The following is a 45352-nucleotide window of genomic DNA, read 5'->3' as shown; positions in this document are numbered from 1 at the left end:
GTGGGGGGGGGCTGGGTGTGGTCGAGGTGAAGCTGGATTGGTGGGTTCGGGGAGGGAATGAGTTAAATGAGTTTGCATCCGTGGTTTTTATAGTTATTCAGAATTTTGGTTGTTCTGAATATGTATTAAAAACTGTCATTTCTATCAGGTGTGGTTGTGGGTTTTTGTGTTGACAATTTGTTTGTGGGTGCGCAGAAAATAAATCTGTTCCCTTTGATTGTCGTCCACATTAATTGTCGAGGCATAAGATGACGGATAAAAGAATTGTGATTGATAATTTTCCAATGGATAAGACTTTGCAAGAATTTTTGGATGAGTTTTCGGGAAAGTTTGCGGATCCGGTTGTTAAGGTGGAAGTAGTGCTGGTCGTTGAAGAAAAACCAGCTGTAAGCAACAGAGGCGCAAGCATTACGTCTATTCAGGCTGTCTATGTTCCGGCAGATGACTATACCGACCCCGCTCCCGCTACTACCTTTGCACACTTGGACGCTACAACCGTTCTTTCGAGGTAGCTCCGTTGAGTGGGAGCGAATTTTGGGAGGTCTTAAAAGTTGTAATCGAACATCAAAAAGGGACAGATTTATTTAATCGTCCCCTTTTGACGTTAAACACTGGACGTGGCTTCTGCTGGGGTGAGAAGCAGGTGGATAAGGTTGGTCATCAGGCAGTAGGCATAAACTTTTATACCCAATGCTTCCTTGAGTTCTCACAGGTCAGAGAGGTAGCGCTCGAAGTCCGCTGGCTCTGCGAAAACGACCTGCCTGTTGCGGCGGCGCTGCACGATGTGATGCGGGTAGTTCGCTAGCACGATGCGTCAGGTTCTGGGCATGAGTCTTCTTACGTCCTTGTCTTGACGGATGAAGCTTAGAAGGTGGTGAAGCTGAAGCAGGCAGGATGTGTCAGAGAATGTATTCGGCTGAACTGAGGAGATGAGCTAATGAGTCGGTGTCTAATGTCTTTATGGTTTTTCAGAATTTAGGCTGTTCTAAATAAGTATTAAAAACTGTCATTTCTATCAGGTGTGGTTGCGGATGTTTGTGTTGATACTTTTGGTAGGTTGGGTCGGAAAATAAATCTGTCCCCTTTGCTAATTTATTTTGTTATCAGTGTTTGTTAATAAAATCTGATAGGAGTGTTCTGACATGAGTGATTTTCAATCCGATGGGCAGGTGCCGGTAATAGTAGGTGAGGCACCGAAGCTGTTTGAAAATATGGAGACGAACGTGTTTTATAGAATTCATTTCAAAGATTCAGAGGTTTACATAGGTCAGGTGTATTTTGACTCGATTAATGGTGTCTATACGGCGACTATTCATTCGGGTGTAAAAGGACATCGGACTTTTCAAGCTGAGGAGGTCTTGTCAGTCACCCAGCTTTCGTGATCGGCAAAAGGGGTGAATTAGTTCAGTTGTCTCCTTTTTTGATATTTTAATTTAATTGGAGAGTGTCATCATGTCGGGATCCTATGTTTTAATGAGAAATCTGTCTCGTACTAAAGACACGGCGGCGGTAGTGAAAGATAGAATTCAACAGCACGGAGGCGCTGAAGTTTTAAAGGTTGTATTGTTCGATGATGACGGTTCGAACGAGCGTTTCGCACTAGTGGAGCTTAATATGCCAATTACATCGAGATTGAAGGTGGATGCATTGGATATAGCTACTTATAAGCCTTGGGCAATGGAAGCGTGTTTTTTAATGCCGGCGGAAGATGTGCTCTCTATGACTGGGCGGTGATTGAGTTGAAAGCAATCGAAAGGGGGCGGATTTATTTAAATCGCCCCTTTTGATGTTAAGTGGTATCAAACAAGAAATTGTTGGTGTGGTTATTCTGTCGGTACAACGTTATCGAGCACCTGATTCACCGCCAGTTCTGCCAGCATCACGATCTGCGCGATGCCTTGCGCGGTTTTGCGGTGGGGGCCTTCGAGGGCATCAACGAGGTTATTGAGCATGACGTTGGCCGAGCCCAGGGTTTCGCAGGCGTCGGCGAGCAGGGATTCGGTGTTGCTGGCCGGGTTGGCCTGGTAGAGGCGGTTGGGAGTGTAGGGCGCGGCCATGATGTAGGGCCCGGGCGGGCCGAGGTAGTAGTTGAGGGCGCGTTCGGCGGCTTCGTTGAATTTCTTGGAGTCAGGACATTCGTACGGCGAAGTTGGGTCGGTGATGCTAGCCGGTTCGGTGACCGGGGGATTCGGCGTTACTTTGAACATATTCATTCTTTTCCTGTTTTGAAGCCGCCAGACCCGAGCTACTAAACAGGGGTGGAGGCAGCTGTGCGCAGGTTAGTAGACCGGGGAAAAGAAGAAAGCCGGCGTGCCCGAGGGCACCCTACGCACAGCCACCATCAAATCCAGGTATGGAAATACCTGACTGACAGACGCCTGTGCATTCTTCAATTACCAACGGGCTACTAAACCCGATCACTGCAAATCAGTGACCCGATCCAAGTTACCGGCCGACCCCAAGGCGCACAAGCCGGCGGATTCTGGCGTAGCCGTAGGCTCTGGCGCAAGGATTTGTGGGCAATGGCGCGTAACTTCAGGTGTCTTTAAACACCGTCGCCGAAACGTGTTTACGGGTACTTAAAACAAGCTGGAACATTTCCTCGACCCCCCCCCCGAAAACCGCGATGGCTTCAAACCCGCCACGGTGTCTGTAAACTGGCCGCCCGAAACGGCGCGCGATGGCGCCGTCCTCACTGCCAGCGAAGGACTTTCCCATGGCCAACCCAGACATCACCTACACCCCGGACCCGGATGCAGACTCGATCTCTTCGGACGTGACCGAATTCAACGGCATCCTGATGTCGACCCAGATTCCGACCCGTGCCGACGGCAGCCTGGAACTGGGCGACGTCACTGCGCAAAGCGAATGCACGTTGCAGGCCCTGAAAGTGGCGCTGGAGAAGGCCGGCAGCTCGATGGACCGCGTGCTGCACCTGACCATTTACCTGACCGACATGGCTGATCGCGCAGCGTTCAACGAGGTGTACAAGCGCTTTTTCGCCAAGCCTTGGCCGGTGCGTGCGGCGGTTGGGGTGGCGGCGCTGGCGGTTGAAGGAATGAAGGTCGAAGTGACTGCGATGGCTGCGAAGGCCTGACCCACGTAATGATCGTTCCCACGCTGCGCGTGGGAACGATCGGTTGAAAACAGCCACCCGGCAGCACAGGCGTGCCGGCCAGGCGTTTCGCGGCTACAATGCGCGCCTCGACCGTGACAGCCTGACTAAAAACTATATATGTCCTTGCCCAAACATCACCTGGAACTGCTCAGCCCCGCCCGTGACGTGGCCATCGCCCGCGAGGCCATCCTGCATGGCGCCGACGCGGTGTACATCGGCGGCCCGAGCTTCGGCGCGCGCCACAACGCGTGCAATGAGGTGAGCGAAATTGCCGAACTGGTGGAATTTGCCCGTCGCTATCACGCGCGCATCTTCACCACCATCAATACCATCCTGCACGACAACGAACTGGAGCCGGCGCGCAAGCTGATCCATCAGTTGTACGATGCCGGCGTCGATGCGCTGATCGTCCAGGACCTGGGCGTGATGGAGCTGGACATTCCACCCATCGAGCTGCACGCCAGCACCCAGACCGACATCCGCACCCTTGAGCGGGCGAAGTTCCTCGATCAGGCCGGTTTCTCGCAACTGGTACTGGCCCGTGAACTGAACCTCAAGGAAATTCGCGCGATCGCCGATGAAACCGATGCCGCCATCGAGTTCTTCATTCACGGCGCGTTGTGCGTGGCGTTTTCCGGTCAGTGCAACATTTCCCACGCGCAGACCGGGCGCAGTGCCAACCGGGGCGACTGCTCCCAGGCCTGCCGTCTGCCGTACACCCTCAAAGACGAAAAGGGTGGCGTGATCGCCTACGAAAAACACCTGCTGTCGATGAAGGACAACAACCAGAGCGCCAACATCCGCGCACTGGTCGAGGCCGGTGTGCGTTCGTTCAAGATCGAAGGTCGCTACAAGGACATGGGCTATGTGAAGAACATCACCGCCTATTACCGTCAGCGCCTCGACGACGTGCTCAACGATCGCCCGGACCTGGCCCGCGCTTCCAGCGGCCGCACCGCGCATTTCTTCATGCCGGACCCGGAAAAAACCTTCCACCGTGGCAGCACCGACTACTTCGTCAGTGAGCGCAAGATCGACATCGGTGCGTTCGATTCGCCGACCTTCACCGGTCTGGCCGTGGGCGTGGTCGAGAAAGTCGGCAAGCGTGACATGCAGGTCATCACCCACGAGCCGCTGTCCAATGGCGACGGCCTCAACGTGCTGGTCAAGCGCGAAGTGGTGGGGTTCCGCGCCAACATTGCCGAGGCCAAGGGCGAGTTCGAGGAAGAAGGCGAGAAGCGCTACCGCTACCGCGTCGAGCCGAACGAGATGCCGGAGGGCCTGTACAAACTGCGCCCGAACCACCCGCTGAACCGCAACCTCGACCACAACTGGCAGCAGGCCTTGCTCAAGACGTCTGCCGAGCGTCGTATCGGTGTGAGCTGGCTGGCGAAGCTGCGTGAAGAACGCCTGGAACTGACCGTGACCAGCGAAGAGGGCATCAGCGCCAGCGTCGCGCTGGAAGGCCCGTTCGGCGTCGCCAACAAACCGGAACAGGCGCTGGACACCTTGCACGACCTGCTCGGCCAGCTCGGCACCACCGAGTACCACGCGACTTCGATCAAACTGGATGCGCCACAAGCGTTCTTCATCCCGAACTCGCAGCTCAAGTCGTTGCGCCGTGAAGTGATCGAAGCGCTGACCGCCGCCCGCGTTGCCGCCCACCCACGGGGCTCGCGCAAGGCCGAGACCACGCCACCGCCGGTGTACCCGGAAGCGCACCTGTCGTTTCTGGCCAACGTCTACAACCAGAAGGCTCGCGACTTCTACCACCGTCACGGCGTGAAGCTGATCGACGCGGCGTACGAGGCCCACGAAGAGGCGGGCGAAGTGCCGGTGATGATCACCAAGCACTGCCTGCGGTTCTCCTTCAACCTGTGCCCGAAACAGGCCAAAGGCGTGACCGGCGTGAAGACCAAAGTCGCACCGATGCAACTGATTCACGGCGACGAAGTGCTGACCCTGAAGTTCGACTGTAAGCCGTGCGAAATGCACGTGATTGGCAAGATGAAGGGCCACATCCTGAATCTGCCGCAGCCGGGCAGTGTGGTGGGGCATATCAGCCCTGAGGATCTGCTGAAGACGATCCCGCGCGCGCCGCACTGATTCAGAGGCAATAAAAAACCGGTGACGACAGTCACCGGTTTTTTTATGCCTGCCAGAAACTCAACTGGCTTCGTAGCGCGATCCCGTTGCCGGCGCCGCTTCGCCACTCAAGGCATCGACCATCGGCGGATGCTCCTGCGCGGCCTGACGCAAATCCTCGGTCACCCGCAGCTCGGCGCCGGTTGGCGAGAACGTCGCTGCCGCCGCAAACGGCGCCGGGTTGGCCGGCACCGGACGTTTGCCGCGACGCCAGAAGAAGAACGTCACCATGCTCAGATTGACCAGCGCAAAGGCCCAGAACAAACCGGTTTCGCCATGGGCGTTCATCGCCGGGGAAATCAGCAGCGGGCTCATCGCCGAGCCCAGCGAGTTGATCAGCAACATGCCCTGAATCATCGGCACCAGGGTTTCGACCGGCGCACGGTCGGCGGCGTGGCTGACCGCAACCGGGTACAACGCGAACACGCCGCCGCCCAGCAGGAACAACATCGCCGCGAGCATGGCCGAGGACAGCGGCACCAGCACGATCACCAGCGACAGCACGGTGCACGCGGCGCACAGCACGGTCAGCACTTGCAGGCGGTCCTTGCGGTCGGACCAGCGCCCGACCGGGTATTGCAGGAGCATCGCGCCGAGGATCGTCCAGGCCATCATGCTGCCGACTTCGCCGACGTTCAGGCCAATGCGTTGCAGGTACAGCGGCAGCAGGGTGTAGATCGCCGCGATGGTCACGCCGGAGCCGAAGCAGCCGACCAGTCCGGTAGGGGATACGCCGAGCAGCGCACGTGGCTTGAGCGGTTCGACCTGTTCCAGCAATGGCGACACGCGCGGCAGGATCACGATCGGCAGCACCGACAGGGTCGCGAGCATGCCGGCGACCATGAACGGCGCAGTGTCGCCCAGACCGGTGATTTTTCCCAAAAACGCCTGACCCAGCACGCCGGCGCCGTAGAGGACGATCATGTACAGCGCGAGCAGACGGCCGCGAATCTTCGCGTCACCGGCCAGCAGCAGCCAGCTCTCGATCACCAGAAACACGCCGACCGTGGCCCAGCCGTTGATCAGGCGCAGCACGACCCAGCCCCAGGTGTCATAAAACAGACCTTGCAGCAGGATGGTCGCGGCGATCAGCGAAGCAAAGCTGGTGTAGGCGCGGATGTGACCGATGCGCAGGATCAGCCGATCGTTGAAGATCGCACCCAGGGTCAGGCCGATGAAATAGGCCGAGGACACGATGCCGATCATCGTCGCCGATTCGCCGGCCGCGTCCAGGCGCAGGGTGGTCAAAGAAGACAGAAAGCCGTTGCCCAGCGCAACAATGAATAGCCCGAGCAGGGGCGCCAGCGCCATGGCCAGCAAACGCGGTGTCATAAAAACCTCAAGTGATCGAACAGCGGAACGTGCGCCTCTGCGCATGCGAGTGCCAAGCCGAAGTGTGTTGAAGACAAACGACCGCCGAACGGGCAGGGCGATTGAGCCTGGCTGACTTCGTGAAAGTCGCCGGCTGTTCAAACCTGAGGGTTGTCATGGCTGCGGGCAGGCGCCGGTCGGGCGACTGCAAGAGGAGGCGCGATTTTAAGCCTTGTGTGGCGTTTGCCAAGGTGCCGGGCCTGCGACGTTGGGACGCAGGGCGGCAGAGCGTGGGAACGATCTCCCCTGCAGTACTCACCGTTCGCGAGTAATTTGCTGCGTCGCCGGTTAGCATGGCGCCATAACAACGAAATGACGGACCCCACCTTGATCGAACGACGCCAATTCAGCGGTGGCATGAAGGGCAAGAACCTTCGCTACCTGAACGAGCCCGCCAGCGGGCCGGGACGCATGACCCGCACCGGGTTCGTGCTGCTGGAGCATTTTTCCCTGCCGGCCTTCACTCAGGCGCTGGACACCCTGGTCACCGCCAATCTGCTGCGCCCCGGTCTGTTTTCCACGCGCACTTTCGGCCTGAGCGATGGCGAGGTGATCAGCGATCTGGGGCTGGTGATCCGCCCGGACTCGCGTCTGGAAACCCGCGTGTTGCAGGAACTGGATCTGCTGGTGATCTGCGGCGGTTACCGCACGGAATTGAAGGCGAGCGACGAGTTCATCAACCTGCTGAAAATGGCCGCCGAGGCCGGGGTAATACTGGCCGGGTTGTGGAACGGCGCGTGGTTCCTGGGCCGGGCAGGGGTGCTGGAAGGCTACCGCTGTGCGATTCACCCGGAACATCGGCCGGCACTGGCGGAGATTTCCAAGGCGATCCAGGTCAGCAGCGAACCCTATGTGATCGACCGCGACCGGTTGACCGCATCCAGTCCGTCCGGCGCGTTCCACATGGCGCTGGACTGGATCAAGGCGCTGCATGACAAGGCGCTGGTCGAAGGCATCGAAGACATTCTGGCGTTCGAGGAATCGCGCTACCGGCGGATCAAGCCGACCGAGAACATCTGCGTCAGCGCCCCGCTGCGTGAAGTGGTGAAGCTGATGGACGCCAATCTGGAGGAGCCGCTGGAGCTGGAGCAACTGGCGGTGTATGCCGGCCGATCCCGGCGTCAGCTGGAGCGGCTGTTCAAGGAGCAACTGGGCACCACGCCGCAGCGTTATTACATGGAGCTGCGTATCACCGAGGCCCGGCGCCTGCTGCAACACACCGATCTGTCCCAGGTGGACGTGCTGGTGGCCTGCGGATTCGTCTCGCCGAGTCATTTCAGCAAGTGCTACAGCGCCTATTTCGGTTATCGACCGTCCAAGGAAAAACGGCTCGTCAAATGACGAGCCGTTCGGCGTGCGGCTTCAGAGGTGATCGGCGTCGATGATCGCCTGAGCGAAGGCTTTCGGGTCTTCCTGCGGCAGGTTGTGACCGATGCCGCCGTTGATCAGACGGAACTGGTATTTGCCAGTGAAGCGCTTGGCGTAGTCCTCGGGCGCCGGGTGCGGGGCGCCGTTGGCATCGCCTTCGAGGGTGATGGTCGGCACGCTGATCGACGGTGCGGTGGCGAGTTTCTGCTCCAGTGCCTCGTACTGGCTTTCACCCTGCACCAGGCCCAGGCGCCAGCGGTAGTTGAACACGGTGATCGCGACGTGATCCGGGTTCTGCAACGCCTTGGCACTGCGGTCGAACGTGGCGTCATCGAACGCCCACTTCGGTGACGCCAGTTGCCAGATCAGCTTGGCGAAATCGTGGGTGTTCTTGCTGTAGCCGGCCTCACCACGGTCGGTGGCGAAATAGAACTGATACCACCATTGCAGCTCGGCCTTGGGCGGCAGCGGATTCTTGCCGGCAGCCTGATTGCCGATCAGATAACCGCTGACCGACACCAGTGCCTTGACCCGCTCCGGCCACAGCGCCGAAACGATGTCCGCCGAACGCGCGCCCCAGTCATAACCGCCGAGCACGGCTTGCTTGATCTTCAGCGCATCCATGAAATCGATCACGTCACTGGCCAGCGCCGCCGGTTGACCGTTGCGCACGGTCTTGTCGGACAGAAAGTGCGTGTCGCCATAACCCCGGGCATACGGCATCAGCACCCGATAACCCTTGGCCGCCAGCAGCGGCGCGACGGCGTCGTAGCTGTGAATGTCATACGGCCAGCCGTGCAGCAGAATCACCACCGGGCCATTGGCCGGGCCGGTTTCAGCGTAGGCCACGTCCAGTACGCCGGCCTGCACATGCTTGAGCGGGCCGAAGGGCAGGTCGGCTTGCACACTGGCGGCTTCGGTCTTGACCGGCTCGGGGGCTGCGGTTTGTGCCTGGGCGAAGGCGCCGAATTGCAGCAGCGCGGTGGCTAGAATCGACAGGCCCAGCAGGCGACGACGGTTTTTTCCGGTGGTGACGGTGGCGAGTGGTGCGTGCTTCATGGCAAGTCTCCTTGTGATCGGCGAAGGCCGGGTTCTGGCTGAACCCTTCGAATCTGGAGTCCATTAAAGGCGGGTCACGTATCTGCGCTGTTTCCGTTTTCGCTCGCTGATGCGCGGGCATGTATCCGGGCGGCGTTCGTACACACTGCGATACAAACCTGCGGCCAACAAAAAGCCCCGAATGTTCGGGGCTCCAGGTTGCCTTGGGCTTCAGCCCTGCGTGATGTGCTTGGGCCCGGCCAATGCCCAGGCGATCAGCCCGAACAGCGGCACAAACACGATCAATACGATCCAGACGCCTTTGTTGCTGGCTTTCCCCTCACTCTTGCGCACCCGGTTGATCGCCCACAATTCAATGAGCAAAAGAACGACGGCCAGTACGATCCACGTGGTTTCAAGTTGCATGGGCTACCTCCTGATGGTCTTTGGCTTAGGCGGGCCGTGGCACTCAGGGTTCATTAAATTTGCTGGATGGCCTGCCTGGCTCCCGTGCACAAATGTTCTAAACCCATCGGCAAAGTCGCGGTAACGTAGACGTCCTCAACGACCCACACTGCCTTCGGAGCCTTGCGTGGACAAACGCAACTGGATCGAGCTGTCTCAGGATGCCGACACCGGGATCGAGTCGATTCGCGCCCATTTCCAGGGCCATGCCTATGATCCGCACTGGCACGACAGTTTTCTGGTGGGTGTCACCGAGCAGGGCGTGCAGCAGTTTCATTGCCGGCGCGTGCGTCATCTGAGTACGCCGGGCAAGATTTTCATGCTGGAACCGGGGGAGATCCACGACGGGCACGCGCCGACGCAGGAGGGTTTCACCTATTCCATGCTTTACCTCGACCCGCACTGGCTGGAGCGCGAATTGCGCGTGCTGTTCGAGCATGCGCCGGACAACAGCCAGCTCGGGTTCACCGATACCCTGAGCCAGGATCCGCGCCTGTCCACGGCCATCAATCAGGCCTTCAACGCCCTGCATCAAGGCGACTTGCGCATCGTGCGCCAGACCGCCATCGACACCTTGCTGGGTTCGCTGACATCCCACCTCGACTGGCGCAAGCGCCAGCCGTTCGATCCGCGGCTGCCCTGGGTGGCCCAGGTGGCGCGGGATTATCTGCACGCGCACGCCTTCGAGGACATCGGGCTGGACGATGTGGCCCAAGCCTGCGGGATTGATCGCTTTCGCCTGACCCGAGCGTTCAAGGCCGCTTTCGGGCTGGCGCCCCATGCCTATCTGATCCAGCTGCGGCTGGCCCGCGCCCGCCAATTTCTGGCGCGTGGCGAAACACCCGCCACCGTCGCCAGCGCCCTCGGTTTTGCCGATCAGAGCCATCTCGGGCGCTGGTTCCGCCGTGCCTATCACCTGACGCCGGCGGATTACCGCAAGCGCTGCTCAAACCTTCCAGACTGAACCCCGCGTAACCGCGACCATGGCCTCCTGTTTTGATTCGGGAGTCCTGTCATGGAATCGTTGTTGCCTTTTCTGCTGTTTTCCTTCGTCGCCTCGATCACCCCGGGGCCGACCAATATTCTGGTGATGAGCCACAGCTCGCGACGTGGCCTGACGGCGACACTGCCGATCATTTTTGGTGCGTGTGTGTCGGCGGCGCTGGTGGTGTTGGTGGTCGGGCTTGGCGTGGGGGAAACCTTGCTGCGCTATCCCCGTGTGCAGCAGGTCATGGCCTGGGCCGGCGTGTTGTGGTTGAGCTGGCTGGCGTGGCAGATCTTTCGCAGCACGCCACCGTCGCTGGACTCGGCGACAGCGGCTGATGACGGCTTCAGCGTGTTCGGCGCCGCAGGGCTGCAATTGATTAATCCCAAGGTGTGGATGATGGCCGTGGCGGTGGTGAGCGTGTTTGGTGGCAACGGCGACGAGAGTGCGCGGATGCTGCTGTTGGCCTTCGTGTTTCTGTTGGTCTGCCTGCCGTGCATGACGGCGTGGGCACTGCTGGGTGTGGGCAGTGCGCGGTTCTTTGGCTCGCCACGGGCATTGCGGCGCATGAATGCCGGGTTGGCGGTTTTGCTGTTGATGTCGGCTTGGTTGACGGTGTTGGTCTAGCAGGGCCGATCATGGCCACTGTCACAGCCCTCTTGAATTCAACGCGTTATCCGACACAATCGCGTCCTGGTCCGGCCGGAGGGAGAGGGATCGATCAAAGTGATCTGGTCGCAGACATTTGAATTCCCCGGCGTATCCCCCCAGAATCGCGCCCCGTTCCGGCCACCAGCGCCGGGCGTTCAGAGTGAAAGGGGTTGCGGTTGAACGAACAGACATTGTCCATGCGCCTGGAGCGGGTGGCGGCGCACGTGCCTGCCGGTGCGCGGCTGGCCGATATCGGCTCGGATCACGGTTACCTGCCGGTGGCCCTGATGCGCCGTGGCGCGATCGCGGCGGCGGTGGCGGGCGAGATGGCCGCAACGCCGTTCCGTTCGGCGCAACGCACCGTGCGCGACAACGATCTTGAACAGCAAATCACCGTGCGCCTGGCCAATGGCTTGATGGCCGTCGAACCGGCAGACGCGATTACGGCAATTACCATGTGTGGCATGGGCGGCGAAACCATCCGCGACATCCTCGAAGCCGGCAAGGCGCGCCTCAGCGGCCGCGAACGTCTGATCCTGCAACCCAACGGCGGCGAACAAGCGCTGCGCCAATGGCTGATGGACAACGGTTACCGAATCCTTTGCGAAGAAGTCCTGCGGGAGAACCGCTTCGACTACGAGATCATCGTGGCCGAGCGGGACGGGCCAGTGGCGTATACCGCCGAGGAACTGTATTTCGGCCCGCTGCAATTGCAGGCGCGCAGTCCGGCGTTTGTCACAAAGTGGCAGCATCGGCTGCGGCACAAGCAGCAGACCCTGGCTCATTTTGGGCGGGCACGGCATGGCGTTTGCGAGCGCAAGGTGCAGGATCTGACGCAGCAAGTGCGCTGGATCACTGACGTGCTGGGGTGAAGCACGCCCAACGCTGATATCATCCAACAACTTTCAAGCAGGCCAAAAAACACCATGAACCGTCAGAAAAAACTGCAACAGCTCTTCAAGGAAAAATCCAGAAAGGCCAATGCCAAACTGGCCCCCAAGAGCAACAAGCCGAAGTACATCAGTAAGGCGGATCGACTGAAAATGGCGGTGGAAGCGGCTCCAGAGTCGATTGAAACCCCTGAGGCCTGATCAGGCAGGCGCGCAGCGATACAGACTCCATCAGGTTTTTCCTCAGGTACTCGACGGCTTCGCCAGTTCAATCCCCGCCGCCCCCAGCCGCTTGAGTATTTCGAACAACAAATCACTCTTGGTCGTCCCGACGATCCTCGGGCTCGCCACATACCCGGTCACCGTCAACGTAATCCCGTCCGGCGTCAGCTTGCTGAAGCGCACGAACGGCGCCGGTTTTTCGAGGATGGTTTCGTGTTCCTTGTAGGTGTCGAACAGCAGGTTCTGCACTTGTTCGGGGTCGATATCCAGCGGGAACATCAGCTCCAGCGTCGCCACGCCCTGGGCGCTGCCGCCGAGGGTGACGTTGCGCAGGTTCTGCGAGATCAATTGCGAGTTGGGCACGATCACGATCGAGCGGTCGCTGAGCTGGATCTCGGTGGCGCGCACGTTGATCCGGCGGATGTCGCCCTCGACGCCGCTGATGCTGATCAGGTCGCCGACCTTGACCGGCCGTTCGGTGAGCAGGATCAGCCCGGAGACGAAGTTCTTCACGATCTCCTGCAAGCCGAAGCCGATGCCCACCGACAGGGCGCTGACGATCCACGCCAGGTTGGTCCATTGCACCCCCAGCGATGACAGGGTCAGCAGGATCACCACCGCATAACCAATGTTGGAAAACAGCGTGCTGAGCGAGGCGCACATGCCCGGGTCCATGTCGGTCTTGGGCAGGAACTCGTTGTCGAGCCAGCGGCGCAGGGCGCGGATCAGGTAGATGCCGATCAGCAGCGCCAGCATGGCGTTGAGCAAGTGGCCGGGGACGATGTTCAGTTTGCGCAGGCCCGCGCCGCCGAGGATCGTGCCGATGTTGGTTGCCAGTTGGCCAAGGGTGGTGCCGATCCCGCCGACGAACAGAGTGATGACCGCCAGCAGCAACAGCGCGGCCCGACCGAATCCGGCCAGCAGGGTTGAAGCTTGTTCGAGGCGTCGGTCGCCGACGCCCAGCAACTGTTTCAGCGCCTTGCCGCTGGAATGGCGGGGCGAGAAGCAGTACTCGCAGCTGTCCTTGAGCAACTGCATCAGCAGGTAAAACCCGGAAAACACGATAAACGCCCACACCAGCTCGTAGGTGATGAACCGCGCCAGCGACACATACCCTGTCAGCAGGGTGCCGAACGACAGCACCATGGCCAGGGTGGCCACGGTGTAAACCACCCCGGCGAAGGTGTTGCCCGCCACTTGGGTGTCACCGGCTGCGGCCAGTGTTTTGCGCACCCTGCCGACGCGCATCAGCAGCGTGGTGATGATACCCAGCACCACCAGTGCAATGATGCCTCTGCCTGCGAGCACGATCTGACTGCTCATGCCGGCGGCATTGCTGACTTGTACCGCCGTCACCAGCACCAGCAGCGCCGCGGCGAGGATCCGCGCAAAGGGCTGCAGCGCGTTTGCCACCTCGTCGGCCACGGCGGGCAACCGCCACGACGGGTGCTCGGTGGACAGCAAGGCGCGGCTGAGCCCTGTGATCAGCACGCAGGCGTAAACGACCTTCTCAAACTCATCGGAAAACGTCGCCAGCATCGGTGGCAACGGTACGTGACGGGTGCAGGCATAGAACAGCAATTGCAGGGCGATGGCGGTGGTCGCCAGTGTCGCCAATGCCGAGGCGAACGCCAGCGAACTGCGGCGCAGTCGACCCTCCGGCATGCGATGGATGCACACCCACGCCAGCCAGCGGTCGGCCAGCCGCCGGCCCAGTGTCCAGACAACAAAGGCCAGCACCACCAGCAGGGCAGTGTAAAAGCGCTGGCCCGGTCGCCAGGCTTCGGCGCCGGTCTGTTGCACTTGTTCAACGAAAACGCGCAGGCGCTGGCGGTCGTCCGCTGACGGATTGACAAGGGGAGCCCAGAAACCGGGATTCAGAATGCTGTGGGTGCTGAGGGTCAGTTCGCTTTCGAGCAACGTGCGGCGGATGCCGGTGATCTGGGTGATCAGATCCGTGGCGCTCTGCTTGAGGGTGGCGAGGTTCTTCAGCGCCGTATCGACTTTGGTTTTGTGCTCGATCAACGTCGCCCGTTGCGCCGCGATATCGGCTTGTTCGGCGGCGACCGCGTCGACCGGTGCGGCCCCGAGCACGCCCAGTTGCACGGTCAATTGCGCCTGCTGCGGCAACAGCGATGCCGACAGCCGATCAATGTCCAGAATGAACGCCTGCACCCGATCCTGCGGGCCTTCGAGCTGGTTGTAATTGTTGGCGGACGAGATCTGCTGCTTGAGGCCGTCGAGGCGCAGTTGCAGGGCTTGCAGATCGCTTTGCGTGACGCCGGGAAGTGGGGCGCCGACATCGGGCGTGCCGGGCAGGTCGGCGGCCGATACCGCCACGAACCCTGAGCCGAGCAGGATCAAAGCGACGAACATCAATGACGTCAATGCATTACGCATGGGGCTGGGCGATTCCGGTTGATCACACAAACATTGAGGTTAGGTGATCGGGCGCCTGTTGCATCATTTTCTGCTGCTAATCCTGGCTTAATGCGTGTCCGGTGAGATCGCCGGGCAGCCGATTGTAGGCGCCCGTTTTCACGACTAGACTCCCGGCCATGAAACGCTATCTGCGGTTTTGTCTCGTTTTTCTGCTCAGCCTGGCGCTTCCCCTCAGCGGGATGGCGGGTGTGCAGGCGCCGACGGAACCCTGCCCGATGCAATCGATGGGCATGGCGATGATGGACGGCATGAACATGGATTGCTGCCAGGACATGAAAAGTCCTGTCGACCACGGTTCCCCCTGCAAGCCCGGCCAGGAGTGCAAGACCGGCGGCCTGCTGCAAGTCGCGACTCTCAAGCCGTCCGTCGCTGTGTTCAGGCCTGTGACGCATTCGTTCTTCAATGATTCCCTGCCCGTGACGGCCCCGTCCGGGGTCTGGCGACCGCCCCGCAGCTGATGCCTGTCTCCCCTTGAAGCTCATTCCGCCCAGGCGGAGTGATTTGGCTGTGCGCGTGTTTTCACCGCGTGCAGTGGACGATCACAGGAATCGTAAACATGACATACAAGTGCAATTGCACGGGTTGGCCTCTGGTGGCCGGCCTTGCGGCAAGCGTGCTCGCATGGCCGGGATTCGCTGCCGCGCTGACGCTCGATGAAGCGCTGCGGCTGGCGGAAAACAACGCGCCGTCGCTGACCGCACAGGATCAGAAAATCCAGGCCGCCAGCAGCGCAGCCATTCCGGCGGGCGAGTTGCCCGATCCCAAGCTGGTGCTCGGTTTGCAGAACTACCCGGTGGGCGGTCCGGATCGCTGGAGCGTCGATCAGGACTTCATGACCATGCAGATGGTCGGTTATCGGCAGGACATGCCCAACGCAGACAAGCGCAAGGCGCGCATCGAGGTTGCCGACGCCGCCATTGAACGCGCGGCGGCCGAACGCCGCGTCGAACGTTTGAAAGTACGTCAGGCGACAGCGATGGCCTGGATCAGCGGCTATTCGGTCGAGCGCAAAGAGGCGTTGTTCCAGGATTTGTTCAAGGAAAACCGCCTGCTGAGCGAGACCGTCCGGGCGCAGATCGCCGGTGGCCGTGCGCAACCTGCCGATGCGGTGACGCCAAAGCAGGAAGCGGCCCGACTCGCCGAGCAACAGGACAATCTGGCCCTCGAACGTACCCAGGCGCGAGCCGCGCTCAAACGCTGGATCGGCACCGCCGCCAACGACAAGCCCGAAGGCGGTTTGCCCGTGTGGCCGGTCGATGCTTCGATCTTCAATCATCACCTGCAACGCCACCCCGAACTGGCCGCCTTCGCCCCCATGACCCGCGAAGCCCAGGCCAGGGTGCAAGAGGCGGTGTCCGAGAAAAAGTCCGACTGGAGCTGGGAGGTGGATTACCAGCATCGGGGCCGCGAGTTTGGCGACATGGTCAGCGTGCAGTTTTCCTGGGATCTGCCGTTGTTTCCCGAGACGCGGCAGAACCCGAAAATCGCTGCCAGACAGGCCGAAGTCAGCCAACTGCAAGCCGAGCGCGAGGCCCTGTCCCGCGAACACACCGAACAACTGGAAAACCAGTTGGCCGACTATCAGCGCCTCGATCGGGCCGTGCGCCGCACCGAGGAAAGCCTGGTGCCGCTGGCCAGAGAGAAAGTCGATCTGAGCCTGGCCAGTTATCGCGCCGGGCAGGGCGATTTGAACGCGGTGGTCAGCGCCCGCCGTGAACTCATCGAGGCCCGCCTTAAACAGATCGACATGGAAGAACAGCGCGCGCTGACCGCTGCGCGTCTGCATTTCGCTTATGGGGAGACCAGCCTGTGAACCTTAAACAATGGAACGGCGTGTGGCTGGCCGGCCTCGTGTTGGCGGTGGGCGTGGGTGGCGGTTACGGATTGGCCTATCAGCGAATGAATGGAGTAACGGCTTCAGCCCCTGTGCCGAGCACTGAGCCCAAGGCCTTGTACTGGTATGACCCGATGTTCCCGCAGCAGAAGTTCGACAAACCGGGCAAGTCACCCTTCATGGACATGCAACTGGTGCCACGATACGCCAGCGGCGGGGAGGGCAGTGCCACCGTCAGCATTGATCCGGGGCTGAGTCAGAATCTGGGGCTGCGTGTGGCGCCGGTCAGTCGCGGCGCTTTCACGTCGAGCCTCGATGTGAGCGGTGTGCTGGCGTTCAACGAGCGCGATGTGGCGGTGATCCAGGCGCGTACCAACGGGTTTGTCGAGCGGGTCTACGCCCGTGCGCCGGGGGATGTGCTCACGGCGGGTGCGGCATTGGCAGACATTCTCGTGCCGGAATGGACGGCGGCTCAGAGCGAGTTTCTGGCGCTCAAGCGCAGCGGCGATGCCGACCTCATCGCGGCGGCGCGCCAGCGGTTGCGACTGACCGGGATGCCAGCAAGCCTGATCGCTCAGGTCGAGCGCAGCGGCAAGGTGCAGTCCGAACTCACGGTCACCAGCCCTTTGGGCGGTGTACTGCAAGAGCTCAACGTGCGAGCGGGCATGACCGTGGCGACCGGTGAAACCCTGGCACGGGTCAATGGGCTGAACAGTGTCTGGCTCGCTGTGGCGGTGCCGGAATCGGAGACTGGTTCGGTTGCCGTGGGACAGGCCGTCGAAGCGCATCTGCCGGCTTTTCCCGGCACAGTGTTTAACGGCACCGTCAGCGCGATTCTGCCGGACACCAGCCCGGACAGCCGCACTCTGCGCGTGCGGGTCGAGCTGTCCAATGCCAATGGCCGATTGCGGCCGGGGATGACGGCGCAAGTGCGGCTGAACCGGTCGACCGGGCAGAATCATTTGTGGGTGCCGAGCGAAGCAGTCATTCGCACCGGCAAGCGTGCCCTGGTCATGCTCGCCGAAGAAGCGGGGCACTATCGCCCGGTGGAGGTGCGGCTCGGCCAGGAAAGCGACGGCAAAACGGTGATCCTCGATGGTCTGACTGAAGGGCAGAGCGTCGTGACGTCGGGACAGTTCCTGCTCGATTCCGAGGCCAGTCTCAAGGGCATCGTCGCCGAGCCGCTTGAAGCGGGCGGGAACGTTTCGGGGAGCCAGCCATGATCGCCGCGCTGATTCGCTGGTCCGTCGCCAATCGTTTTCTGGTGCTGCTGGCGACACTGTTTGTCACGGCCTGGGGTGTGTGGTCGGTACAGAGCACGTCGATCGATGCGCTGCCGGACCTGTCCGATGTGCAGGTGATTATCCGCACGCCGTACCCCGGACAGGCACCGCAGATTGTCGAGAACCAGGTGACCTATCCGCTGACCACCACCATGCTCTCGGTGCCGGGGGCAAAAACCGTACGCGGTTATTCGTTCTTCGGTGACAGCTTCGTGTATGTGCTGTTCGAGGACGGCACCGATCAGTACTGGGCGCGCTCGCGGGTGCTGGAGTACCTGAGCCAGATCCAGAGTCGCCTGCCGGCCGGTGCCAAACCGGCGTTGGGCCCGGATGCCACCGGCGTTGGCTGGATCTATCAGTACGCATTGGTGGATCGCAGCGGCGGGCATGATCTGGCGCAGCTTCGGGCGTTGCAGGACTGGTTTCTCAAGTTCGAACTCAAGACTCTGCCCAACGTCGCCGAGGTCGCCACTGTCGGCGGCATGGTCAAGCAGTATCAGGTGCAGCCCGATCCGGTGCGGCTGGCCAGCCTCGGCATCACCCTGGCGCAAGTACGCGAAGCCATCGGCAAGGCCAATCAGGAAACCGGTGGCGCCGTGCTGGAAATGGCCGAAACCGAATTCATCGTGCGCGCTTCCGGCTACCTGAAGACGCTTGATGACTTTCGGGCGATCCCGTTAAAACTCGGCGTGGGTGGCGTGCCGGTGACCCTGGGCGATGTCGCAACGATTCAGATCGGGCCGGAAATGCGTCGGGGCATCACTGAGCTGGATGGCCAGGGCGAAACCGTCGGCGGCGTGGTGATCCTGCGCAGCGGCAAGAACGCCCGCGAGACCATTGCGGCGGTCAAGTCCAAACTCGATGACATGAAAAGCAGCCTGCCGCCCGGCGTGGAGATCGTCACCACCTACGATCGCAGCAAACTGATCGATCGCGCCGTGGAAAACCTCAGCCACAAACTGCTCGAAGAGTTCATCGTCGTCGCGCTGGTGTGCGGGATCTTCCTCTGGCATTTGCGCTCTTCGCTGGTGGCGATCATCTCGTTGCCGGTGGGCGTGCTGATCGCCTTCATCGTGATGCGATATCAGGGGCTGAACGCCAACATCATGTCGTTGGGCGGGATCGCCATCGCCATTGGTGCGATGGTCGATGCGGCGGTGGTGATGATCGAGAACGCCCACAAGAAAATCGAGGCGTGGCACGCGGCCCATCCGGGGCAGGTGCTCAAGGGCGAGCGTCATTGGCAGGTGATGACCGACGCGGCGGCGGAAGTGGGGCCGGCACTGTTTTTCTGTTTGCTGATCATCACGCTGTCGTTCATTCCGGTGTTTACCTTGCAGGCCCAGGAAGGGCGGCTGTTCGGCCCGCTGGCCTTCACCAAGACCTATGCCATGGCGGCGGCAGCGGGGCTGTCGGTCACGCTGGTACCGGTGCTGATGGGCTACTGGATTCGCGGGCGGATTCCGGATGAGCGCCACAACCCGCTGAACCGCTGGCTGATCCGGATCTATCAGCCGGCGCTCGATAGAGTGTTGCGCCGGCCGAAATTCACCTTGCTGGCGGCATTGCTGGTGTTTTTCAGCGCGGCCTGGCCGATTTCGCGGCTCGGTGGCGAATTCCTCCCGCCGCTGGACGAGGGCGATCTGCTGTACATGCCTTCGGCCTTGCCGGGATTGTCAGCGCAAAAAGCCGCGCAACTGTTGCAGCAGACCGACCGCCTGATCAAAACCGTGCCCGAGGTCGAGCACGTGTTCGGCAAGGCTGGCCGCGCAGAAACCGCCACCGACCCGGCACCGCTGGAGATGTTCGAGACCACTATCCAATTCAAGCCCCACGATCAATGGCGTCCGGGCATGACTTCGGAAAAACTCGTGGAAGAACTGGATCGCGTGGTGCGCGTGCCGGGCCTGACCAACATCTGGATTCCACCGATCCGCAACCGCATCGACATGCTTGCCACCGGGATCAAAAGCCCCATCGGCGTGAAAGTCGCCGGCAACAATCTGGCCCAGATCGACGCCGCGACCCAGGCTGTCGAGCGGGTGGCCAAAAGTGTGCCCGGTGTCAGTTCGGCACTGGCGGAGCGCCTGACCGGTGGTCGCTACATCGACGTGGATATCGACCGCAACGTCGCCGGCCGCTACGGGCTGAACATCAGCGATGTGCAGTCCATCGTGGCCGGTGCCATTGGCGGGGAAAACGTCGGGGAAACCATCGAGGGGCTGGCGCGGTTTCCGATCAATATCCGTTACCCGCGAGCGTGGCGTGATTCGCCCGGCGCCCTGGAGCAACTGCCGATCTACACGCCTTCGGGCAGCCAGATCACCCTCGGCATGCTGGTGAAGATCAAGGTCACGGACGGCCCACCGATGCTCAAGAGCGAAAATGCCCGGCCGTCCGGCTGGGTGTACATCGATGTGCGCGGACGGGACATCGCTTCAGTGGTGGCCGATCTGCGTCGCGCCGTCAGCGAGCAGGTGAAATTGCAGCCCGGTATGAGCCTGAGCTATTCGGGGCAATTCGAGTTTCTGGAACGGGCCAACGCGCGGCTGAAACTGGTCGTGCCGGCCACGCTGCTGATTATCTTCGTGCTGCTCTATCTGACGTTCGCTCGCGTCGATGAAGCGCTGCTGATCATGGCCACGTTGCCCTTCGCATTGAGCGGCGGTGCGTGGTTCCTGTATCTGCTGGGCTACAACCTGTCGGTCGCCACCGGGGTGGGGTTTATTGCGCTGGCCGGGGTTTCGGCCGAGTTCGGCGTCATCATGCTGCTCTACCTGAAAAACGCCTGGGCCGAGCGCGAAGGCCTCGGCGACCACTCCGAGCGCGGGCTGGTCGCGGCGATTCGCGAAGGCGCCGTGCAACGCGTGCGTCCCAAGGCGATGACCGTAGCCGTGATTATTGCCGGCCTGTTGCCGATTTTGCTGGCCAGTGGGACCGGCAGTGAAGTCATGAGCCGTATTGCCGCACCCATGGTAGGCGGCATGGTCACGGCGCCACTGTTGTCCCTGTTTGTCATTCCGGCGGCGTATCGCCTGATGCGCCGTCGACAGTTGCCCGTGGAAAACAAGTCACCTGAAAGCGACGCTGCTTCCATCCAGCCATAACCCGGTGACGAAAAAAAACGGTGCGAACGTTCGCACCGTTTTTTTTGTAGGGTTTGGTCATCAGATCGACCGCTGATTGACCCGCTGCATCAATTCTTCTGCCGATTCCTTGCGCTCGGAATAGCGATCCACCAGATCCGGGCGATCACGCAGCAATAGCGTGAACTTCACCAACTCCTCCATCACATCCACCACCCGGTCGTACAGCGCCGAGGGTTTCATGCGGTTGCCTTCGTCGAATTCCAGCCAGGCCTTGGGCACCGACGACTGATTGGGGATGGTGAACATGCGCATCCAGCGGCCCAGCACGCGCAGTTGATTGACCACGTTGAACGACTGCGAACCGCCGCAGACCTGCATCACCGCCAGCGTTTTACCCTGGGTCGGACGCACCGCGCCGAGGGCCAGCGGCACCCAGTCGATCTGCGCCTTGAACACCGCCGACATGGCGCCGTGGCGTTCCGGCGAGCACCAGACCTGGCCTTCCGACCATTGCATCAGCTCGAGCAGTTCCTGGACTTTCGGATGATCGCCCGGTGCATCGTCCGGCAGCGGCAGGCCCGAGGGGTTGAAGATCCGCGTTTCGGCACCGAAGTGCTCCAGCAGGCGGGCGGCTTCTTCCACCAGCAAGCGGCTGAAGGAGCGCGGGCGGGTCGAGCCGTACAGCAACAGGATGCGCGGCTTGTGCGCGCCTTCGTCACGGGTGGTTGTTTGAACCAGTGAAGGATCGAGGTTGGGCAGGTCGGTCATGTCGGCTCCGGTTACAGCGTGCTGATGCGGTCGAGCTCGTGCTTGAGGGCATCACGGTCAAGTTGGGCGAAGGGCAGGGCAAGGAAGGCCCGGCAGCGGGTTTCGATTTGGGCGAGGGTCGCGCGGAAAGCGGCATCGATGGTGCGTTCATCGCCGCGCACATCCGACGGATCTTCCAGCCCCCAATGGGCTTTCAGGGCCGGGCCGAAATACACCGGGCAGGCTTCCCCGGCGGCCTTGTCGCACACGGTGATGACGATGTCCGGCGGGTTGTCTTCGAAGGCCTCGTTGCCCTTGCTGCTCAACCCGGCGATGGAAATGCCGGCCGCCTGCAACGTGGTCAGGCTGCGCGGCAGCACCTGGCCCTTGGGGAAACTGCCGGCACTGACTGCTTCGAAACCGGGTGGCGCCAGGTGATTGAACATCGCCTCCGACAGAATGCTGCGGCAGCTGTTGGCGGTGCACATGAAAAGAACGCGCATGATGAATCCTCAGCAACAGGTAGATGTATTGAGCGGGCGATCACCCATGACCGCCAGCCGCGCGCTGTTCTCTTCCAGCCAGGCGGTGTTGGCGGCGAGTGTGGTTTCAAGCAGAGTGCGGATCCATGCCGGCAGGTCGGGGTTGAGCCGGTAATAAACCCACTGGCCCTGACGGCGATCCAGCAACAGACCGCAGGTGCGCAGCTGCGCGAGATGGCGGGAGATTTTCGGCTGACTGTCGTTCAGCGCGCAGACCAGTTCGCAGACACACAACTCACCCTCACGGGTGATCAGCAGCGTGGCCCGGGCGCGGGTTTCGTCGGCGAGGCATTTGAAAACGGAGGCGGGGGTGAGCATGGCGTGCCTTCAGTACATATGGTTGTCCGAATATACGGATGTCCATATGTATTGGGCAACCCTTGAATTTGATGAAATGGCAGGTCTCGACCGCAGGTTGTTTAGCACAGGCGCTTCAACGCTTGCTGAACGCCAACCGCGCAGCAAACAACACGAAAATCATCCCGGTGGTGCGATCCATCCAGCGAATCACCTTCTGGCGCCGAAGGAACCCGGACAACGGCTGCGTCGCGCCAATCAACACCAGCGACCAGATAAGCCCGAGCACCACATGAATGCTCACCAGCCCGAACGTCCACGGTACCAGCGGCTGACCTTGCGGAATGAACTGCGGCAGAAACGACACGTAGAAAATCCCGATCTTCGGATTCAGCACATTCCCCAGCATGCCCTTGAAAAACCAGTTCGCGCCCGGCTTGCCGTCGGCCTCGGCCGGTGCCAACGAGCGGCGAGGGCGCAGCAGCATGTTCAACCCCAGCCACGCCAGATATCCCGCGCCGCAATACTTCAACAGGTTGTAGGCCAGCTCCGACAGCGCAATCAACGCCCCCAACCCAAACGCCACCGCCGCGCCCCACAACAGACAACCGGCGTTGATCCCCAACGCTGCACGCAATGCCTGTTGCTTGCCTTCGACGGTGGCGGTGCGCAGGACCAGCGCGGTGTCGAGACCGGGCGTCAGGGTCAACAGCGTGGCGGCGAGGGTGAAGGCGAGAAGGTTGTCGGCGATGGACATGGCGCGTGGGTTCCCGGTACTGGATGGGGAACGGTAGCGGTTTCAGGCAGGGGGATCCAGCAGGGAGATGAGGCGCGGTTCGATGCGGTCGGGTTGTATCTCGAGGATCGCCAGCGTGACCGGCAACTTGAATCGCCGAGGGCCGGCGCTGCCGGGGTTCACGTAGAGGCGCTCACCGCGCCATTCGATGCGGGGTTTGTGGGAGTGGCCGGTGATGATGAGCTTGATGCCAGGATCGAGATCAGCGGGGATGTCGGCGATGTCGTGGACGAGGAGGGTTGGCCAGCCGTTGAGGGTGAAGGTCAGGAGGTCGGGGAGGTTTTCGGCCCACGGACTGTTGAGGTCGTTGTTGCCGCGCACGGCATGGACGGGGGCGATTTTCGCCAGTTGGGCCAGGATGTCCGGGTTGCCGATGTCGCCGGCGTGGATGATCTGGTCACAGCCCTGGAGCGCGGCGATGGCTTGGGGGCGGAGGAGGTTGTGGGTGTCGGAGATCAGGGCGGTTTTCATGGGGGGCTCTCCGTTGGTGGTTCGGGTGGGAGTGGCTGGTTTCGGCCGATTCTGTTGAAAAAGTCGGCCATGGGTTCCACGGTAGAAAAGTCCGCACTTGAGATTGAAATCTTTGCATTGAGCAGAGTACTCCGGGCTCAGATTTCGCGTAGCTGCGCGCAAAAAAGGCGTTTTCAGCGATCAGTATGCGGGCAGTCTGGAAGAACCGACTTTTTCAACAGAATCGGCCAAAAGCGGACGGTCACAGACGAATTGCCTTTACGTCAGACATCCCCACATTGTGTTCGGAATTTAGAAAAGTCTTTCCCTGATTCGCTCCTGTTTGCAGAAAACCCTCGAACCTAAAGTAGGTCCTGCCAGCAACATCAGACTTACTTTAGGAAATCTCATTATGAAAACGACAATGATCATCGTCGCACTTCTGGACTTCAGCTCTGTGGTAGCAGCGCAGGAAGGAACTGCAAGGATTCAGCCTGCCGAGCAATATAGCTACAGCACCCACCTCGATGTCGCCAAGGTCATCTCCGAAGACCCGGTGCCGGATGTTTGCGCAGTGGTGCCGACGCACATGACCTACCAGGATTCGCAAGGCAAACAGCACGTACTGGCCTATAACGTCATGGGCCGTTGCAGCCAGGGATAACCCAGCTGTTCGCCAATCATTGCGCCTCGAAGCGTTGTTTTATCGAGGCGCAAATACCTTTTTGCTCCGTGGCATTTCAATCGATCAGTTCTTTGGCCGTTGCGGCCAGTTGACTGCCAACCCGATCTTTCAACGTGTCGATAAAGCGGGTGATTTTTGCATCGACAAACTGCCGAGAGGTATAGACGGCATACACGTTGCGCTCATAGGTATGGTACTCAGGCAAAACCCGCACTAGCTTGCCGGAACGCAAATCGTCGACGGCTGTGAACCCGGCCAGCAAGCCAATCCCTGCTCCCTCTCGAATGGCATGTGCCATCGCATCCATATCGTTAACGCTGAAACTTGGCCCTGTCGGGACAAATGTCGCGTCCTCCGCCTTGCTCTTCAGCTGCCACTCATCCCGCACATAGTCGACGGTGCCCAACAGCAGACACTGATGATCACGCAGGTCTTCGGGCGTCTCCGGGGCCGCATGCCGCGCCAGATAGTCTGGCGACGCCACCAGCACACAATGGCTGACACCGATCTTTTGGCTGACATAGGCCGAATCGGGGAGCGCGCGGGCGATCAGGATCGAGACATCCAGTTGGTCTTCCAACAGGTTAGGCATGCGTTGTGACAGCAATAAATCCACCGTCACTTCCGGGAACTGCTTGCGGTACTCCAGCACAGCCCCGGTGACCAGATGCCGGGCCAACCCAGGAACGCAATGCACCCGCAGTGTTCCTCGAGGTTCCAGGGCGGCATTGCTGGCTTCGGCTTCGGCACTCTCCAGATCAGCGAGAATTTTCGTGCAGCGCTCATAGAACCGTCGCCCGGCATCGGTGACCGACAGGCGTCGGGTCGAGCGTTGCAACAGGCGCGCGTCGAGTACGTTTTCCAGCGCAGAGACAGCACGCGATACGTTACCGACCGTTGAGTCCAGATGATTGGCCACGGCCGTGAAACTGCCCATCTCGACAACCTTTATGTACACCGACATGTTCGAAAGCTTATCCATCGCGACCTTCCTGTAGATCTGACGCTCACCCGTGATAACGCGCATTTTTTCCGGATGCTACACGTTCGGCCCGCGGCTCGATATTACCTCTGGCGACAACAATGATTCCCTCTGGCCCGTCTAAATCAATGGGCCCTCCTTCCATAGACTTGGTTGCACAGGACGCCTGAACAGGCGCCGGGTTTTATCCGAATCTCCGACAACTAACTGAAGGGCACATTATGAAAACCTCCTACGACCCGCTTTATCTTTTCATCGGTGGTGAATGGATCAGTGCTGAAGGGCGCGATACTGCCGCGGTCGTTAACCCTGCTACCGGCCGGGAAATCGGACGCGTCCCACTCGCCACCGCAGGCGACCTTGATCACGCCTTGGAAGTAACTCGCCTGAGCTTCGAGCAATGGCGCCAGACCGTGCCTGACAAGCGCGCCAAGGTCCTCAAGCGTGCCGCCGACCTGATCCTCGAACGTGCACCGCAGATTGCCGCGCAGATGACCCTGGAGGAAGGCAAACCGCTGGGTGAAAGCCTGGATGAAGTGACCCGCGCGGCGGAGTATTTCGAATGGTTTGCCGAAAGCGCCCGGCGTATCGATGGCCGTGTGGTCCCGGCCAACCGTCCAGGCGTATTGCAACTGGTCAAACGCCAGGCCATCGGCCCAGTGGCCGCATTCACACCGTGGAATTTCCCGGCCATCACCCCGGCACGCAAGCTCTCGGCAGCGCTGGCCGCGGGTTGCAGCGTCATTCTCAAACCCGGTGAAGAAAGCCCTTCCACAGCGCTGGCCCTGGCGCGTGCACTCGACGATGCTGGATTGCCCAAAGGTGTACTGCAAGTGGTCTTCGGCGTACCGGATCAAGTGTCCAGCCATCTGATCGCCTCGCCGATCATTCGCAAAGTCACCTTCACCGGGTCAGTGCCGATCGGGCGCCTGCTGTCTGCACGAGCTGCCGAAGGCGTGAAGCCCATCACCCTTGAACTGGGTGGGCACGGACCGGTGCTGGTCTTCGAAGATGCCGACATTGAAAAAGCTGCTATCGAAGGCGTCGCCAACCGCTTTCGCGGTACCGGGCAGGTGTGCATTTCATCCACTCGGTTTCTGATCCAGCGTGGTGCCTATCAAGCTTTTGTCGATCACTTTGTCGCTGCCACCCAAGCGCTGAAAATAGGTGACGGCCTGCATCCGGACACTCAGGTCGGCCCCCTGGCCAACCCAAGGCAATTGGCAAAGATGGAAGAACTGGTCGCCGATGCTGTCGAAAAAGGTGCACGGGTATTGGTCGGTGGCGAAGCCTTGTCAGGCGAAGGCTACTTCTTCCAACCCACGGTTCTGGCAGATGTGCCGATGAATGCCCGCGTCATGCACGAAGAACCCTTTGGCCCCATCGCCGTACTGATGCCGTTCGATGAACTGGCCGATGGCCTGCAAGAAGCCAACCGCCTGCCCTACGGACTCTCGGCTTACGCCTTCACCTCCAGCGCGCGCACGGCCATTGATGTCGCCGACGGATTGGAGGCCGGGATGATCGGCATCAACCAATACCGCATCGTCGCAACCGAGCTCCCGTTCGGCGGCATGAAAGAAAGCGGTCACGGCTCCGAAGGCGGCATTGAAGGCATCGAACACTATCTCACCCACAAATTCATCAGCCAGGTTTAAGGAACTCGTCCATGTCCAAGCTCAACTTCAGCAGTCCCCGGGAAGCTGCGCGCGCGTTCACGCCGAAGCTGTCGCAATTCGTCGACTCGACGCTTTATCCGCAGATCTGGAGTGACCCCGCGCTGTCCCCGCGCGACCGTAGCCTGATCACCGTGGCGGCATTGATTGCCGCTGGGCACTCGGAAGAGTTGCCTGCCCACTTACGCCGTGCGGCTGGCAACGGTGTGACCCAAGACGAACTGGCGGCAGCGATCACGCACCTGGCTTTCTATGTAGGCTTCCCTGGCGCCATCACCGCATCGGCTATCGCCAATGCCACGTTCAGCGAAACGGAGAACAACTGAATGAAAGCCATCAACATCAGAGAATTTGGTGCGCCAGACGTTCTGGAACTCGTCGAGTTTGCCAATCCTGAAGTGCGTCCTGACGACCTGCTGGTGCGTGTCTATGCCGCCGGGGTGAACCGCGCGGATCTGACTCACCGGACCGGCGGGTACGGCCATCCGAATTTCGGTGACTCGCTGATCATCGGCCTGGAAATCGCCGGCGAAGTGATCGGCAAAGGTAACGCGGTGACAGGGTTCGAGGTCGGAGATCGAGTCATGGGCGTGGTCGGCGGCGGTGCCTACGCCGAGCTGGCACGCATCGATTACCGCATGGCCATGCACATCCCCGCGCAGCTTGACTATGTACACGCGGCAGCCATTCCCGAGGTCTTCGTCACGGCCCATGAAGCAATGATGCATCTGGCTCGGCTCAAGGCTGGCGATTCGGTTTTGATTCACGCGGCCGCCGGCGGCGTCGGATCTGCTGCGGTGCAGCTGGCTTACGCCACCGGCGCCACGGTGTATGCGACAACCGAAGGCAGCAAGTTGGCGCGTGTAGAGCATTTGGGCGCTGACGTGGCGATCGATTACAAGACGCAGGACTTCGCTGAAGTGATCGCCGACAAAACCCAGGGGCGCGGCGTCGATGTCATCATCGACTTTATCGGCGAGCCCTACTTTGCCCGCAATATTGCGTCCCTTGCACGGGGCGGTCGCTTGGTTCAGGTGGGGATTCTCGCCGGTGGCGGGAACGTCACGGTGGCGCTGGAAGACATTCTTTACCTCCACTTGCAAATCATCGGTACGGTCATGAAGTCGCGCACGCAGCCGGAGAAGCACGACATGATCAAGCGTTTCCGCGAGCACTGGCTTGATCGATTCGAGGGTGCCGCAAGCCTTGAGCCGGTCGTCGATAGCACGTTTGCGCTATCGCGGGCTGCCGATGCGCATCGCCGGATGGAGTCTTCGGAGAACGTGGGCAAAATCATTTTGACGATGCGACCTGAAGACTTGCTTTAAGTATGGCCACATGAGGGATAGAGCTGAAAAATGGTGCCCTAAGTGGGCACCTTCAACGGGGGTGGGGAACACCTCTGAGCAGTGCGCTCTCAGTAGGCTGATCACGACAACTCGACTAATCGTGACAGGTCATTGGCCGAAAGTGGTCGTTCACAGGAGGCAGCTTTTGACCCCAGGCGGCCGCTTAAACTTAAACCTCATCGCGTAATGGACGGCAATTGGTATGCCGTGTCTGGATAAGCGCTCCGAAGGCAAAAATAGGGTGTACCATCAAAGCCTGTCCATCGGAAACCATTTAGCCATGTCCGCGCTAAGCGAAGAGAGCCGCCAGATTGTAGCTTCTCTGGCGCACCGGATTGGCGCCAACGCTGACATCGCAGCGATCGCGCAAGCGATTGTTTCAACCTTGCAGGGTATGGACGCCGCCCTCACGCCCATCATTGGTCACCAAGGCGGGGCTGCGCTCTATCGGCGCAGTCTCCTCCTGTGCACCTCCCGGAATCCGCGCCTGGCCGGTATCTATGATCAGGCACAGGTTGCGTTCGATCTGACTGCTCTCAAGCAGGCGCTACTTGAACAAAGCGAAGACGATGCGTTGTTCTTCGGTGAAGTGATGTTGACCACCTTCTATGAATTACTCACCACGCTGATCGGGCCCTCGCTCACCGCAAGGCTGCTTCGCGACGTGTGGGAGCCTCCTTTGAGCGACACCCCCTCGCAGGAAAAATCGCCATGAGCACCAAAGTGACTATCAACCGCCTGGCCACCGGCGTGCCAGGATTGGACGAGGTGCTGGGCGGTGGTTTGCCGGAGTTTTCGTTCAACCTCATTGCAGGCCCGCCCGGTTGCGGTAAGACCACCCTGGCCCATCAAATGATGTTTGCCCTGGCAACACCTGAGCGCCCCGCATTGTTCTTCACAGTACTGGGCGAGCCACCGCTCAAAATGCTGCGCTACCAGCAGCAATTCGACTTTTTCGACACTGAAGCGTTTAACCGCTCGATCCGCTACATCAACCTGGCTGACGACACGCTGGCCGGAGATCTGGACGAAGTGTTGCGCCGGATAGTCGATGAAGTAGAGGGTCATTCACCGGCGCTGGTGTTTGTCGACTCGTTCCGTTCGGTGGTGCTGGCCAGCCAGACCCAAAACAACCCCAACAACAACCTGCCACAGTTCATTCAGCAACTGGGCATGCTGATGACCACCTGGCACGCGACGACTTTCCTGATTGGCGAGTACTTCACCGAAACTGAGACCAACCCGATTTTCACCGTGGCCGATGGCCTGATCTGGCTGCGTCAGAGTGTTCAGCGCAACTCTATGGTGCGCAAGATGGAAATCATGAAGATGCGTGGCCAGCCTACCTTGCCGGGGTTGCACACCTTCCGTATCGCCTCCTCGGGCATCAAGGTCTTCGCACCGGCCGCATTCAACTCTGTTGAAGCGCCACTGGAGTTTCCGCTCCAGCGTCTGAAAATGGGCGTGCCGCAGCTCGACGAAATGCTGGGGGGCGGTCTGCCTCGAGGTTACTCATTGCTGGTGGCCGGGCCGTCGGGATCGGGCAAAAGCATTCTGGCAGCCACCTTCCTTGCCGAAGGCGCGCGCAATAGCGAAACCGGCGTGATCGCGGTGTTCGAACAACGGCCTAATCATTCGCAGAACGCGACCTTGGCAACGCTAATTCAGAGCGGCCAGGTCGGGCTGGTCGACAGCCGTGCCCCTGATTTGTCCATCGATGAAATCGTACACTTGTTGTTGGGCGAAATTACCCGATTGAACGCGACCCGCGTGGTCATCGACTCATTGTCGGGGTTCGAACTGGCACTGGCCCCAACCTTCCGCGAAGATTTCCGTGAATCCCTGTCGCGAATGGTCACGGCATTGACGAGCGTCGGCGTCAGCGTGCTTATGACCTCGGAGTTGGAAGATCGCTATACCGACCTGCGTTTCAGTCCTTACGGCACGGCATTTCTCACCGACGCCATCATCGTCCAGCGCTATATTGAAGTGGAGAGCCGTTTATTGCGCATCATGGCTGTCGTCAAAGTGCGTGCGAGTGCTCACTCCGATGAACTGCGTTTGTACCAGATTGACGATAACGGATTACAGATTGGCGAAATGCTGTCGGATCAGGAAGGCCTGCTCGGCGGACGACCTACCAGGCGTGTGGGCAAAGACGACGGGTGAACAAACCATCATGAATGAGGCCAATGGCAAGACCAAGCAGGCGCTAGTCACCGCCGCTAGAGAACTATTCCTGCTTGGCCAGAAAACTGTCGAGGCCCGCGCGGTGCTTGCGGCGCTTCATAGAGAACTAAACGACGCCAACACACAGATCGCCGATAACCTGCAGCTCGAACAACTGATCGAGGCCAATCAGCAATTGGTCCTGGCGATCCTTCTGGCCCAGTCCGATGCAGAAAAGCCAGAGCGCAAACAGCAAGAGCAGCGGCTGTACCTGGAAATGCGCGAAGCCAACGAGCAATTGGTGATCGCAGCGCTCAGCGCACAACACCTGCAGGCGGCTGCCGAACTCGCGCTGGAACAGCAACGCAAAGTCCTGACAATTGTAGCCCACGAGCTGCGCAACCCATTGACGCCCATCAGCATGATAGCCGGTCGTCTGGTACGCGTGCCAAGTGAGGAACTGCCGCGCATGCAGGAGCTGATCGAAGGTCAGGTGAAGCATATGTCCCGTTTGGTGGAGGATTTGCTCGACATCGCCCGTGCCAGCACTGGCAAGTTTCACCTCGATTGCAGCAATGTCGATATGACTCAGATCATCCATGACGCTATAGACATCTGCACACCCGTCATGATCGCTCACCAGTTGCAATTTAGCGCGGTACTGCCTGAACGCGCATTGATGGTGAAGGGTGACCCTATGCGCTTGACTCAAATTCTTGGCAACTTGCTGGGCAATGCTGCCAAGTACACCCCTGCAGGCGGTACCGTCAGCCTTTCGGTGACCGCCGAGGACGGAGTGATGAAGATAAACATCCGCGATACCGGCATTGGGATTACCGCCAAAGCGTTGCCGTTCATCTTTGAGCCATTTGTGCAAGACGTCCATGCGGTGGGTTTTAACGGGGCGGGCCTGGGCATTGGTCTGACAGTGGTGCGAGAGTTGGTGGAAGCTCACGGTGGCACAGTTACCGGCCGCAGTGCTGGAGATGGCAACGGGAGCGAGTTTGTGGTGACTTTAACGTTGCTCAACTATTAACTTCTTAACACCATCTGGGGGGGCAGTGGACTGGCCCCTACAAATCCGGACACCAACTCCCCCGTTAAATTGATGCTGCCGCCAAGCGCCTGAACTCTCTCGGTGAGCGATAGTTCAAGGCGCTGTGCGGATGCTGCTCGTTGTAGTGTTCGAAGGCAATCGCCAGGTTACGCAGTGCCGTTTCGCGATCCGGCTTAGGCATGTGCGCCACGTAATCACGTTTGATCGTCTTCACAAAACTCTCGGCCATGCCGTTGCTCTGCGGACTGCACACGGTGAAGCCATGAGTCTAGAACGAAGCGGGCTACCAACCCCGATCACTGTTTTTCAGTGACCCGGAAACGATAAAAACCGCGTCCCAGACGCACAAATGCCCTGGACTGGCTCCATCCCCAAGCCGCCGGTCAGGCTCTCACGCAGGATGCCGAACCCGGCTGGCATCTCTGGAGGGCGGGCACTCGAGCGTTCGGACAGACTGGTCAGCGAGATTCAGGCCGAAGGTGGTTCTGCCAGTGCCTGCGCACTGGACGTTACGGATCTGCAATCGATGCACGCCTTCGTGGCATTCGCCAAGACGCAGCATGGCAAGGTCGATGTGATCATCAACAATGCGGGCGTGATGCCGTTGTCGCCGCTGGCCTCGTTGAAGGTCAACGAATGGAGCCAGATGCTCGATGTCAACGTTCGCGGTGTACTGCACGGAATTGCCGCCGTCCTGCCGGACATGCAGGCGCAGGGTTTCGGTCAGGTCATCAATATCACGTCGATAGGTGGCCTCGCGGTTTCTCCCACCGCCGCGGTGTACTGTGCGACCAAACTCGCCGTCCGGGCTATCTCGGATGGTCTGCGTCAGGAAACGGACAAGATCCGGGTCACCGTGGTGTGCCCCGGAGTTGTTGAGTCCGAATTGGCCGATACGATTTCCGATGAGGTGGCCCGCGAGGAAATGAAAGCCTTCCGCCGTGTGGCGCTCAATGCAGACGCCATTGCGCGAGCGCTCGCCTATGCCATTGAACAGCCCGACGATGTCGATGTGAGTGAGATCGTGGTGCGTCCGACCGCCAGTCCGCACTGATCAGTCCTTGGAGCAATCTCCTGTGGTTTGTGGCCCGTCCTGCCTGACCACAAAGTGGGCGTAGACCTCACAGCTCAATCGCCCACGTCTGACTGACCAAATCCTTGCCGAAGCTGTGAATCGGCTCTTCCTCGACCAGCTCGAACCCCGCCCGCTGGTACAACCGGCGGGCATCCACCAGATTGCTGGTGGTCCACAGGATCATCTTTTTGTAGCCGACATCCCGGGCAAAACGCAGGCATTCCTCGACCAATCGATTGCCGATTCCCAAGCCCCGCGCACTGGCATCCACGTAGAGCATGCGCAGTTTCGCGGTGGTTTCGTCGTGGCGGATGACGAACACCGAACCCACCACCTTGCCGTCCTTTTCCGCGATCCAGCAGCGCTCGCCCGTGGGGTCGAATTCGCGCAGGTATTTGGCGACAACCTCGGCCGCCAGCGCTTCGAACTCTGAATTCCAGCCGTACTCACGGCTGTAAATCGCGGTCTGTTGATGCACCACCAGGCCCATGTCACCGGGTTGCGGATCGCGCAGCAGATAGGTCGTCGACTGACTGCCCTCGAGCAGCGTCTGGATCTGCTTCATCGAGGCGATCAGTTGCAGTTGCTGCGGTTCGGCCAGGCGTTCGAGCAGGGTGATGACTTCTTGCCGCGAGGCTTGTTCCAGCGGGGCGAGGATTTCGCGGCCGAGGTCGGTGATGTGCAACTGACTGGCGCGGGCGTCGGTGGCGCAGGGGACTTTCTCGATCAGGCCCTTTTTGTCGAAACCGCTGATGAGCCGGCTCATGTAGCCCGCGTCGAGGCCGAGCATCTGGCGCAGGTCGGTGCTGGTCAGGTCACCGCCCGAGGCGAGTTCGTAGAGGATGCGCAACTCGGTCAGCGAGTAGTCGCTTTGCAGTAAGTGTTCCTGCAACACGCCGATCTGATGGGTGTAGAAACGGTTGAATTGCCGGACGATGTCGGCGCGGTCGGTGATCGTGGACATGGCGTGTTGCTCATATGTTTGCTTTAGGCAACTATATAGTTGCCTGAGGCAATCAAGTCAAATGAATGATTTCACGATCCCGAATGCAAAATCGGCCGGATCGAACCGCTCAGTCGTGTCCATTCGTATGTTTCTGAGGCTCACCGTTTCCAGATGCGTCGAGTAGAGCAATTCAGAAAAATAGGTAATCAGCAGGGTTCGGCGGCGTGCGCCGCTGGCGTTCAGGCTACCGGCGTGGATCAGATCGGCATCGAAGATCAGGACGTCGCCCGCGTTGCCCGTCAGTTGCACAGATCGGGACTCGTCAGTGAAATCGAATGGGGGCTCGCCCGGTGCAGGGCGATGGCTGCCGGGGACGATGCGGGTTGCACCGTTTTCCGGGCCGTAATCATCGAGGTACACCAGCGCGTTGACGGTGTCGCCGGGGCGTTGCGCCGACAGGTCGCGGTGCAACTGCTGGTGGCCGCCACCGGCAAGCGGTTCGCGGCCCTCGACCTGAGAGAGGAAGAAGCGTTCGCCGATCAACTCGCCCACCGCCGCCAGCAAGGGTGGCAGTCGGCACACGGCTTGAACGGTCGGGTCAGTGTCCAGTTGCGAATGACGCCAGTCGATGCCGCGGGGCACGGGCCATTCGTTTGAGGATTTGATGCCGGTATCGAAAGCGATGCGAAGGGCGGTCAGCCACGTGTGCGGAACCGCTCCAAAGAGCATTTCGTAGCCTTTGCTATGGAGTCGTTCGCGGCTCGTCATGGCTTCATCAGTCTCCCTTTTTACAATCAGGGCGAGTATTGCCGATCGTGATCAAGCCGACGCGAACCTCGGTATCGCTGCCGTAACCCCAAGACAATCGGTTCCCGTAACTTACCAGATCGTAGATTTCGCTTTCGCCAAGTAGCTGATCATCGCGATTGTCGTACAAACGGAAAAACGCGGGAGATTCCCAGCGAACGAACCATTGAGTTTCGAAGGGGGCGTCTGGAGGCGCCTGCGGGTGAAGGAAGTTGGGTAATAACCAGAAAGGTCTGAAAGTTTGCACCCTAAAGCAGCCATCGGGGCTGATATGAGCTGCATAGGCAGGCTTCGCCAACGCCATCTCCCACCACTCGGAAACACCCCACAGCCCAACACAACACACTAGCCCGACCAGGAGGGTTTTCATCCGTCGAGAAAAGACCGAAGCCCGACTATTTGAGCGCGTAGACATAGGCATCCATTGTCGTCCCGTCATCCAGCTTCACCTGCCACGTGCCGCTCTGGAACCAGTTTGTTCCGTTCAAACATGGGGTGGAATTCCTTTTCATTCGATGCATTGCCAAATGCGCAGAGGGTCAAGTAGCGAGGTAGGGTTTCACCGATTCTTCAAGAAGGTCTACCAACTCGGGATCCATATAGTGGTAGTCATCCGGAATATCCAGCGAGTGAATCCGCTTGTGCTCGAGCAGCCGGGCGTACTCGGCCCGCAGGCGATTGAGGTGTTTGGTTTCCATCACAAAAATGAAATCGGCCCAGCGAATATCCGCTGGGCCGACGGTTTTGCGTGCATTGGGGCTGGTGCCCGCGGAGCGGACATTGAAGCCGGGGCGGCGACGCCAGACTTCTTCGGCCGTCGGGCTGCGCCATTGGTTGCGACTGCAAATGAACAGAAGGTTCGTCACGCTTCATCCAACAATTGGCGGGTTGAGCGAACGGGATAGCTCATGCCGAGTTGGCGAGCCCTGACCAGTTTGGTGGATCGGATGTACATCAGCTTCCAGTTTTTTTCCGGCTTGAACGCCTGCGGGCGAACCGCTTTGTCGCTGCCGTGTTTACGGGCCTGGGTGCGTCTCCAGGCGCGGGTTCTTTTCATGGTCTGTCCTCGTGAGTACCGGGTTCAGCAGCCGCGGTAATACGAGTTGGGCGTATGGTAAGCGCGAATCGGGGGGCACCGAAAGCTGCGCGCATCGAAATTCTTCACAAACCGCGATGACCGGATCGTCTCTCTATACCTGTAAGAAACTGACTAGAATCCACACACACCCATTCATTCAAGGAACGACCCATGTCCGGTTTACGCACGTTGATTGCGACCACGACCTGTATTGCGCTGCTGAGCAGTCCGGTGACCGCGCTGGCCGACCCTGGCAACGGAAAGGGGCAGGGCAAAGGCAATCCGCATAACAGCCAGGATCATGGCAATCAGGGGAAAAAAGGCGGGGGCGGTTATCAGGGGCATGGCCCGAGTATCGATCGCGGCGGGGTAATCGGGATCGTGGAAGACTATCGTGGCTACTGGACCCCGGGCCCGGCGTTGCCGCCCGGCATCCAGAAGAACCTGGCCCGAGGCAAACCGCTGCCCCCCGGGATTGCGAAGAAGCTCGATGGTCGACTGTTGGGCAGACTGCCGCACTACGACGGCTACGAATGGCAGCAGGTCGGTACCGATCTGATCCTGGTCGCGCTGGCTACCGGGCTGATTTATGAAGTGCTAAATGGCGCCTTCGATTGAAAAATAAATCTGTCCCTTTGACACAGGAGGAACTGTGCCCTAGTTCACATAGGGCTCATTCAGCTTGTCCAGCGCCTCGATGACGGCGGTCGTTCGGGTTTTCATCGCGTCCTCCGTGACTTGATCAATAACGGCTTGAGCTTCCACCACTCTGTCGAACAGGGCGCGGCCTTCCTTGGTGCTGGACAGAATGCTTTCGGTTTCCTCCAGACTCTTGTTGTTGGCACGGATCATCACTTCGAGTTCTTCGTCGTTGAACCGATCGGCGTAGACATCGACGATCAGACTTCGGATACCGTCCATATCGAGTTTTTCTATCACGGTCTCGCGAATCGTATCGTCGGGCAGTGCCCAGTAGTGTGAAGAGAACACTTTCATCAAGTCGTCCATGCGCGACTCGAAACCATCGTCGCGAGTGGATTCGACCAGTTCACGCGCCTTGTCCTTGCTACCACCACAGGCTGCCAGTGCAACGGCCAAAAGCAACACAAACGTTATTTTCCGCATAAACATGAGGGCATCAGTCCTTGATTGATCGGGTGGTGTGGGTTGTCTGGATTTGGTTCAGGCGGCTGCGGTCCATGACCAAAAGTGTCGAGGTGTAGGGCTGGCGATTCTATTCGTTCTGCAGAAAATTCTCATTGAGGACATCCGGATGACACCCAAAAAAACACGTGGAACAGGGGGTTGCTGTCGTCGTGGGTGACCCGTTTCAATTCTAGACCAACGTGAAAAAGCCCGGCGGATAAGGCCGGGCTTTTGTCGAGAACTGCGGTAAAACCCTGCATTCAGACGTTACGACGTTCGATCAGACGGTCAGAACCACCTTCGGCCACCGCATCGCTGAACAGCGGATCGGTTTCGGTTGCGGCTACAGCATCGCTGAAGAGCGGATCAGTTTGAGTCGCAGAGGCAACAGCATCGCTGAACAGTGGGTCAGTCTCGGTCGCCGCAAAAGCATTCAGGGCGAAGAGCGAGAAGGCGATACCGAGGAAGGTTTGGCGTTTCATGGTTCTGTACTCCGTGTGCAGTGGGTTGGAATGGAGCAGATCCTACGCTTTGGATTCGATATGAGAACTTCATTGAATTAATGGTTGTTATTGATGCAGCCAATGATTGAGCTCAGGAATGGGGACGGATCTATTTTTTCACCACCGGATAAATAGATCTGTCCCCATTTTTAGAGTGCAGAGAGGCACGGCCAAAGAATGGATTACATCCTCGATATCTTGCTCAACCGGTTGGCTCATCGAATCGGGGTCTACGTACTTGGCTTGCTGAGTGTCGGTCGATTCAAGGGGGAACGTGGTTTTGCCTGGGGCTGGGCGGTCGCCGTCGGTGGGCTGGTGCTGATTGCACTGTTCGTGGCATTCATTGCTTTGCTCATCCTGTCTCGCAGCGGGTAAAGCCGCTGGTCATGAGTCAGGATTCGTCTATCGTCTAAAAAATCATCACAGGGTCAAGATCAGGGAGCTGATCATGAATCGTCAGGAAGACCTGAACATCATCTGGAAGCGGATATTCTGGATTTTCATCGCCCTGTTGGTGCTGGCGATTATCGTCACCTACAGTCTGCCCGACTACAAAGTGCCCTTTATCGTTTGTATCGCCGGGAATATCGGGGGCTACGTTGGGTTTCACAGGCGACTGTCGATACTCACTGATCCGGAAATCGAAAACCTCTCCAGATCATGGTTCGCTTTGATCCTGCCTTCATTCATAGGCGGGATCTTGGCAGGGCTTCTGTATCTTTTGTTCCTTTCCGGCGTTATCAAGGGCGACCTGTTTCCGGTGATCGTTCCAGACGACGATCCGCAGTGTTTGAGGCAAATCTTCAACGATATCTTTTGCCAACACGCGGAGGGGTATGCGGCCTATGCCAAGTTGCTGTTCTGGTCATTTGTGGCGGGCTTCAATCAAGACTATGTCGTTGACCTGATCGAGAACATAAAAGGCTCCGACAAAAAGACGGGCTGAAGCAGAAGGGGGCTGTTGTCCGGCTTCATTTAAATGGGGGCAGCTTTATTTTCAGATTTGCTGCCGGGGGCTCCCGGCAGCTAGTGAACACTGAAGACTCAAAAAATGGGGATCGTTACATTCGAGGTCGTTGCAGCTTGATCCACTCTTGTACTGTCGGGCGCTGCCATTGGTGTTGAGCGTAATCCTCCAGTTGAGCCGGCACAGTATCCCCGTTGAGTATCAACCGGTTCAGCATCAAGGCGAGATCAACGTCGGCGATCGACCATTCACCCAAAAGGTTGTCCGGATTGTCGGTCAGCAGCCATTGAGCGACCTCAACCAACTTTTGCCTGGCAGCCTCGGCCGACGCTGACAACGGTCCGTGTTTCTGACCATAGAACACGACAAGGGTAGAGCGCTCCTGTCGGATCGGAAGCAGATCACTGCGTAGCCACGCTTGAACTTGTCTCGCCACGGCGCGTTTTTGTGGGTGTTGCGGGTAAATTGCTGTCTGGGGGAACACATCTTCCAGGTATTCCGTGATCGCCGATGACTCCGACAACGCAAAGTCGCCATGCACGAGGTTGGGAACTCTTTGAGTCAGGGAAAGACGAGCGTAATCGCTGGCCTGGTTCTCCAGTTTGTCCAGGTCCAGGGGGCTCATTTCGAACTCGATACCCTTTTCTCGAAGGGCCACAAAGCACGACATTGCGTAGGGACTGGTGAATTGAGCATCGACGTAAAGGCGCAGGCTTGAGTCATTCATAGCGTCATCTCCATATGCGGTATGGCCACGCTAAAAGATTGAGGGTCGTAAATAAAATTCACGTTTTTTATGGAGGCATTCCTGTCAGGAATGCCGTGTCAGGAATGGGGCCTGCCTCAATGTCATTTGTTCGTATGCGAAATCACACCGCTCATATATTGATGCAAGTCGCGAAAGTCGTTAACGCTCCAGGCGTGCGGCGCAATCTTCACGCCATTCTCTCGCAAGGTCTTTGGAATCAAGTCGCCGTTGGGGCGAAGTATCACCGAGGACACGATAACGCCGGGGTAATCACCCAGTCGCTTCTTGAAGGCAGCAGTTGTCAGGTCAGGTGTTGGCGGGTTGCTTTTCCTGGCCAACGGCCCGGTCCCCTTTATATCGGCTCCGTGGCACACGGCGCATCGCTGGGAGTAGAGGGCTTTTCCATTGGCGGTATCGGCGAAGGATGGCGCCATTTGGGTGAGGGCAAAGAGGCCTGACATGGCGATGAGGAATGTTTGGAATCTCAGGCGTCCCGGTATGGACACGCCCGCACAAAAAGCCCCTGTCCTGTAAAACCGCATTTTTCCTCCTTGAAAGCACGTCTATTCCGAGGCCGGCACGATATCCCATTGCGGCTTGTCAATCAGCGGTGCAGCGTCATCCAAGGCGCCCCTTCGGCAAAAGCGCACTCGATCCAGTCCTTGAACGCCGTAGTCGTCGCCGTGTTGAACCGCGCCGAAGGCCGCACCAGGTACACCCCTGTGTCGGCATCCAGTTGCCACCAGTACATCAAAAATGACCCGCAGCAGGATCGCTTGCCGCTCCACAAAAGGCCGGGTGTAGCCGATTCGTCGTTAATGCCAACACCAGCTGTGCGCCTTCGCCAACAGTTACCGCCAGAGAACAGCTCAAAATCCATCAGAGATTGACTCGCACAGAAGCAAATCAAGACCTTGGTCGTGCCGCGCAGTGCTCCCGTTTTTCCGCGTCAAGGAATCGCGGTTTGACACTATTAGGCCATCTCCTATCGTTCTCCGCAGACCGCATCCATGGACCGGATGAGCCGGACAGCCTTCGCGGGCGCGGTCGCTTATGCGATTCCAAAAACAAGGAGCCTCAAAATGTCCAGTGCTACCCAAACCATTGACGTGCTAGTCAATGTCGATGCCGATTACCTGCTTGCCCATCCCAACGACGTAGGCGGCGCGGTCTCCATGCTGGTGACGCGCGACGCCGTCGACCCCAATGCCAGTGGCAACACCGGCGAAGGCGGCGACGAGTTGTGGATCGACGTCAAACCCGGCGACAACATTCGCTGGCGCGCCACCACGCTGTCGCGCAACTTCGACCGCATCGCCCTGATCAAAAACGTCCAGAGCGGCGACCCCCACCAGGGCGGCGATTACAAAGGCACCATGTCGACACCGCTCACCTACAACATTCCCGGTGTAGTGCCTTACCTGAACAAGGCTGCCAACGGCGGTATCTCCAAAACCGATGTGATCTATTCCATGTGGCAAGCCACGGCCGAGAATCCGGGCAAACTCTGGTACCAGATCACCTTCGTCCTGCTCGACCGCGACCTGAACCAACTCGGCCCACAACACACCTGGGACCCGTACATCACCGTCAATAACCAGTAACTGAAACGCAAACAGCCCGGCCCGGCATCCGTCGTCATTGACGAGGGTGCCGGGCCGGGCTGTTTACATTCCACATCTTCTGAGCCAGATATTTCCAGCGGCAAAAACGGACTCAACAACGCCCGCTGGAGACAAGCTTTCGACGACTGCTTACGCGACTTCGACGTGATCCAGCGCCTGATTCACCGCCAGCTCGGCAATCATCACGATTTGCGTAATACCGATCGCCGTCTTGCGATGCGACGGATCGAGCGTTGCTGCGAAATTACTCAGCATCTCACTGGCTGCACCGAGGTTTTCGCTGGCGTTGGCCAGCAGGCATTCGGTGTTGTATTTCGGATTGGCCAGGTACATCCGCTCGGGCTCGTTCAAGGACGACATGATCCCGGCGGCGGGGCAGAGGTAGTGATCCAGCGCACGCTCGGCGGCGTCGTGGAGTTTTTTGGAGTTGGGGGATTCGTAGGGGGAAGTGGGGTCGGTTTCGGGTGGGTTGGGTGTTGGTTTGATCATGGTGAAACTCCTACATCGTCAAATGGGAGCCGACACTCTCGCTACCAAACGATGGGTGGCGGCCATGCTCAGGTTGGTAGACCGGGACGTAGGAACCGGCGCGCCCGAGGACGCCCTGTGCATGACCACCATGACGCGGAGTCTTTCAGACACTGCACATCATGATGCTTATGCAACCTACGATAATCCGGGGCTACCAAACCCCATCACTGTTTTCAGTGACCGGGAAACGATAAGACCCGCGTCGTAGACGCACAAGCCGGCGGATTCTGGCGTAGTCGTAGGCAATGACGCAAGGCGTTGTAGCCTGGGGGAGCGATAGATGGATAAAGTTAAACATAAGTGTTTAAGCCAATCCCCTAATCGCTTCGTGTCGTGAGTGGACACGGTAGTGGCGAAGCGATAGCCTGCCATTAGAGGGGGTCGAAAAAGTCGGCTTGCATACGTCGAATCTGATTACGACATAGCATGTCATCTGATTTTTGATCGTGTTACGTCAAAACACTGCATGGATGAAAAATGATCGACCTTGGATCTACAGATTTTTATATTGATGTACCAAGTCTGCCACGGCATAAATTTGAGGTGTATTCGACAAAGCTTTTCGATGAATGGGAGGCTTATGTCGAACAAGTTTTAAAAATTCCAGATTATTCGTTGTCGCTTGAAGTTGAAGAAGGCTCAATTAAAGGTGGCGCTAAAGTTGCGGCAGCGCTTTACGCTCTCTATTTAGGGGTGGGGCAATACGGATCGTTCATGTCTGGGGTCCAAACAATTCAAGGCCAATTAAGTTCGGCAGGTGATTTTCTTGTTGCTCACGCAGTTGCACCTTTCTCTGCTAAAAATGTAAAACCAAAGGTTAAGAAAAGTACTGGTTCTTTAGGTGGGTTGCAGCGCCTGTTTTTAAAGGTGCAAAATGGGAAGCTTACTGCCGAACAGGCAATGCTTGAAGCCGAGGCAATGTTCGGCGAAGAGAGCGATTCTGAGCCGGGGTTTATGAGTGAGATGAAAAGGTCGTTGGAAAATATGCCTTTGCTAGCGCAACAGTTGGATTTGCCCCTCAGTGCCTTTGAGCAAGATGTACTTATTAAGACTAGCCGTAAGATGAGTATACCGCGTCCGTCTAGACCTAAACCAGAACCACCATTGGGCCAACAATTTCGTGTAGAAGTATGGCGTGACTCAAAAAAAGAAAAAAGAAAGGTGCGTGTAATACAATTGTAACTGTTGAATGTCGAGCGATGTGAAAAAGAGGGCTGAGAAACGTTGGCAGATTTGTTGTTATAAAATAAATCTATTCCCTTCGAGTCGTTGTTCAAAAAAAACTATCCCATTTTTACACTCCTTCGCGGTTCAAGAAAAGCGGGTAGAATTAGTTGCCTAAGAATTATTTCGTCCTCCTTTTAAATATTTTTAATATCAAATGTTGAATATGTCTGCGAGGCTCGTGGCGCCTTCTTTGTTTTTTTCTGGTAAGGATTTTAGCCACAATTGCAAGCAGCTATGAATGTCATTTCCCTGATTGGGCTTCCAAGAGTTCCAGTATGTCATTGAGTTCCAAAGAGATGGATGTTTTTCAAAAAGCGGGAGTAATGTAATCGCTATGAGGCTGTTGCTGTCGCGAATGTATTGATTGCGCTCTAATAAAGGGAGGTTGTCTTTGAACCAGGTTGGAAAGTTTGAGCCTTTCGGGAGTTGATGGCTTGGGTCAGTAATTATCGATTTGACATACTCCGCAATGCTGTCTGAGAAGCTCTTTAAGCTTGGTAGAGGAGGGTTGGTCTTCCAGGAGATAGACATTTTCTTGAGTGTAAATATTGAGGCTAGTTCACATATTGTCTCTTCGAACCATTTTATACGCTGATCGTATCTAGAGAGGGAGTAGTTTGTGCGAATATGACAGTACTCATGAGAAAACTGATAGATGTATTTGCACCAATAGCGATCCGTTACATTGAGGTTGATCTTGTAGGCGCCGCAAGGTGATTTCTCATATAAGGTTATAGGGCTATTGTCTGAAAAATCTTGATAGATGAAGATATTGCAGGGGAAGCTTCTGCCAAATTCAGCGGTCATGGTTTTAAGAGTGTGGTTTAATATTTTTAAAACCTCAATTGAGTTGGCACTTCCCCAGCTTTGCGTTTTAATTATTAGGCTAATTTTTAAATACTCCGCGTTACGAGCATTGATTGACTTGTGTGGTATTAGTGTTTAAGTGAGTCTGTCTATATCGGTTGTGCTGCTATCGAACGCTGCTCATGCTGCTTCCGTTGTGTTCTTCGGTACAAACATTTTTGATATTGCTCTTCTGTACATGTCCTCGTAATTGTTAATATTTTTTGTCGTGACGATATTAATATTGAACGCTTCAAGTAACTCCTTTTTTTGATCCTCGATGCAATCCACGTAGAAGGTAATATTGTTTGTTACGAGGTTTTCAGTCGAGAATCGAGCTCGCTTGTTTAAAATCCACCAAAGATCTGTCTCGCTATAATCCAGTGAGAGGCCAATTATATGTACGTCAGAAGAGAAAAATAGGTCAACCCAAGATGTATGGCAGAAGCTATTGTTTTTTAATTTTTTCTTCATGGAATCAATGGGAACTAACTTTCCATCAATAAAGTGCTTATAAGTACCTTTGACATACGAGTCTATTTTGCTCACTGAGCCACAGTAATGATCTAAGCCAAGCATAATCGATTTCGGGTTTTCAATTTCACCATGGATGTTCCATAAGTATTTAATCCCGTTAATTGTTTCATATTTTCGCTTTCTTCTTAGGCTGTATATTTCTTCAGAGCTCATTTTTTCAGGAGTTGTTTCAAATGATTTTTCAATTGCGTAGTCGTAGTTTGTTGTAAGGTAGTTTTCAAAGTCCATATTGCTCAATAATTTGAATACGTCATTTGCTTCTTGTTCTGCGAGTGTGCTAGCAATATTGTTCTTGATTGTTAGTTCGTCAAATATTTCGCTTCTGTTTGCTTTGTGTTCACTCATGAATATTCTTTCATATATCATTGTGTTAGGTAACTTGTCGCTTTCGAACTTGTTTTCACCCATGAGTTTGTGAAGCAAGTTTTTCCAGCTTACTGAGTTGGTAGAAAGTAGATTTATGCCATTGCCATAAAGAATTGTATTTTTCATTGTAAGCCTTGTTGGATGTCGTAGCTGAGCAGGAAAGTAAATGTTGTTTTCTATTTTCTTCCAATGGATTGGAATGTTTCTATATACTGCTCAAGGATTCCAGCGTGCTGAAGCATTCGAAATGAATTTCTGAAGGCTGCATTTTTTTCATGGCTCTCATCGATGCTGCACCATGAACATAGCTTTGAATCTGCGTTTGTCTTCGGTTCTTTACAAGAATCGCATCGCTCACTGTGCAGAACTATTTCTTCGTTGTTAAAGATGTACGTTCTATTTTCGCTGTCTAGAAAAAAAGGAGTCGTTGAGCTTCTTCCAATTCGCTTTTCGTAGTAGTTGCACCCAATGGTGTTGGATATTTTTTTTATTTTATCCTTCAATTCTTGAGTTGCTTTTGCTCCGACCACTAAAGATGTAATTATGTTTGCAGGGAAATATAGTAGGATTAAATTTTCGTTTATTTTTTTAATATTTTTTTCGTCAATAACTAGGCGTCGCTCTTGCTCATAGCTCCAGCATGTTTGCTTAGTAAAATAAGCGGTACTTCCGATCGATTGCTGAAGCCACCCGATATGCCTAGGTTTTGACAACACATAGGCGCGTTCAAGCATCCCCTGCATGCCTTCATGAGGAGTGTCTCGATAGTCAATATCTCCAAAGCTCGGGTCTGATTTTTTTGATTTAAGCCATTCATCAAGTGCGGCTTCATTTATTTCGGCAACAAAGCCTTGGGAGTTAGACGCATAGTGAGCCCACATTGGAGTTATTAACGGAGATTTTGAGAAGCAGGTAACTGGTTGTTGAGTTACCATAGAAATCATTTCGTTGTAGTATGCGAGAATTTCTGGGCCTTGATTATAATCAATGGTTAAGAAAAACTCGAACGGGTCATTGTAGTCTTTCAGGTAGGAAAGTTTTAGGCTGCAACTCCCATTCTCTAGTAGGAGTGTTTCGGCAATGCCGGGGCCCATGTATTTATATAAATTTTTATTTTCTTCCATGATTAAATCTACCTCGGCTAAACAATGTGATGCATTCTGGTCTTGGTGTCAGAATGCCATCTCTAGGCGCAGGAAGGGAAGAGGGGCTTAAGAGATTGAGTCCATTTCCCAAATGATCGGAGGAACTGCCGGCTCTTACTCAGCTAAGCCTTAATCCATCTTTGCCGCCCCCACC

General features: G+C 57.7%; 50 protein-coding genes and 4 pseudogenes. 27 read left to right on the top strand and 27 right to left on the bottom strand.

Annotated features, from left to right (window positions below):
• Positions 1 to 248 precede the first annotated feature (248 nt).
• Positions 249 to 509: pseudogene (locus L6D81_RS29790) on the top strand (hypothetical protein); the annotation flags it as partial.
• Positions 510 to 607: 98 nt separating this feature from the next.
• On the opposite strand, the pseudogene L6D81_RS27505 reads toward L6D81_RS29790, so the two are convergent.
• A pseudogene (locus tag L6D81_RS27505) lies at positions 608 to 808 on the bottom strand (transposase); the annotation flags it as partial.
• A gap of 334 nt (positions 809 to 1142) precedes the next feature.
• Here L6D81_RS27505 and L6D81_RS27500 point away from each other — a divergent pair.
• Positions 1143 to 1382, top strand: a complete 240-nt coding sequence (locus L6D81_RS27500) for a hypothetical protein (RefSeq protein WP_236182731.1) — start codon at positions 1143 to 1145, stop codon at positions 1380 to 1382.
• 70 nt (positions 1383 to 1452) lie between these two features.
• Positions 1453 to 1734, top strand: a complete 282-nt coding sequence (locus L6D81_RS27495; RefSeq protein ID WP_236182730.1) for a hypothetical protein — start codon at positions 1453 to 1455, stop codon at positions 1732 to 1734.
• 89 nt (positions 1735 to 1823) lie between these two features.
• Here the strand turns inward: L6D81_RS27495 and L6D81_RS27490 are convergent, their stop codons facing one another.
• Entirely contained in the window at positions 1824 to 2207 is a 384-nt protein-coding gene (locus L6D81_RS27490) for a DUF6124 family protein (RefSeq protein ID WP_236182734.1), read from the bottom strand.
• A gap of 509 nt (positions 2208 to 2716) precedes the next feature.
• On the opposite strand from L6D81_RS27490, the gene L6D81_RS27485 reads away from it, so the two are divergent.
• Positions 2717 to 3097, top strand: coding sequence for a RidA family protein (locus L6D81_RS27485; RefSeq protein WP_236182729.1), 381 nt, complete (start codon positions 2717 to 2719; stop codon positions 3095 to 3097).
• 138 nt (positions 3098 to 3235) lie between these two features.
• Complete coding sequence (locus L6D81_RS27480; RefSeq protein WP_236182728.1) at positions 3236 to 5224, top strand: peptidase U32 family protein; 1989 nt, start codon at positions 3236 to 3238, stop codon at positions 5222 to 5224.
• A gap of 60 nt (positions 5225 to 5284) precedes the next feature.
• Here the strand turns inward: L6D81_RS27480 and L6D81_RS27475 are convergent, their stop codons facing one another.
• Positions 5285 to 6595, bottom strand: coding sequence for an MFS transporter (locus tag L6D81_RS27475; RefSeq protein ID WP_236182727.1), 1311 nt, complete (start codon positions 6593 to 6595; stop codon positions 5285 to 5287).
• A gap of 351 nt (positions 6596 to 6946) precedes the next feature.
• Here L6D81_RS27475 and L6D81_RS27470 point away from each other — a divergent pair, with 351 nt between their 5' ends.
• Positions 6947 to 7975: a GlxA family transcriptional regulator gene (locus L6D81_RS27470; protein WP_236182726.1), complete on the top strand. Its 1029-nt coding sequence runs from the start codon at positions 6947 to 6949 to the stop codon at positions 7973 to 7975.
• Positions 7976 to 7996: 21 nt separating this feature from the next.
• Here the strand turns inward: L6D81_RS27470 and L6D81_RS27465 are convergent, their stop codons facing one another.
• Both L6D81_RS27465 and L6D81_RS27460 read right to left on the bottom strand, forming a co-directional pair.
• Positions 7997 to 9061, bottom strand: coding sequence for an alpha/beta fold hydrolase (locus L6D81_RS27465; protein ID WP_236182725.1), 1065 nt, complete (start codon positions 9059 to 9061; stop codon positions 7997 to 7999).
• 210 nt (positions 9062 to 9271) lie between these two features.
• Positions 9272 to 9466 carry a PLDc N-terminal domain-containing protein gene (locus L6D81_RS27460; RefSeq protein WP_236182724.1) on the bottom strand — a complete coding sequence of 65 codons (195 nt, stop codon included), beginning with the start codon at positions 9464 to 9466 and terminating at the stop codon, positions 9272 to 9274.
• 166 nt (positions 9467 to 9632) lie between these two features.
• Between L6D81_RS27460 and L6D81_RS27455 the strand changes: the two genes are divergently transcribed.
• From L6D81_RS27455 to L6D81_RS27440, 4 genes are all read left to right on the top strand, one after another.
• Positions 9633 to 10469 carry an AraC family transcriptional regulator gene (locus L6D81_RS27455; RefSeq protein ID WP_236182723.1) on the top strand — a complete coding sequence of 279 codons (837 nt, stop codon included), beginning with the start codon at positions 9633 to 9635 and terminating at the stop codon, positions 10467 to 10469.
• A gap of 51 nt (positions 10470 to 10520) precedes the next feature.
• Positions 10521 to 11117 carry a LysE family translocator gene (locus tag L6D81_RS27450; RefSeq protein WP_236182722.1) on the top strand — a complete coding sequence of 199 codons (597 nt, stop codon included), beginning with the start codon at positions 10521 to 10523 and terminating at the stop codon, positions 11115 to 11117.
• A 200-nt stretch (positions 11118 to 11317) separates the two neighbouring features.
• Complete coding sequence (locus L6D81_RS27445) at positions 11318 to 12013, top strand: tRNA (adenine(22)-N(1))-methyltransferase (protein ID WP_309295825.1); 696 nt, start codon at positions 11318 to 11320, stop codon at positions 12011 to 12013.
• Between the two features lie 54 nt (positions 12014 to 12067).
• Positions 12068 to 12232, top strand: coding sequence for a DUF2986 domain-containing protein (locus L6D81_RS27440; protein ID WP_236182721.1), 165 nt, complete (start codon positions 12068 to 12070; stop codon positions 12230 to 12232).
• Positions 12233 to 12274: 42 nt separating this feature from the next.
• On the opposite strand, the gene L6D81_RS27435 is transcribed toward L6D81_RS27440, so the two are convergent.
• The gene (locus L6D81_RS27435) at positions 12275 to 14653 is read right to left on the bottom strand and encodes a DUF3772 domain-containing protein (RefSeq protein ID WP_236182720.1); all 2379 of its coding nucleotides are present in this window, start codon (positions 14651 to 14653) and stop codon (positions 12275 to 12277) included.
• Positions 14654 to 14811: 158 nt separating this feature from the next.
• Here L6D81_RS27435 and L6D81_RS27430 point away from each other — a divergent pair, with 158 nt between their 5' ends.
• From L6D81_RS27430 to L6D81_RS27415, 4 genes are all read left to right on the top strand, one after another.
• Complete coding sequence (locus L6D81_RS27430) at positions 14812 to 15153, top strand: hypothetical protein (RefSeq protein ID WP_236182719.1); 342 nt, start codon at positions 14812 to 14814, stop codon at positions 15151 to 15153.
• A 98-nt stretch (positions 15154 to 15251) separates the two neighbouring features.
• A complete protein-coding gene (locus L6D81_RS27425) occupies positions 15252 to 16508 on the top strand; it encodes a TolC family protein (protein ID WP_236182718.1) in 1257 nt (418 codons plus the stop codon).
• Positions 16505 to 17752 (top strand): efflux RND transporter periplasmic adaptor subunit, encoded by a 1248-nt coding sequence (locus tag L6D81_RS27420; protein WP_236182717.1) that lies wholly within the window; start codon positions 16505 to 16507, stop codon positions 17750 to 17752. The genes L6D81_RS27425 and L6D81_RS27420 overlap by 4 nt, the downstream gene beginning before the upstream one ends.
• Entirely contained in the window at positions 17749 to 20919 is a 3171-nt protein-coding gene (locus tag L6D81_RS27415; RefSeq protein WP_236182716.1) for an efflux RND transporter permease subunit, read from the top strand. Before L6D81_RS27420 ends, L6D81_RS27415 begins: the two co-directional genes overlap by 4 nt.
• A gap of 60 nt (positions 20920 to 20979) precedes the next feature.
• Here L6D81_RS27415 and arsH read toward each other — a convergent pair whose 3' ends face one another.
• The 5 genes from arsH to L6D81_RS27390 all read right to left on the bottom strand — a co-directional run bounded on the left by arsH (position 20980) and on the right by L6D81_RS27390 (position 23754).
• A complete protein-coding gene (gene arsH / locus L6D81_RS27410) occupies positions 20980 to 21669 on the bottom strand; it encodes an arsenical resistance protein ArsH (protein ID WP_236182715.1) in 690 nt (229 codons plus the stop codon).
• 11 nt (positions 21670 to 21680) lie between these two features.
• Positions 21681 to 22151: an arsenate reductase ArsC gene (locus L6D81_RS27405; RefSeq protein WP_236182714.1), complete on the bottom strand. Its 471-nt coding sequence runs from the start codon at positions 22149 to 22151 to the stop codon at positions 21681 to 21683.
• Between the two features lie 9 nt (positions 22152 to 22160).
• Complete coding sequence (locus L6D81_RS27400; protein WP_236182713.1) at positions 22161 to 22508, bottom strand: metalloregulator ArsR/SmtB family transcription factor; 348 nt, start codon at positions 22506 to 22508, stop codon at positions 22161 to 22163.
• Positions 22509 to 22623: 115 nt separating this feature from the next.
• Complete coding sequence (locus tag L6D81_RS27395; RefSeq protein WP_236182712.1) at positions 22624 to 23244, bottom strand: LysE family translocator; 621 nt, start codon at positions 23242 to 23244, stop codon at positions 22624 to 22626.
• A gap of 42 nt (positions 23245 to 23286) precedes the next feature.
• Positions 23287 to 23754, bottom strand: a complete 468-nt coding sequence (locus tag L6D81_RS27390; RefSeq protein WP_236182711.1) for a metallophosphoesterase family protein — start codon at positions 23752 to 23754, stop codon at positions 23287 to 23289.
• A gap of 391 nt (positions 23755 to 24145) precedes the next feature.
• Here L6D81_RS27390 and L6D81_RS27385 point away from each other — a divergent pair, with 391 nt between their 5' ends.
• Positions 24146 to 24397 (top strand): DUF2790 domain-containing protein, encoded by a 252-nt coding sequence (locus L6D81_RS27385; protein WP_236182710.1) that lies wholly within the window; start codon positions 24146 to 24148, stop codon positions 24395 to 24397.
• 76 nt (positions 24398 to 24473) lie between these two features.
• Here the strand turns inward: L6D81_RS27385 and L6D81_RS27380 are convergent, their stop codons facing one another.
• A complete protein-coding gene (locus L6D81_RS27380) occupies positions 24474 to 25400 on the bottom strand; it encodes a LysR family transcriptional regulator (protein WP_236182709.1) in 927 nt (308 codons plus the stop codon).
• 221 nt (positions 25401 to 25621) lie between these two features.
• Here L6D81_RS27380 and L6D81_RS27375 point away from each other — a divergent pair, with 221 nt between their 5' ends.
• The 6 genes from L6D81_RS27375 (at position 25622) to L6D81_RS27350 (ending at position 31630) form a co-directional block, all read left to right on the top strand.
• A complete protein-coding gene (locus tag L6D81_RS27375; RefSeq protein ID WP_236182708.1) occupies positions 25622 to 27058 on the top strand; it encodes an NAD-dependent succinate-semialdehyde dehydrogenase in 1437 nt (478 codons plus the stop codon).
• 11 nt (positions 27059 to 27069) lie between these two features.
• Positions 27070 to 27402: a carboxymuconolactone decarboxylase family protein gene (locus tag L6D81_RS27370; protein WP_034154073.1), complete on the top strand. Its 333-nt coding sequence runs from the start codon at positions 27070 to 27072 to the stop codon at positions 27400 to 27402.
• Positions 27403 to 28404: an NAD(P)H-quinone oxidoreductase gene (locus tag L6D81_RS27365; protein WP_236182707.1), complete on the top strand. Its 1002-nt coding sequence runs from the start codon at positions 27403 to 27405 to the stop codon at positions 28402 to 28404.
• A 223-nt stretch (positions 28405 to 28627) separates the two neighbouring features.
• Positions 28628 to 29140: a hypothetical protein gene (locus L6D81_RS27360; RefSeq protein ID WP_236182706.1), complete on the top strand. Its 513-nt coding sequence runs from the start codon at positions 28628 to 28630 to the stop codon at positions 29138 to 29140.
• On the top strand, positions 29137 to 30594 hold the full coding sequence (locus tag L6D81_RS27355; protein WP_236182705.1) for an ATPase domain-containing protein: 1458 nt from the start codon (positions 29137 to 29139) through the stop codon (positions 30592 to 30594). The genes L6D81_RS27360 and L6D81_RS27355 overlap by 4 nt, the downstream gene beginning before the upstream one ends.
• 10 nt (positions 30595 to 30604) lie before the next feature.
• Entirely contained in the window at positions 30605 to 31630 is a 1026-nt protein-coding gene (locus tag L6D81_RS27350; RefSeq protein ID WP_236182704.1) for a sensor histidine kinase, read from the top strand.
• Between the two features lie 64 nt (positions 31631 to 31694).
• On the opposite strand, the pseudogene L6D81_RS27345 reads toward L6D81_RS27350, so the two are convergent.
• A pseudogene (locus L6D81_RS27345) lies at positions 31695 to 31904 on the bottom strand (integrase core domain-containing protein); the annotation flags it as partial.
• A gap of 177 nt (positions 31905 to 32081) precedes the next feature.
• Here L6D81_RS27345 and L6D81_RS27340 point away from each other — a divergent pair.
• Positions 32082 to 32705: pseudogene (locus L6D81_RS27340) on the top strand (SDR family oxidoreductase); the annotation flags it as partial.
• A 67-nt stretch (positions 32706 to 32772) separates the two neighbouring features.
• On the opposite strand, the gene L6D81_RS27335 reads toward L6D81_RS27340, so the two are convergent.
• From L6D81_RS27335 to L6D81_RS27315, 5 genes are all read right to left on the bottom strand, one after another.
• Positions 32773 to 33690: a bifunctional helix-turn-helix transcriptional regulator/GNAT family N-acetyltransferase gene (locus tag L6D81_RS27335; RefSeq protein WP_236182703.1), complete on the bottom strand. Its 918-nt coding sequence runs from the start codon at positions 33688 to 33690 to the stop codon at positions 32773 to 32775.
• 57 nt (positions 33691 to 33747) lie between these two features.
• Positions 33748 to 34440, bottom strand: coding sequence for a phytanoyl-CoA dioxygenase family protein (locus L6D81_RS27330; RefSeq protein WP_236182702.1), 693 nt, complete (start codon positions 34438 to 34440; stop codon positions 33748 to 33750).
• A gap of 7 nt (positions 34441 to 34447) precedes the next feature.
• A complete protein-coding gene (locus L6D81_RS27325; RefSeq protein ID WP_236182701.1) occupies positions 34448 to 34849 on the bottom strand; it encodes a hypothetical protein in 402 nt (133 codons plus the stop codon).
• Between the two features lie 169 nt (positions 34850 to 35018).
• The gene (locus L6D81_RS27320; protein ID WP_236182700.1) at positions 35019 to 35345 is read right to left on the bottom strand and encodes a low molecular weight protein tyrosine phosphatase family protein; all 327 of its coding nucleotides are present in this window, start codon (positions 35343 to 35345) and stop codon (positions 35019 to 35021) included.
• Positions 35342 to 35536 (bottom strand): hypothetical protein, encoded by a 195-nt coding sequence (locus tag L6D81_RS27315; protein ID WP_236182699.1) that lies wholly within the window; start codon positions 35534 to 35536, stop codon positions 35342 to 35344. Before L6D81_RS27315 ends, L6D81_RS27320 begins: the two co-directional genes overlap by 4 nt.
• A gap of 192 nt (positions 35537 to 35728) precedes the next feature.
• Between L6D81_RS27315 and L6D81_RS27310 the strand changes: the two genes are divergently transcribed.
• Positions 35729 to 36175, top strand: a complete 447-nt coding sequence (locus L6D81_RS27310; protein ID WP_236182698.1) for an anti-virulence regulator CigR family protein — start codon at positions 35729 to 35731, stop codon at positions 36173 to 36175.
• Between the two features lie 39 nt (positions 36176 to 36214).
• On the opposite strand, the gene L6D81_RS27305 is transcribed toward L6D81_RS27310, so the two are convergent.
• Positions 36215 to 36688, bottom strand: a complete 474-nt coding sequence (locus L6D81_RS27305; protein WP_236182697.1) for a DUF2059 domain-containing protein — start codon at positions 36686 to 36688, stop codon at positions 36215 to 36217.
• 275 nt (positions 36689 to 36963) lie between these two features.
• Positions 36964 to 37185, bottom strand: coding sequence for a hypothetical protein (locus L6D81_RS27300; protein ID WP_236182696.1), 222 nt, complete (start codon positions 37183 to 37185; stop codon positions 36964 to 36966).
• Between the two features lie 198 nt (positions 37186 to 37383).
• Between L6D81_RS27300 and L6D81_RS27295 the strand changes: the two genes are divergently transcribed.
• A complete protein-coding gene (locus L6D81_RS27295; RefSeq protein WP_236182695.1) occupies positions 37384 to 37581 on the top strand; it encodes a hypothetical protein in 198 nt (65 codons plus the stop codon).
• A gap of 73 nt (positions 37582 to 37654) precedes the next feature.
• The gene (locus L6D81_RS27290) at positions 37655 to 38152 is read left to right on the top strand and encodes a hypothetical protein (RefSeq protein ID WP_007955240.1); all 498 of its coding nucleotides are present in this window, start codon (positions 37655 to 37657) and stop codon (positions 38150 to 38152) included.
• A 115-nt stretch (positions 38153 to 38267) separates the two neighbouring features.
• Here L6D81_RS27290 and yfcF read toward each other — a convergent pair whose 3' ends face one another.
• The 3 genes from yfcF to L6D81_RS27275 form a co-directional block, all read right to left on the bottom strand.
• Positions 38268 to 38900, bottom strand: a complete 633-nt coding sequence (gene yfcF / locus L6D81_RS27285) for a glutathione transferase (protein WP_236182694.1) — start codon at positions 38898 to 38900, stop codon at positions 38268 to 38270.
• 122 nt (positions 38901 to 39022) lie between these two features.
• On the bottom strand, positions 39023 to 39382 hold the full coding sequence (locus L6D81_RS27280; RefSeq protein WP_236182732.1) for a c-type cytochrome: 360 nt from the start codon (positions 39380 to 39382) through the stop codon (positions 39023 to 39025).
• Between the two features lie 143 nt (positions 39383 to 39525).
• A complete protein-coding gene (locus L6D81_RS27275; protein WP_373874353.1) occupies positions 39526 to 39672 on the bottom strand; it encodes a hypothetical protein in 147 nt (48 codons plus the stop codon).
• 331 nt (positions 39673 to 40003) lie between these two features.
• Here L6D81_RS27275 and L6D81_RS27270 point away from each other — a divergent pair, with 331 nt between their 5' ends.
• A complete protein-coding gene (locus L6D81_RS27270; RefSeq protein ID WP_236182693.1) occupies positions 40004 to 40525 on the top strand; it encodes an AidA/PixA family protein in 522 nt (173 codons plus the stop codon).
• A gap of 150 nt (positions 40526 to 40675) precedes the next feature.
• On the opposite strand, the gene L6D81_RS27265 is transcribed toward L6D81_RS27270, so the two are convergent.
• Entirely contained in the window at positions 40676 to 41035 is a 360-nt protein-coding gene (locus L6D81_RS27265) for a DUF6124 family protein (RefSeq protein WP_236182692.1), read from the bottom strand.
• 519 nt (positions 41036 to 41554) lie between these two features.
• Between L6D81_RS27265 and L6D81_RS27260 the strand changes: the two genes are divergently transcribed.
• Positions 41555 to 42259, top strand: coding sequence for a hypothetical protein (locus L6D81_RS27260; RefSeq protein WP_236182691.1), 705 nt, complete (start codon positions 41555 to 41557; stop codon positions 42257 to 42259).
• Positions 42260 to 42454: 195 nt separating this feature from the next.
• Here L6D81_RS27260 and L6D81_RS27255 read toward each other — a convergent pair whose 3' ends face one another.
• The 3 genes from L6D81_RS27255 to L6D81_RS27245 all read right to left on the bottom strand — a co-directional run bounded on the left by L6D81_RS27255 (position 42455) and on the right by L6D81_RS27245 (position 45177).
• Complete coding sequence (locus L6D81_RS27255) at positions 42455 to 43111, bottom strand: hypothetical protein (RefSeq protein ID WP_236182690.1); 657 nt, start codon at positions 43109 to 43111, stop codon at positions 42455 to 42457.
• A 180-nt stretch (positions 43112 to 43291) separates the two neighbouring features.
• Positions 43292 to 44179: an SIR2 family protein gene (locus tag L6D81_RS27250; RefSeq protein WP_236182689.1), complete on the bottom strand. Its 888-nt coding sequence runs from the start codon at positions 44177 to 44179 to the stop codon at positions 43292 to 43294.
• Between the two features lie 50 nt (positions 44180 to 44229).
• Positions 44230 to 45177: a DUF2971 domain-containing protein gene (locus tag L6D81_RS27245; protein WP_236182688.1), complete on the bottom strand. Its 948-nt coding sequence runs from the start codon at positions 45175 to 45177 to the stop codon at positions 44230 to 44232.
• Positions 45178 to 45352 lie beyond the last annotated feature (175 nt).

It is taken from the genome of Pseudomonas sputi (assembly GCF_021603585.1).
GTDB classification, from domain to species: Bacteria; Pseudomonadota; Gammaproteobacteria; order Pseudomonadales; family Pseudomonadaceae; genus Aquipseudomonas; species Aquipseudomonas sputi.
Note: the sequence above shows the minus strand (reverse complement) of the source record. Positions and strands in the feature narration are given on the sequence as shown.

Bases quoted from the DNA above. Each gene is read 5' to 3' on its own strand.
- L6D81_RS27500 (WP_236182731.1), top strand. From the start codon at position 1,143: ATGAGTGATTTTCAATCCGATGGGCAGGTGCCGGTAATAGTAGGTGAG.
- L6D81_RS27495 (WP_236182730.1), top strand. From the start codon at position 1,453: ATGTCGGGATCCTATGTTTTAATGAGAAATCTGTCTCGTACTAAAGAC.
- L6D81_RS27490 (WP_236182734.1), bottom strand. From the start codon at position 2,207: ATGTTCAAAGTAACGCCGAATCCCCCGGTCACCGAACCGGCTAGCATC.
- L6D81_RS27485 (WP_236182729.1), top strand. From the start codon at position 2,717: ATGGCCAACCCAGACATCACCTACACCCCGGACCCGGATGCAGACTCG.
- L6D81_RS27480 (WP_236182728.1), top strand. From the start codon at position 3,236: ATGTCCTTGCCCAAACATCACCTGGAACTGCTCAGCCCCGCCCGTGAC.
- L6D81_RS27475 (WP_236182727.1), bottom strand. From the start codon at position 6,595: ATGACACCGCGTTTGCTGGCCATGGCGCTGGCGCCCCTGCTCGGGCTA.
- L6D81_RS27470 (WP_236182726.1), top strand. From the start codon at position 6,947: ATGACGGACCCCACCTTGATCGAACGACGCCAATTCAGCGGTGGCATG.
- L6D81_RS27465 (WP_236182725.1), bottom strand. From the start codon at position 9,061: ATGAAGCACGCACCACTCGCCACCGTCACCACCGGAAAAAACCGTCGT.
- L6D81_RS27460 (WP_236182724.1), bottom strand. From the start codon at position 9,466: ATGCAACTTGAAACCACGTGGATCGTACTGGCCGTCGTTCTTTTGCTC.
- L6D81_RS27450 (WP_236182722.1), top strand. From the start codon at position 10,521: ATGGAATCGTTGTTGCCTTTTCTGCTGTTTTCCTTCGTCGCCTCGATC.
- L6D81_RS27440 (WP_236182721.1), top strand. From the start codon at position 12,068: ATGAACCGTCAGAAAAAACTGCAACAGCTCTTCAAGGAAAAATCCAGA.
- L6D81_RS27435 (WP_236182720.1), bottom strand. From the start codon at position 14,653: ATGCGTAATGCATTGACGTCATTGATGTTCGTCGCTTTGATCCTGCTC.
- L6D81_RS27430 (WP_236182719.1), top strand. From the start codon at position 14,812: ATGAAACGCTATCTGCGGTTTTGTCTCGTTTTTCTGCTCAGCCTGGCG.
- L6D81_RS27425 (WP_236182718.1), top strand. From the start codon at position 15,252: ATGACATACAAGTGCAATTGCACGGGTTGGCCTCTGGTGGCCGGCCTT.
- L6D81_RS27415 (WP_236182716.1), top strand. From the start codon at position 17,749: ATGATCGCCGCGCTGATTCGCTGGTCCGTCGCCAATCGTTTTCTGGTG.
- arsH (WP_236182715.1), bottom strand. From the start codon at position 21,669: ATGACCGACCTGCCCAACCTCGATCCTTCACTGGTTCAAACAACCACC.
- L6D81_RS27405 (WP_236182714.1), bottom strand. From the start codon at position 22,151: ATGCGCGTTCTTTTCATGTGCACCGCCAACAGCTGCCGCAGCATTCTG.
- L6D81_RS27400 (WP_236182713.1), bottom strand. From the start codon at position 22,508: ATGCTCACCCCCGCCTCCGTTTTCAAATGCCTCGCCGACGAAACCCGC.
- L6D81_RS27395 (WP_236182712.1), bottom strand. From the start codon at position 23,244: ATGTCCATCGCCGACAACCTTCTCGCCTTCACCCTCGCCGCCACGCTG.
- L6D81_RS27390 (WP_236182711.1), bottom strand. From the start codon at position 23,754: ATGAAAACCGCCCTGATCTCCGACACCCACAACCTCCTCCGCCCCCAA.
- L6D81_RS27385 (WP_236182710.1), top strand. From the start codon at position 24,146: ATGAAAACGACAATGATCATCGTCGCACTTCTGGACTTCAGCTCTGTG.
- L6D81_RS27380 (WP_236182709.1), bottom strand. From the start codon at position 25,400: ATGGATAAGCTTTCGAACATGTCGGTGTACATAAAGGTTGTCGAGATG.
- L6D81_RS27375 (WP_236182708.1), top strand. From the start codon at position 25,622: ATGAAAACCTCCTACGACCCGCTTTATCTTTTCATCGGTGGTGAATGG.
- L6D81_RS27370 (WP_034154073.1), top strand. From the start codon at position 27,070: ATGTCCAAGCTCAACTTCAGCAGTCCCCGGGAAGCTGCGCGCGCGTTC.
- L6D81_RS27365 (WP_236182707.1), top strand. From the start codon at position 27,403: ATGAAAGCCATCAACATCAGAGAATTTGGTGCGCCAGACGTTCTGGAA.
- L6D81_RS27360 (WP_236182706.1), top strand. From the start codon at position 28,628: ATGCCGTGTCTGGATAAGCGCTCCGAAGGCAAAAATAGGGTGTACCAT.
- L6D81_RS27355 (WP_236182705.1), top strand. From the start codon at position 29,137: ATGAGCACCAAAGTGACTATCAACCGCCTGGCCACCGGCGTGCCAGGA.
- L6D81_RS27350 (WP_236182704.1), top strand. From the start codon at position 30,605: ATGAATGAGGCCAATGGCAAGACCAAGCAGGCGCTAGTCACCGCCGCT.
- L6D81_RS27335 (WP_236182703.1), bottom strand. From the start codon at position 33,690: ATGTCCACGATCACCGACCGCGCCGACATCGTCCGGCAATTCAACCGT.
- L6D81_RS27330 (WP_236182702.1), bottom strand. From the start codon at position 34,440: ATGACGAGCCGCGAACGACTCCATAGCAAAGGCTACGAAATGCTCTTT.
- L6D81_RS27325 (WP_236182701.1), bottom strand. From the start codon at position 34,849: ATGAAAACCCTCCTGGTCGGGCTAGTGTGTTGTGTTGGGCTGTGGGGT.
- L6D81_RS27315 (WP_236182699.1), bottom strand. From the start codon at position 35,536: ATGAAAAGAACCCGCGCCTGGAGACGCACCCAGGCCCGTAAACACGGC.
- L6D81_RS27310 (WP_236182698.1), top strand. From the start codon at position 35,729: ATGTCCGGTTTACGCACGTTGATTGCGACCACGACCTGTATTGCGCTG.
- L6D81_RS27305 (WP_236182697.1), bottom strand. From the start codon at position 36,688: ATGTTTATGCGGAAAATAACGTTTGTGTTGCTTTTGGCCGTTGCACTG.
- L6D81_RS27300 (WP_236182696.1), bottom strand. From the start codon at position 37,185: ATGAAACGCCAAACCTTCCTCGGTATCGCCTTCTCGCTCTTCGCCCTG.
- L6D81_RS27295 (WP_236182695.1), top strand. From the start codon at position 37,384: ATGGATTACATCCTCGATATCTTGCTCAACCGGTTGGCTCATCGAATC.
- L6D81_RS27290 (WP_007955240.1), top strand. From the start codon at position 37,655: ATGAATCGTCAGGAAGACCTGAACATCATCTGGAAGCGGATATTCTGG.
- yfcF (WP_236182694.1), bottom strand. From the start codon at position 38,900: ATGAATGACTCAAGCCTGCGCCTTTACGTCGATGCTCAATTCACCAGT.
- L6D81_RS27280 (WP_236182732.1), bottom strand. From the start codon at position 39,382: ATGTCAGGCCTCTTTGCCCTCACCCAAATGGCGCCATCCTTCGCCGAT.
- L6D81_RS27275 (WP_373874353.1), bottom strand. From the start codon at position 39,672: ATGTACTGGTGGCAACTGGATGCCGACACAGGGGTGTACCTGGTGCGG.
- L6D81_RS27270 (WP_236182693.1), top strand. From the start codon at position 40,004: ATGTCCAGTGCTACCCAAACCATTGACGTGCTAGTCAATGTCGATGCC.
- L6D81_RS27265 (WP_236182692.1), bottom strand. From the start codon at position 41,035: ATGATCAAACCAACACCCAACCCACCCGAAACCGACCCCACTTCCCCC.
- L6D81_RS27260 (WP_236182691.1), top strand. From the start codon at position 41,555: ATGATCGACCTTGGATCTACAGATTTTTATATTGATGTACCAAGTCTG.
- L6D81_RS27255 (WP_236182690.1), bottom strand. From the start codon at position 43,111: ATGACCGCTGAATTTGGCAGAAGCTTCCCCTGCAATATCTTCATCTAT.
- L6D81_RS27250 (WP_236182689.1), bottom strand. From the start codon at position 44,179: ATGAAAAATACAATTCTTTATGGCAATGGCATAAATCTACTTTCTACC.
- L6D81_RS27245 (WP_236182688.1), bottom strand. From the start codon at position 45,177: ATGGAAGAAAATAAAAATTTATATAAATACATGGGCCCCGGCATTGCC.